The sequence below is a fragment of the Microbacterium sp. MEJ108Y genome (assembly GCF_000834175.1).
Lineage (GTDB): Bacteria > Actinomycetota > Actinomycetes > Actinomycetales > Microbacteriaceae > Microbacterium > Microbacterium forte.
This window is the reverse complement of record NZ_JXQX01000003.1, coordinates 57,271-112,137: the sequence shown is the minus strand read 5'-3', so window position 1 is coordinate 112,137 and position 54,867 is coordinate 57,271. Positions and strand designations below refer to the sequence as shown.

Annotated in this window: 53 protein-coding genes and 1 tRNA gene; 36 read left to right on the top strand and 18 right to left on the bottom strand. The window is 68.9% G+C overall.

Annotated elements, in window-relative coordinates:
* The 3 genes from RU09_RS01940 to RU09_RS01930 all read left to right on the top strand — a co-directional run.
* Nucleotides 1–427, top strand: a 427-nt coding sequence (locus tag RU09_RS01940; protein ID WP_042536883.1) for a class F sortase, incomplete at its 5' end; no start/stop codon positions are given.
* A 33-nt stretch (nucleotides 428–460) separates the two neighbouring features.
* Nucleotides 461–1,021, top strand: coding sequence for an RNA polymerase sigma factor (locus tag RU09_RS01935; protein ID WP_156145854.1), 561 nt, complete (start codon nucleotides 461–463; stop codon nucleotides 1,019–1,021).
* Nucleotides 1,005–1,823, top strand: coding sequence for an anti-sigma factor (locus RU09_RS01930; protein WP_042536880.1), 819 nt, complete (start codon nucleotides 1,005–1,007; stop codon nucleotides 1,821–1,823). The genes RU09_RS01935 and RU09_RS01930 overlap by 17 nt, the downstream gene beginning before the upstream one ends.
* Before the next feature lie 51 nt (nucleotides 1,824–1,874).
* Here RU09_RS01930 and RU09_RS19000 read toward each other — a convergent pair whose 3' ends face one another.
* Nucleotides 1,875–2,597, bottom strand: coding sequence for a FadR/GntR family transcriptional regulator (locus RU09_RS19000; RefSeq protein WP_042536924.1), 723 nt, complete (start codon nucleotides 2,595–2,597; stop codon nucleotides 1,875–1,877).
* A gap of 128 nt (nucleotides 2,598–2,725) precedes the next feature.
* Here RU09_RS19000 and RU09_RS01920 point away from each other — a divergent pair, with 128 nt between their 5' ends.
* The 9 genes from RU09_RS01920 to RU09_RS01880 all read left to right on the top strand — a co-directional run bounded on the left by RU09_RS01920 (nucleotide 2,726) and on the right by RU09_RS01880 (nucleotide 12,561).
* The gene (locus RU09_RS01920) at nucleotides 2,726–4,324 is read left to right on the top strand and encodes an ABC transporter substrate-binding protein (RefSeq protein WP_042536879.1); all 1,599 of its coding nucleotides are present in this window, start codon (nucleotides 2,726–2,728) and stop codon (nucleotides 4,322–4,324) included.
* 75 nt (nucleotides 4,325–4,399) lie between these two features.
* Nucleotides 4,400–5,356 carry an ABC transporter permease gene (locus RU09_RS01915; RefSeq protein ID WP_042536877.1) on the top strand — a complete coding sequence of 319 codons (957 nt, stop codon included), beginning with the start codon at nucleotides 4,400–4,402 and terminating at the stop codon, nucleotides 5,354–5,356.
* 1 nt (nucleotide 5,357) lies between these two features.
* Complete coding sequence (locus tag RU09_RS01910; protein ID WP_042536875.1) at nucleotides 5,358–7,412, top strand: dipeptide/oligopeptide/nickel ABC transporter permease/ATP-binding protein; 2,055 nt, start codon at nucleotides 5,358–5,360, stop codon at nucleotides 7,410–7,412.
* Complete coding sequence (locus RU09_RS01905) at nucleotides 7,409–8,209, top strand: ABC transporter ATP-binding protein (RefSeq protein ID WP_042536874.1); 801 nt, start codon at nucleotides 7,409–7,411, stop codon at nucleotides 8,207–8,209. The genes RU09_RS01910 and RU09_RS01905 overlap by 4 nt, the downstream gene beginning before the upstream one ends.
* A 15-nt stretch (nucleotides 8,210–8,224) precedes the next feature.
* Nucleotides 8,225–9,172: a dihydrodipicolinate synthase family protein gene (locus RU09_RS01900; RefSeq protein ID WP_042536873.1), complete on the top strand. Its 948-nt coding sequence runs from the start codon at nucleotides 8,225–8,227 to the stop codon at nucleotides 9,170–9,172.
* A gap of 14 nt (nucleotides 9,173–9,186) precedes the next feature.
* A complete protein-coding gene (locus tag RU09_RS01895; protein WP_231567446.1) occupies nucleotides 9,187–10,170 on the top strand; it encodes an ROK family protein in 984 nt (327 codons plus the stop codon).
* On the top strand, nucleotides 10,167–10,850 hold the full coding sequence (locus RU09_RS01890) for an N-acetylmannosamine-6-phosphate 2-epimerase (RefSeq protein ID WP_042536872.1): 684 nt from the start codon (nucleotides 10,167–10,169) through the stop codon (nucleotides 10,848–10,850). The genes RU09_RS01895 and RU09_RS01890 overlap by 4 nt, the downstream gene beginning before the upstream one ends.
* Nucleotides 10,850–11,626 carry a glucosamine-6-phosphate deaminase gene (gene nagB / locus RU09_RS01885; RefSeq protein ID WP_042536871.1) on the top strand — a complete coding sequence of 259 codons (777 nt, stop codon included), beginning with the start codon at nucleotides 10,850–10,852 and terminating at the stop codon, nucleotides 11,624–11,626. Before RU09_RS01890 ends, nagB begins: the two co-directional genes overlap by 1 nt.
* Complete coding sequence (locus tag RU09_RS01880; protein WP_052492817.1) at nucleotides 11,623–12,561, top strand: DUF4862 family protein; 939 nt, start codon at nucleotides 11,623–11,625, stop codon at nucleotides 12,559–12,561. Before nagB ends, RU09_RS01880 begins: the two co-directional genes overlap by 4 nt.
* 18 nt (nucleotides 12,562–12,579) lie before the next feature.
* On the opposite strand, the gene RU09_RS01875 is transcribed toward RU09_RS01880, so the two are convergent.
* A complete protein-coding gene (locus tag RU09_RS01875) occupies nucleotides 12,580–13,503 on the bottom strand; it encodes a DUF1295 domain-containing protein (RefSeq protein ID WP_042536870.1) in 924 nt (307 codons plus the stop codon).
* 17 nt (nucleotides 13,504–13,520) lie between these two features.
* The gene (locus tag RU09_RS01870) at nucleotides 13,521–15,350 is read right to left on the bottom strand and encodes an AMP-dependent synthetase/ligase (protein WP_042536869.1); all 1,830 of its coding nucleotides are present in this window, start codon (nucleotides 15,348–15,350) and stop codon (nucleotides 13,521–13,523) included.
* 207 nt (nucleotides 15,351–15,557) lie between these two features.
* Here RU09_RS01870 and RU09_RS01865 point away from each other — a divergent pair, with 207 nt between their 5' ends.
* The 8 genes from RU09_RS01865 (at nucleotide 15,558) to RU09_RS01830 (ending at nucleotide 25,789) form a co-directional block, all read left to right on the top strand.
* Complete coding sequence (locus RU09_RS01865) at nucleotides 15,558–17,006, top strand: LLM class flavin-dependent oxidoreductase (protein ID WP_331451821.1); 1,449 nt, start codon at nucleotides 15,558–15,560, stop codon at nucleotides 17,004–17,006.
* Nucleotides 17,003–18,388: a hypothetical protein gene (locus tag RU09_RS01860; protein WP_052492816.1), complete on the top strand. Its 1,386-nt coding sequence runs from the start codon at nucleotides 17,003–17,005 to the stop codon at nucleotides 18,386–18,388. The genes RU09_RS01865 and RU09_RS01860 overlap by 4 nt, the downstream gene beginning before the upstream one ends.
* A 114-nt stretch (nucleotides 18,389–18,502) precedes the next feature.
* Nucleotides 18,503–20,125 (top strand): ABC transporter substrate-binding protein, encoded by a 1,623-nt coding sequence (locus tag RU09_RS01855; RefSeq protein ID WP_042536867.1) that lies wholly within the window; start codon nucleotides 18,503–18,505, stop codon nucleotides 20,123–20,125.
* Nucleotides 20,126–20,192: 67 nt separating this feature from the next.
* Nucleotides 20,193–21,233 carry an ABC transporter permease gene (locus RU09_RS01850; RefSeq protein WP_082040996.1) on the top strand — a complete coding sequence of 347 codons (1,041 nt, stop codon included), beginning with the start codon at nucleotides 20,193–20,195 and terminating at the stop codon, nucleotides 21,231–21,233.
* Nucleotides 21,230–22,108 carry an ABC transporter permease gene (locus tag RU09_RS01845; protein ID WP_042536866.1) on the top strand — a complete coding sequence of 293 codons (879 nt, stop codon included), beginning with the start codon at nucleotides 21,230–21,232 and terminating at the stop codon, nucleotides 22,106–22,108. Before RU09_RS01850 ends, RU09_RS01845 begins: the two co-directional genes overlap by 4 nt.
* On the top strand, nucleotides 22,105–23,847 hold the full coding sequence (locus RU09_RS18995; RefSeq protein WP_082040995.1) for a dipeptide ABC transporter ATP-binding protein: 1,743 nt from the start codon (nucleotides 22,105–22,107) through the stop codon (nucleotides 23,845–23,847). The genes RU09_RS01845 and RU09_RS18995 overlap by 4 nt, the downstream gene beginning before the upstream one ends.
* Nucleotides 23,844–24,644 carry a class I SAM-dependent methyltransferase gene (locus RU09_RS01835; RefSeq protein ID WP_042536865.1) on the top strand — a complete coding sequence of 267 codons (801 nt, stop codon included), beginning with the start codon at nucleotides 23,844–23,846 and terminating at the stop codon, nucleotides 24,642–24,644. The genes RU09_RS18995 and RU09_RS01835 overlap by 4 nt, the downstream gene beginning before the upstream one ends.
* A gap of 113 nt (nucleotides 24,645–24,757) precedes the next feature.
* A complete protein-coding gene (locus RU09_RS01830; RefSeq protein WP_156145853.1) occupies nucleotides 24,758–25,789 on the top strand; it encodes a hypothetical protein in 1,032 nt (343 codons plus the stop codon).
* A gap of 50 nt (nucleotides 25,790–25,839) precedes the next feature.
* Here RU09_RS01830 and RU09_RS01825 read toward each other — a convergent pair whose 3' ends face one another.
* Nucleotides 25,840–26,355, bottom strand: a complete 516-nt coding sequence (locus tag RU09_RS01825) for a TetR/AcrR family transcriptional regulator (protein WP_052492815.1) — start codon at nucleotides 26,353–26,355, stop codon at nucleotides 25,840–25,842.
* 126 nt (nucleotides 26,356–26,481) lie between these two features.
* Between RU09_RS01825 and RU09_RS01820 the strand changes: the two genes are divergently transcribed.
* The gene (locus tag RU09_RS01820) at nucleotides 26,482–27,621 is read left to right on the top strand and encodes a zinc-binding alcohol dehydrogenase family protein (protein ID WP_052492814.1); all 1,140 of its coding nucleotides are present in this window, start codon (nucleotides 26,482–26,484) and stop codon (nucleotides 27,619–27,621) included.
* Nucleotides 27,622–27,681: 60 nt separating this feature from the next.
* Here the strand turns inward: RU09_RS01820 and RU09_RS01815 are convergent.
* Nucleotides 27,682–27,755, bottom strand: a tRNA-Gly gene (locus tag RU09_RS01815).
* A gap of 93 nt (nucleotides 27,756–27,848) precedes the next feature.
* Here RU09_RS01815 and dcd point away from each other — a divergent pair.
* From dcd to RU09_RS01800, 3 genes are read left to right on the top strand one after another with little or no spacing between them, the layout of a single operon-like run.
* Nucleotides 27,849–28,454 carry a dCTP deaminase gene (gene dcd, locus RU09_RS01810; protein ID WP_042536862.1) on the top strand — a complete coding sequence of 202 codons (606 nt, stop codon included), beginning with the start codon at nucleotides 27,849–27,851 and terminating at the stop codon, nucleotides 28,452–28,454.
* 1 nt (nucleotide 28,455) lies between these two features.
* Nucleotides 28,456–28,926 carry a hypothetical protein gene (locus RU09_RS01805; RefSeq protein ID WP_042536861.1) on the top strand — a complete coding sequence of 157 codons (471 nt, stop codon included), beginning with the start codon at nucleotides 28,456–28,458 and terminating at the stop codon, nucleotides 28,924–28,926.
* Complete coding sequence (locus tag RU09_RS01800; RefSeq protein ID WP_042536860.1) at nucleotides 28,919–29,134, top strand: DUF2283 domain-containing protein; 216 nt, start codon at nucleotides 28,919–28,921, stop codon at nucleotides 29,132–29,134. The genes RU09_RS01805 and RU09_RS01800 overlap by 8 nt, the downstream gene beginning before the upstream one ends.
* Before the next feature lie 17 nt (nucleotides 29,135–29,151).
* Here RU09_RS01800 and RU09_RS01795 read toward each other — a convergent pair whose 3' ends face one another.
* Nucleotides 29,152–29,586, bottom strand: a complete 435-nt coding sequence (locus RU09_RS01795) for a DUF6069 family protein (protein ID WP_042536859.1) — start codon at nucleotides 29,584–29,586, stop codon at nucleotides 29,152–29,154.
* 87 nt (nucleotides 29,587–29,673) lie between these two features.
* On the opposite strand from RU09_RS01795, the gene RU09_RS01790 reads away from it, so the two are divergent.
* On the top strand, nucleotides 29,674–30,258 hold the full coding sequence (locus RU09_RS01790) for a TetR/AcrR family transcriptional regulator (protein ID WP_042536858.1): 585 nt from the start codon (nucleotides 29,674–29,676) through the stop codon (nucleotides 30,256–30,258).
* A 91-nt stretch (nucleotides 30,259–30,349) separates the two neighbouring features.
* Here the strand turns inward: RU09_RS01790 and RU09_RS01785 are convergent, their stop codons facing one another.
* Nucleotides 30,350–31,189, bottom strand: a complete 840-nt coding sequence (locus RU09_RS01785; RefSeq protein ID WP_042536857.1) for a MarR family winged helix-turn-helix transcriptional regulator — start codon at nucleotides 31,187–31,189, stop codon at nucleotides 30,350–30,352.
* Between the two features lie 105 nt (nucleotides 31,190–31,294).
* Between RU09_RS01785 and RU09_RS18990 the strand changes: the two genes are divergently transcribed.
* Nucleotides 31,295–31,900, top strand: coding sequence for a MarR family winged helix-turn-helix transcriptional regulator (locus RU09_RS18990; protein ID WP_269430294.1), 606 nt, complete (start codon nucleotides 31,295–31,297; stop codon nucleotides 31,898–31,900).
* A gap of 170 nt (nucleotides 31,901–32,070) precedes the next feature.
* Nucleotides 32,071–33,507 (top strand): HNH endonuclease signature motif containing protein, encoded by a 1,437-nt coding sequence (locus tag RU09_RS01775; RefSeq protein WP_042536855.1) that lies wholly within the window; start codon nucleotides 32,071–32,073, stop codon nucleotides 33,505–33,507.
* Between the two features lie 22 nt (nucleotides 33,508–33,529).
* Here RU09_RS01775 and RU09_RS01770 read toward each other — a convergent pair whose 3' ends face one another.
* Genes RU09_RS01770 through RU09_RS01760 form a run of 3 tightly spaced genes read right to left on the bottom strand, consistent with a single transcriptional unit; the run spans nucleotide 33,530 to nucleotide 36,841 of the window.
* Nucleotides 33,530–34,450 (bottom strand): cation diffusion facilitator family transporter, encoded by a 921-nt coding sequence (locus tag RU09_RS01770; protein ID WP_042536854.1) that lies wholly within the window; start codon nucleotides 34,448–34,450, stop codon nucleotides 33,530–33,532.
* Nucleotides 34,451–34,477: 27 nt separating this feature from the next.
* Complete coding sequence (locus RU09_RS01765; protein ID WP_042536853.1) at nucleotides 34,478–35,890, bottom strand: MFS transporter; 1,413 nt, start codon at nucleotides 35,888–35,890, stop codon at nucleotides 34,478–34,480.
* A gap of 51 nt (nucleotides 35,891–35,941) precedes the next feature.
* Complete coding sequence (locus RU09_RS01760) at nucleotides 35,942–36,841, bottom strand: Lrp/AsnC family transcriptional regulator (RefSeq protein ID WP_042536852.1); 900 nt, start codon at nucleotides 36,839–36,841, stop codon at nucleotides 35,942–35,944.
* Nucleotides 36,842–37,062: 221 nt separating this feature from the next.
* Between RU09_RS01760 and RU09_RS01755 the strand changes: the two genes are divergently transcribed.
* From RU09_RS01755 to speB, 4 genes are read left to right on the top strand one after another with little or no spacing between them, the layout of a single operon-like run.
* On the top strand, nucleotides 37,063–38,385 hold the full coding sequence (locus tag RU09_RS01755; protein WP_042536851.1) for an MFS transporter: 1,323 nt from the start codon (nucleotides 37,063–37,065) through the stop codon (nucleotides 38,383–38,385).
* Nucleotides 38,382–40,070, top strand: a complete 1,689-nt coding sequence (locus RU09_RS01750) for an amidohydrolase (protein WP_042536850.1) — start codon at nucleotides 38,382–38,384, stop codon at nucleotides 40,068–40,070. The genes RU09_RS01755 and RU09_RS01750 overlap by 4 nt, the downstream gene beginning before the upstream one ends.
* Before the next feature lie 14 nt (nucleotides 40,071–40,084).
* Nucleotides 40,085–41,689 carry a thiamine pyrophosphate-binding protein gene (locus tag RU09_RS01745; protein WP_042536849.1) on the top strand — a complete coding sequence of 535 codons (1,605 nt, stop codon included), beginning with the start codon at nucleotides 40,085–40,087 and terminating at the stop codon, nucleotides 41,687–41,689.
* 2 nt (nucleotides 41,690–41,691) lie between these two features.
* Nucleotides 41,692–42,642, top strand: coding sequence for an agmatinase (gene speB, locus RU09_RS01740; protein WP_042536848.1), 951 nt, complete (start codon nucleotides 41,692–41,694; stop codon nucleotides 42,640–42,642).
* A 53-nt stretch (nucleotides 42,643–42,695) separates the two neighbouring features.
* Here speB and RU09_RS01735 read toward each other — a convergent pair whose 3' ends face one another.
* Nucleotides 42,696–43,574 (bottom strand): serine protein kinase RIO, encoded by an 879-nt coding sequence (locus RU09_RS01735; protein WP_042536911.1) that lies wholly within the window; start codon nucleotides 43,572–43,574, stop codon nucleotides 42,696–42,698.
* Nucleotides 43,575–43,850: 276 nt separating this feature from the next.
* Between RU09_RS01735 and RU09_RS01730 the strand changes: the two genes are divergently transcribed.
* Nucleotides 43,851–45,050: an MFS transporter gene (locus tag RU09_RS01730; RefSeq protein ID WP_042536847.1), complete on the top strand. Its 1,200-nt coding sequence runs from the start codon at nucleotides 43,851–43,853 to the stop codon at nucleotides 45,048–45,050.
* 18 nt (nucleotides 45,051–45,068) lie between these two features.
* Here RU09_RS01730 and RU09_RS17980 read toward each other — a convergent pair whose 3' ends face one another.
* Nucleotides 45,069–45,986 (bottom strand): helix-turn-helix domain-containing protein, encoded by a 918-nt coding sequence (locus RU09_RS17980; protein WP_052492812.1) that lies wholly within the window; start codon nucleotides 45,984–45,986, stop codon nucleotides 45,069–45,071.
* A 70-nt stretch (nucleotides 45,987–46,056) separates the two neighbouring features.
* Between RU09_RS17980 and RU09_RS01720 the strand changes: the two genes are divergently transcribed.
* Entirely contained in the window at nucleotides 46,057–46,518 is a 462-nt protein-coding gene (locus tag RU09_RS01720) for a DUF3817 domain-containing protein (protein WP_042536846.1), read from the top strand.
* A 42-nt stretch (nucleotides 46,519–46,560) separates the two neighbouring features.
* Here RU09_RS01720 and RU09_RS01715 read toward each other — a convergent pair whose 3' ends face one another.
* The 6 genes from RU09_RS01715 to RU09_RS01690 all read right to left on the bottom strand — a co-directional run bounded on the left by RU09_RS01715 (nucleotide 46,561) and on the right by RU09_RS01690 (nucleotide 51,162).
* Nucleotides 46,561–47,247 (bottom strand): hypothetical protein, encoded by a 687-nt coding sequence (locus tag RU09_RS01715; protein ID WP_042536845.1) that lies wholly within the window; start codon nucleotides 47,245–47,247, stop codon nucleotides 46,561–46,563.
* Nucleotides 47,248–47,281: 34 nt separating this feature from the next.
* A complete protein-coding gene (locus tag RU09_RS01710) occupies nucleotides 47,282–48,271 on the bottom strand; it encodes an NAD(P)/FAD-dependent oxidoreductase (protein ID WP_042536906.1) in 990 nt (329 codons plus the stop codon).
* 141 nt (nucleotides 48,272–48,412) lie between these two features.
* Entirely contained in the window at nucleotides 48,413–49,153 is a 741-nt protein-coding gene (gene cobA, locus RU09_RS01705) for a uroporphyrinogen-III C-methyltransferase (protein ID WP_042536844.1), read from the bottom strand.
* On the bottom strand, nucleotides 49,150–49,902 hold the full coding sequence (locus RU09_RS01700) for a sirohydrochlorin chelatase (RefSeq protein ID WP_042536843.1): 753 nt from the start codon (nucleotides 49,900–49,902) through the stop codon (nucleotides 49,150–49,152). The genes cobA and RU09_RS01700 overlap by 4 nt, the downstream gene beginning before the upstream one ends.
* 74 nt (nucleotides 49,903–49,976) lie before the next feature.
* Entirely contained in the window at nucleotides 49,977–50,693 is a 717-nt protein-coding gene (locus RU09_RS01695) for a tyrosine-protein phosphatase (RefSeq protein ID WP_042536842.1), read from the bottom strand.
* A 91-nt stretch (nucleotides 50,694–50,784) separates the two neighbouring features.
* Entirely contained in the window at nucleotides 50,785–51,162 is a 378-nt protein-coding gene (locus RU09_RS01690) for a bleomycin resistance protein (RefSeq protein ID WP_042536841.1), read from the bottom strand.
* Nucleotides 51,163–51,342: 180 nt separating this feature from the next.
* Between RU09_RS01690 and dnaK the strand changes: the two genes are divergently transcribed.
* The 3 genes from dnaK to RU09_RS01675 are packed head-to-tail and all read left to right on the top strand — an operon-like array spanning nucleotide 51,343 to nucleotide 54,840.
* A complete protein-coding gene (gene dnaK / locus RU09_RS01685) occupies nucleotides 51,343–53,205 on the top strand; it encodes a molecular chaperone DnaK (RefSeq protein ID WP_042536840.1) in 1,863 nt (620 codons plus the stop codon).
* A 2-nt stretch (nucleotides 53,206–53,207) separates the two neighbouring features.
* Nucleotides 53,208–53,843: a nucleotide exchange factor GrpE gene (locus RU09_RS01680; RefSeq protein WP_042536839.1), complete on the top strand. Its 636-nt coding sequence runs from the start codon at nucleotides 53,208–53,210 to the stop codon at nucleotides 53,841–53,843.
* A gap of 7 nt (nucleotides 53,844–53,850) precedes the next feature.
* On the top strand, nucleotides 53,851–54,840 hold the full coding sequence (locus RU09_RS01675; protein WP_042536838.1) for a DnaJ C-terminal domain-containing protein: 990 nt from the start codon (nucleotides 53,851–53,853) through the stop codon (nucleotides 54,838–54,840).
* The last annotated feature ends 27 nt before the right edge of the window (nucleotides 54,841–54,867 follow it).

Here is a 54,867-nt window from a genome sequence, read left to right as displayed (position 1 = left end):
GGCCATCCCGTCGCTCGCCATCGACATGCCGGTGACGGACGTCGGGGTGGCCGACACCGGACAGATGGAGCTGCCGACCGACCCGGCCGTCGCCGGGTGGTACCGATACGGGGCGGATGCCACGAGCACGAGCGGCCGGATTCTGATCGCAGCGCACGTCGACGCGGTCGACTATCCGATCGGACCGCTCGCTCGCCTGCGGGACGTGCCCGCAGGCGAGGTCGTCCGTCTCACCGCGGCAGACGGCACGAGTCGCGAGTTCGTGGTCCAATCCCTGACCTACTACGAGAAGACCTCGCTCCCCACGGCTGAGCTCTTCGAGCGCGGCGGGCCCTCCGCCCTGGTTCTCGTGACGTGCGGCGGCCCCTTCGACAGCCAGACCGGCCACTACCGCGATAACGTGGTGGCTGTGGCGGTCCCGCGATGAGGCGGGGTGATCACCATGGAGAGGAGACTCCGGGTGGATGAGACCACCGACGCCGAGGCAGCGCTCGATCGACGTTTCGTCGCGGGCGACGAGCAGGCCCTCGCGGAGCTCTACCGACGCTGGTCGCCGGTCGTCTTCACCCTTGCGCTTCGTTCGCTCGGCGACCGGGGGGACGCCGAGGACGTCACACAGCGCACGTTCGTGTCGGCCTGGAACTCGCGCGCCGGATACGACTCGTCGAAGGCGCGCTTGTCGACCTGGCTGATCGCCATCGCGCGGCGTCGGATCGCCGACACGTTCGAGGCGCGGGCCAAGGTGCAGCAGCTGCAGGCCGAGATGGAGCGCCTCACTCCGCCGGACGCACTCGTCTCGGAGTCGATCGATCTGTCTGAGACGCTGCTGCTCTCGAGCGAGCTGCAGCAGCTCGCACCCGACGCGCAGGCGGTCATGCGACTGGCCTTCTACGATGACCTGACCCACGAAGAGATCTCACGCAGAATGGGGATGCCGCTCGGCACCGTGAAGAGCCATATCCGCCGAAGTCTTGCCCGAATGCGCGACCGATTGGAGGTGAACCATGTCACATCTCGATGACGAGAAGATCGCCCTGATCGCGATGGGTGAGCCGGCCGGCTCCGATGCAGACATGCAGCACCTCGTCGAATGCGAGTCCTGCGCGGCAGAGGTCGCCGAGATGTCCCGGGTGGCGCTCGTGGCGCGATCCAGCGTCGTCGAGGGCGACCTGGAAGCCCCGCCGGCAGACGTGTGGTCGCGGATCCATGGCGAGCTCGGTTTGACCGAGGCGGTCGCTGCCGATCCCGCGTCCATCGCTGGCGAGCTCGAACCCCCGCCGGAGCCCGAGCACGAGCCGGAGCCCGAGCTCGAGCCGGATTCGGAGCCGGCTGCTGCGGATGCCGGGCATCCGCGTCAGCGTGCTCGCGTGCGCTCGCGTCGTCGCTCCTCGGCATCCGTCTGGATCCTCGCCGCGTCGATGGCGCTCGTCGTCGCGATCGGCGCCGGTGTCTGGATCGCCCGTGCGCTGACGCCCTCGTCTGCCGTGATCGCCTCGGCCGAGCTCGCGGCGTTCCCCGATCACCCCGATGCGGTCGGGCAGGCGGAGGTCGACGACGACGGCGACGGCCGGCGCACGCTCACGGTGACGCTCGAAGGCGATGAGCTCGCAGACGGCGACTACCGCGAGGTGTGGCTGATCCGCGAAGACGGGCAGGCGCTGATCAGCCTCGGCGTGCTCGACGACGCGTCGGGCACCTTCCGTGTGCCCGACGGCGTCGACCTCGACGAGTACCGCCTGGTCGACATCTCCTTCGAGCCGGTGGACGGCGATCCGGCGCACTCGGGAGATTCGATCGTGCGGGGAGAACTCGACTTCGCCTGAGGGACGAGCACCACGCCGCGCGAGTTCCGAGCGCGCTGAGGCGCACTCGACTCAGGCGTGCGAGCTCTCGGCCTGCGCGAGGACGCGCTGCAGTGGTCGGTAGTGCTCGATCACGGCCGCGCGGTAGGCGTCGACGTCCCCGGCCCTCACGGCGGCGAGCATGTCGCCGTGCGCCACCGCGGTCTGATGGATGTCGTCGGGCTGATCGATGTCGAGCTGCGGCAGCACGGCTGTGTGCACGTCCCAGAAGGCGCCGACGAGCTGCCCGACGAGTCGGTTGCCGATCGCGTCGAAGAGCTTGGTGTGGAACAGGCGGTCGGCCTCGAGGAAGCGCTCGCCTCTGCTCGCCTTGTCGACCATCTCGGCGACGAGCTCGTCGAGCTCTCCGCCGGCATCGACCTGGGCGGCCGCCACGACACGCTCGGCCATCGAGAGGTCGAGCGCCAGGCGCACTTCGACGACCTCTCGCAGCGACTGCAGAGACCCTTCGGGGGAGAGGACCCCTCGGAAGACCAGTGCCTCGACCATCGGATCCAGTGACATCGGGCCGACGTAGGTGCCGTGGCCGTGCCGCACATCGACGATGTCGAGAGTCGACAGGGTGCGGATCGCCTCCCTGACCGACGAGCGAGACACATCGAGCTCTTCGCAGAGCTCGGCCTCGGTCGGAAGGGGGTCTCCGGGTGTCAGCCCGCGGGCGATGATGAGCTGCTTGATCTGATCCGCCGTCGTCGAGCGCCGCATCCGCGATGCCCTACTCGTGGTGGACTTCATCTGGTCTCCCTCTCGTCCCGACTGAAACGCTCCGATCATCTCACTCTTGTGATTCGACCGATCGTGTGTTTAGAGTACATCAGACATCAGATGTCCTCAGGATGTCCCCCACCCACCCTGGAGCACACATGAACCGACACGTCACCCGCCGCCGTGCGGGTCGATTCACGACACTGGTCGCCGGCACCGTCGCCGCCTCCGCCGTCCTGGCCGGCTGCGCCGCCGGAGCGACCCCCGCACCCGACGACGGCGCGTCCGCCGGCGCCGTCGATCCCGACGCGATCATCGAAGCGGGCATCTCGTACACGCTCAACGGCAGCTTCGACCCGATGGTCGCCTCCGGCGCCGTCACGGTGTCTGCGAACTGGCATGTCTTCGAGGGCCTCGTCGACCTCGACCCCGTCACGCAGGAGGCCGCCCCCGCACTCGCCGCCGACCTCCCGACCAAGGTCGATGACACCACGTACGAGATCGACCTCCGCGAGGGCGCGACGTTCCAGAACGGCGACCCGGTCACCGCAGACGACGTCGTCTTCAGCTACGAGCGCGTCCTGAACCCCGACAACAACTCGCTGTTCCGGACCTTCATCGACTTCGTCGACACGGTGACCGCGGTCGACGAGGACACGGTGCGGATCACGACCGACTATCCGTTCTCCCTCATCGAAGAGCGCCTCGGCGTCGTAAAGATCGTGCCCAAGGCGGTCGTCGAAGCAGACCCCGAGGGCTTCGGTGCGAACCCCGTCGGCTCCGGTCCCTACTCGCTGGTCTCCGCCGTGCCCGAGGACAAGCTCGTCTTCGAGCGCTACGACGACTACAACGGGCCGCACCCGGCACTCGCCGCGGGCATGAACTGGAACCTGCTGTCCGACGCCTCAGCCAGAGTCACGGCGATGTCGACCGGCACGATCCAGGCGATGGAGGACGTGCCCTACATCGACGTCGACTCGCTCGCATCCGCCGCCGATGTCGAGAGCGTGCAGTCGTTCGGGCTGCTGTTCATGATGTTCAACACGAAGGCCGCGCCGTTCGACGACGTCCGGGTGCGCCAGGCCATGCATTACGCGCTCGACATGGACAAGATCATCGAGACGGGGATGCTCGGCAACGCCACCCCCGCCACGTCGTTCCTGCCCGAGACGTACCCGAACTACAACGAGGCCTCGACGGTCTACAGCTACGACCCCGAGAAGGCCGAAGAGCTGCTCGCCGAGGCGGGCGTCGACGACCTGTCGATCACGCTGCTCACCACCGACACCGGCTGGGTGAAGGAGGTCGCACCCCTGATCAAGGAGTCGCTCGACGCCATCGGAATCGACACGACGCTCGACATCGGGCAGTCCGCTTCCATGTACGAGAAGGTCGACTCCGGCGACTACACGGTCGCGATCGCTCCGGGAGACCCGTCGGTCTTCGGCGTCGACCCCGACCTGCTCATGAACTGGTGGTACGGCGAGAACGTCTGGACCCAGACCCGCACCAACTGGGCAGATTCGGCCGAGTACGCCGAGCTGCGCACGCTCCTCGACGACGCCGTGCAGCAGCAGGGCGACGAGCAGCAGGCCACGTGGGACAAGGCGTACGACCTGATCGCCGATGAGGCCGTGCTCTACCCGCTGTTCCACCGCAAGCTGCCCACCGCGTGGAGCAGCCAGGAGCTGATCGGCTTCGCTCCCGTCCCCACCACCGGCCTGTCGTTCCTCGACGTCGGCGTGGCGGCGAAGTAGTCCCGGTCTCCACGGCGGGGGTGCGCGCCCGAGCGCATCCCCGCCACACCTCCCCGAACCTGGAAGGAGCGGCACGTGTCCAACACGCTCCGCCTCATCGGACGACGGCTGCTGCAGCTGCCGTTCATGATCCTCGGCATCACGTTCCTCGTCTTCTTCGTGATGTCGTTCTCGCCCGTCGACCCGGCACGCACCGCGCTCGGCGAGACCGCATCCCCGGAGGCGCTGCAGGCGTACCGGGAGCAGTACGGCCTCGATCAGCCGCTGCTCGTGCGCTACTTCACCTTCCTGGTGGGGCTGCTGCAGGGCAACCTCGGCACCTACTCGGCGCGGAGCCTTCCGGTGATCGACGAGGTCGTCCGTGCGTTCCCCGTCACGCTGGCGCTGACCTTCCTCGGCCTCCTCATCGCCGTCATCGTCGCCTTCGTGATCGGCGTCCTCGCCGCCGTCTATCGTGACCGCTGGCCCGACCAGCTCATCCGCATCATCGGGGTGGCGTCGCTGTCGACGCCCTCGTTCTGGCTCGCGATCCTGCTCATCCAGCTCTTCACCCTCGGGTTGAACGTGCTGCCCGCGTCCGGTCCCCTGCCCGATCCGTGGGCCGACCCGACAGGGTGGCTCGCCCGCATGGCGCTGCCGGCCATCGCGCTCGCCGTTCCGGTGATCGGTCAGCTCTCCCGCGTCGTGCGCACCTCGATGGTCGAGGAGCTCGACCGGGACTACGTGCGCACGGCACTCGGCGCCGGCATCCCGCGGACCGTCGTCGTCGGTCGCAACGTGCTGCGCAACGCCCTGATCACGCCCGTGACCGTGCTCGGTCTGCGCATCGGCTACCTCATCGGCGGGGCGGTGGTGATCGAGATCATCTTCGCGATCCCCGGCATGGGCACCCTGATCCTCAACGGCGTGACCAACAACGAACCCAATCTCGTGCAGGGCGTGACTCTCGCAGTGTCACTGGCCTTCGTGGTGATCAACATCATCGTCGACCTCCTGTACGTGCTCATCAATCCCCGAATCCGGGCGGTGTGACATGCGACGCAAACTGACTGAACGACTCTCGCTCCCGGGACTCCGCCTCGGCGGCCTGTCCCTCGGCTCCCTGATCTGCATCGTGGTGCTCGCAGTGATCGCGTTGGCCGCGATCGCCGCACCCCTGATCGCGCCGTTCGACCCGCTGGCATCCGGTGCCCCGGTGCAGCCGCCGAGCGCGGAGCACTGGTTCGGCACCGACCGCCAGGGCCGCGACATCTTCTCCCGACTGGTCTACGGCGCCCGGTACTCCCTGGTGATCGGGCTCGGCGCGACCCTGGTCGCACTCGCCGCGGCCTGCGTGTTCGGCACCATCGCCGCCACCGCCCCTCGGTGGATCTCCGAGACCCTCATGCGGGTGATGGACGTGGTGATGTCCTTCCCGGGCATCGCGCTCGCCGCGGTGTTCGTGGCGGTGTTCGGCAAGTCGCTGCCGGTGCTCGTGCTCACGATCGCCTTCCTCTATGTGCCGCAGCTCACCCGCATCATCCGCGCGAACATCCTCGATCAGTACGGCGAGGACTACGTCTCGGCCGTGCGCGTCATGGGCGCGGGCACTCCGAGGATCATCGCCAAGCACGTCGCCCGCAACGCGATGGCCCCGGTGCTCGTCTTCGCGACCGTGCTCGTCGCCGACGCGATCGTCTTCGAGGCGTCGCTGTCGTTCCTGCAGGCCGGCGTGCCCGACCCCGAGCCGTCGTGGGGCAACGTGATCGCCGCCGGTCGCAACCTGCTGATGAGCGGGGCGTGGTGGGCGACGTTCTTCCCCGGCATCCTCATCATGCTGACGGTGCTCTGCCTCAACATCCTCTCCGAGGGGATGACCGATGCGATGGTGTCGCCGCGGGCGCGAAAGATCACCGCCGATGCCGCGAACACCGAGGAGTCGACGCACGAGCTCGAAGAGGCGGCCGCCGGCCACGACGACACGAATGTGATCGTCACGGTCGACACCGCCGTCAATCTCTCCGTTCCGAGCGGCGTGCCGGACGTGCTGGTGCCGGTGGCACCCGCGGTGCCTCTCTCCGAGCGGCTCGCCGTTCTGCGGCAGCGCGAGCTCTCCCGCACCGATCGGCTCGTCTACGCGGGCGACGAGACCCCGTTGCTCGATGTGCAGGACCTCTGCATCTCGTTCCCGCGGCACGGCGACGTCGACGTGGTCGACCATGTCAGCTTCACGGTGCGCCCCGGCGAGACCATGGCGCTGGTGGGCGAGTCGGGCTGCGGCAAGTCGATCACCTCGCTGGCCATCATGGGCCTGCTCGACCCGAAGGCCGACGTTCGAGGACGCATCCTCTTCGACGGCCAGGATCTGCTGCAGATGACCCCGAAGCGACGCAACGCGTTGCGGGGCCACGACATCGCGATGATCTACCAGGATGCGCTGAGCTCGCTGAATCCGGCGATGCTCATCCGCTCGCAGATGAAGCAGCTCACCTCGAGGGGTGGCACCCGCACGGCCGAGGACCTCCTCGAGCTGGTGGGTCTCGACCCCGCGCGCACCCTCGCCTCGTATCCGCACGAGCTGTCGGGAGGTCAGCGGCAGCGAGTGCTGATCGCGATGGCGCTCACCCGCGACCCGCGCCTCGTGATCGCCGACGAGCCGACCACGGCTCTCGACGTCACGGTGCAGGCGCAGGTCGTCGAGCTGCTGATGCGGCTGCAGCGCGAGCTCGGCTTCGCTCTCGTCTTCGTCTCGCACGACCTCGCGCTCGTCGCAGAGCTCACCCACCGCATCACGGTGATGTATGCCGGGCAGGTCGTCGAGCAGGGCACGACCCGCGAGATCCTGACCCAGCCGGTGCATGAGTACACGCAGGGGCTGCTCGGCGCCGTGCTGTCGATCGAGGCGGGCTCCGACAGGCTCCACCAGGTCTCCGGCGTCGTCCCGTCGCCGCGTGACTTCCCCGCCGGCGACCGCTTCGCTCCTCGTTCGTCCGACCCGGCCCGCTACGCGGGGGTCGCTCCGGTGCGCCGGCGGATCGAGGGAACCGAGCACTACTACTCGGCGCATCCGGACGATGCGCCCATCGATGCGATCGGAGCAGGACGATGAGCGAGACCGTCATCGAGCTCGAGGACGTCCACGTCCGCTACAAGACGCGAGCGTCGTCGCTGTTCAGGCCGAAGTACGTCGACGCACTGGCCGGTGTCTCGCTCACCGTCAAACGGGGGCAGACCCTGGGGATCGTCGGCGAGTCGGGGTCGGGCAAGTCCACCTCGGCCAAGGTTCTTGTCGGCCTCGAGAAGCCGACCAGCGGCCGCGTCGTGTTCGACGGCGAGACGGTGACCTCGTTCACGCCGGCCGTGCGCCGACGGCTCGGGCGGATCCTGTCGGTCGTCTTCCAGGACCCTGCCACGGCTCTGAACGCCCGGATGACCGTGCGCGATGCGCTGCTCGACCCGATGCAGGTGCACCGGCTCGGCACGCCGGCGAGCCGTGACCGCAAGGTGCGCGATCTGATCGGACTCGTCGGTCTGCCGGCCTCCGCACTCGAGGCGTTGCCCAGCCAGCTCTCCGGCGGTCAGCGTCAGCGTGTCGCGATCGCGAGGGCGCTGGTGCTGGATCCGCAGGTGATCGTCGCCGACGAACCCACCTCGGCGCTCGACGTCTCGGTGCGGGCTCAGATCCTCAACCTGCTCACCGACCTGAAGGAGCAGCTCGGCCTCGGCATGGTCTTCATCTCGCACGACATCCAGACCGTCCGCTACCTCTCAGACGAGATCGCCGTGATGAACCGGGGGAGGGTCGTCGAGTTCGGCGATGCCGCCCGCGTGTTCGAGGCGCCCTCCGACGAATACACCAGAACGCTGCTGGGCGCCGCGCCCTCGCTGCTCGAACCGACCAACTGAAACGACCGGAACACAATGACTGCTGCATCCTCCTCCGTCACCTTCACCGGTGTCATCCCGCCCGTCGCCACCCCGCTGCTGCCCGACGGCACGATCGACCACGTCTCGCTCGAGCGTCTCGTCGAGCGACTGATCGCCGAGGGCGTCTCGGGTCTGTTCGCGCTCGGGTCGACGGGCGAGACCGCCTACTTCACCGACGACCAGCGCGTCGAGCTGCTCACCACGATCGTCAGGGTGAACGCCGGTCGGGTGCCGATCATCGCCGGTGCGATCGAGCTGACTGCTCCCCGCATCATCGAGACCGCGCGTCGTCTGGTGGCGGCCGGCGCACAGGCGATCGTCACGACGGCACCTCTCTACACTCTGAATTCCGCCGCAGAGGTCGCCGATCACTTCCGGGCGATCGCCGCGGCGATCGACGTGCCGCTGTGGGCGTACGACGTGCCCGTGCGGGTGCACTCCAAGCTCGGCATCGACCTGCTCGTGCGACTCGGCGCCGAGGGAGTCATCCACGGGGTCAAGGACTCCTCAGGCGATGACGTCTCGTTCCGCCGTCTGATCGCCGCGAACGACGCCGCCGGGCGTCCGCTGCAGCTGCTCACCGGCCATGAGGTCGTCGTCGACGCGATGGCCCTGGCCGGAGCCGACGGTGTGGTGCCGGGCTTCGCGAACGTCGAGGCCGCGGGCTACGTCAGGCTGTGGGATGCCACGCAGCGCGGCGACTGGACAGAGGCGCGCACCGAGCAGGAGCGCATCAACCGCGCGTTCGACATCGTCTTCGCACCGCAGGGCCTCTCGGGTGACGCGACCGGAGTGGGCGCGTTCAAGGCCGCCATGCATGCCCGCGGCATCATCGACCACGCGACGATGGCCGACACCGTGCAGTCGCTCGATGCCGACACCGTCACGCGCATCCGTCAGATCCTCTCGGAGCAGGGGATGCTGCCGGTCGTCGTCTCCTGATGGCGCATCGTCTCGTGCCAGCGCATCATGCCGGATCAGCGCATCGTGTCGGATCAGCGGAGTCGCGCGAGGTGGTGCTGGCCGTCGACATCGGCGGCACGAAGACGTCGGCGGCCCTCGCCGATCGTGGCGACATGCTGCTGTGCACCGAGACGGCGCCCACGCGAGCAGCGGAAGGACCGGCGGCGGTCGTCTCGACCGTCGCCGGTCTGGCGCAGAGACTTCTCGACGGATCACCCGCACGTCTCTCGGGCGTCGGGATCGGCGCGGCCGGGGTCGTGAACGCCGTCACCGGCACGATCGTCTCGGCGACCGACACCTTCGCCGACTGGCCGGGCACCCCCGTCGCCGAGCTGGTGCGCGAGGCGCTGGGCGACCTGCTGGTGCCCCGCGCCCCGGTCGTCGTGCAGAACGACGTCGACGCGCATGCCGAGGGCGAGCACCGGCACGGGGCGGCGGCCGGTGCGGCCAGCGTGCTCGTCGTCGCCGTGGGAACCGGTGTCGGGGCGGGGCTCATCCTCGACGGCAGCGCCGTGCGCGGCGCACACCACGTCGCCGGCGAGATCGCCCACCTGCCGACCCCGGGGGCCGAGCATCTGCGCTGCCCCTGCGGGCGCATGGGGCATCTCGAGGCAATCGGCTCCGGCGTCGGTCTGCACGCGCACTTCCGGTGGCTGGGCGGGGATCCGCACATCATCGACGCCCGCGGGGTCGCAGCCGCCGCAGCCGACGGCGACCCGATCGCCATCCGTGCCGTCGGAGAGTCCGCCGCTGCCGTCGGGCGCGCGCTCGCCGGCGCCGCGACCATCCTCGACCCGGAGCGCATCGTGATCACCGGGGGAGTGCCGAAGATCGGCGACGCGTGGTGGACGCCGATGCTGAGCGCGTACGCGGACGACGCCATCGATGCACTGCAGTCCACTCCGATCCTGCCGGGCGAGCTCGGTGACGACGCGCCCCTGCGGGGCGCCGCAGCATCCGCCTGGAGGGCGATATGACATCCATCGACATCCTCGACGAGCTGCGAGGGGGCCTCATCGTCTCGTGCCAGGCCTACCCCGGCGAGGCGATGCGCGATCCCCGCACCATGGCGCAGGTCGCGCAGGCGGCGGTCGTCGGCGGAGCCGCCGGCATCCGGGTGCAGGGCCTCGACGACATCAGAGCCGTCGCCGAGATGACCGTGCCGGTGATCGGGCTCTGGAAGGACGGCGACGCCGACGTCTTCATCACCCCGACGCTCGAGCACGCCAAGGCGGTCGCTGACGCAGGTGCCGACATCGTCGCGATCGACGGGACCCGCAGGCGCAGGCCGGACGGCAAGAGCCTCGCCGAGACGGTCGCGGCGCTCCGCGAGCACACGGACGCCCTGATCATGGCCGACTGCGGCTCGCTCGACGACGCACTGGCGGCCGAGCGGGCCGGCGTGGACATCCTCGGCACGACGCTCTCGGGCTACACGGCCGAGCGCCCGAAGACCGAGGGGCCGGATCTCGAGCTGATCTCGCTCCTCACCGCCCGCTGCAGCACCCCGATCATGGCGGAGGGGCGGATCCACTCGCCTGCGCAGGCGGCGGCAGCGGCCGCCGCCGGCGCGTTCGCCGTGTGCGTCGGCACCGCGATCACCCACCCGGCGACCATCACGTCATGGTTCGTCGCCGCACTCACCGAGGAGAGCTGATGGACGTCGTCATCGCACCCGAAGCCCAGATCGGCGAGATCGTCGCCGACGACATCGCCGCCCTGATCGCAGCTCGGCCGGATGCCGTGCTCGGCCTCGCGACGGGATCGAGTCCGCTGCGCATCTATGACGCGGTCGCCGAGCGCGTCGAGCGCGGGGAGCTCTCCCTCGCGCGCGCTCGGGGGTTCATGCTCGACGAGTATGTCGGACTGCCCCTGGGGCATCCGTGCCGCTACAGCACGGTGATCGACGAGGACTTCGTCTCGCGCGTCGATCTCGCCCCCGGTGCGGTGCGCGGGCCGGACGGTGACGCCGCCGATCTCGACGCGGCGTGTGCCGGCTATGAGAAGGCGATCCGCGATGCCGGCGGCGTCGACCTGCAGATCCTGGGCATCGGCACGGACGGGCATATCGCGTTCAACGAGCCCGGCTCGTCGCTGGCGTCGAGGACCCGAGTGAAGACACTCACCGCACAGACCCGTGAAGACAACGCCCGTTTCTTCGGCGGCGACGTCGACGCGGTGCCGTATCACTGCCTCACGCAGGGGCTCGGCACGATCATGGACGCGCGACGCATCGTGCTCGTCGCGACCGGTGAGGCGAAGGCAGAGGCCGTCGCGCAGCTCGTCGAAGGGGCGGTGTCGGCCCGATGGCCCGCGACGATCCTGCAACACCACCGACGCGTCACCGTGCTCGTCGATGACGCGGCCGCGTCCCGGCTCGCGCTCGCCGAGTACTACCGGCACACTCAGGCGCACCGCCACCTGGTGTCATGAACGAGCCGCTCGCACCGCTGCTGGTCAGCTCCTACGCGGTGTCTCCCGCGCATGCGACCTGGGATCCCGATCTCGAGGCCGAACTCCTGCCCGCGCTCTGCGCGCTGCCCGATGTCGTGGGGCTCGAGGTGCCGTGGATCGGGGGCCTGCACCCCCATGATCCGGGGTGGTTCCTGCGCCACGTGCCTGCCGCGGCCGAGCTCGCGGTGACCCCGCTGCCATGGGTGATGAAGCGGTGTGCGGCCGACGCCCGCTACGGCATCGCCTCTCCGGATGAGGACGGGCGTCGCGCCGCCATCGCCGACCTGCGCGCAGTCGCCCGAGACGTGCGGCGGATCGACCACGACACCGATGCCTCGGTCACGGTGGTCGCGCTCCACACCGCCCCGCAGGGGGGAGGAGATCGAGCGCGTCTGGCGGCATCGCTCGCCGAGATCACCGGATGGGACTGGGCGGGAGCGCGGCTCGTCATCGAGCACTGCGACGCCGCGGTGCCGGGTCACCCGTGGGAGAAGGGCTTCCTGACGCTGGACGACGAGCTCGGCGCGATGCTCTCGGTCGACGCTCCGCTGGCGCTCTGGCTGAACTGGGGTCGCTCGGTGATCGAGACGCGCGACGCCGACGCGGTGACCGGGCAGATCGCGGAGGCGGCGGCGACCGGTCGGCTCGCCGGGCTGACGTTCTCGGGGTCGGCAGCGATCGACGGCCCCTATGGCCCAGCCTGGACGGACGGGCACCTGCCGCTCGCGGCAGCGGATCCCGCATCCGGTTCGCTGTTGGATGCGGCCCACGTCGCCGCCGCGCTCGCCTCCGCCGGTCAGGTCGAGCGACTCGGGCTGAAGGTCAGCCGACGGCCGGGAGACACGACGGCGGAAGATGTCATCCGGACGGTCGACGACAATCTGCGCGAGTTGAGGGCGGCTGCCCGCGCGTGAACCCGGTCTCCGCGCTTTCTACGCAGCACGCTCCCGCACGGCAGGCCGGGTGAGGCGTGGGATCAACGAGGGCGTGCTCTCGCGGTACTCGACGTAGTCGGCGCGGTCGCCCCACTTCTTCTCGGCGCGCGCTTCGAGCAGTGGGATGCCGCTCACGCGGGTGAGCAGCAGGATCACGAACAGCGGCGACAGGATCGCGACCCACTGCCACCCCGCGAGCACGGGTGCGGCGGTCAGGAACACGCCCACCCAGATGACGATCTCGCCGAAGTAGTTCGGGTGCCGCGAGCGCGACCACAGGCCGGTGCGGATGAACTCGTCCTTGTTCTTCGGGTCGGCGCGGAACGCCGACTTCTGCGCGTCGGCGACGATCTCGATGGTCATGCCGAGCAGCCAGACGACGATGCCCACGACGGTCAGCCATCCGATGGGCGCTCGTGCCGCAGCATCCGTGCTGATCGCGATCCATGCCGCCGCCGCCGTGATCGACACCCACGCACCCTGGATCACCCACACCTGCAGGAAGCGCACGGGCGAGCCCTTGATCTCGTCGAAGCGGCCGTCGGATCCGGCCTTGTGCACGCGCAGGGCGAGGAACGACCCGAGGCGCACGGCCCACAGGATCACCATCGCCGCGAGGATCCAGCTGCGCGCATCGGGCATAGGCGTCAGCAGCACGAGAGCGACCGAGATGGCCAGGAAGGTGAGGCTGCCGGTGAGGTCGAAGAACCGCTCGGTGCGCAGGATCATCGCCGGGATGAACGCGATGACCTGGATGGCGAATGCCGCGGCGACGGCGAGGGCGAACAGCGGGATGCCGCCGATCGCCGCACCGCCCTGGCTCCCGGCGAGTGCGACGAGGGCTCCGATGACGAGCGCGACGATGATCGCGATGAGAGACGATCGCGAAGACTTGGGGGTGGAGGAGGTGGGGGAGGACATCGTTCTCTTTCTGCTTCTCAGAGGTACAGGTCTTCGACGGTGACGGCGGCGCGATCCAGCACGACGCTCCGCTTGAGCTTCATGGTCGGCGTGACCAGGGCGCGGTCGTCGAGGTCGGCGAAGACGACGCTGAACCGGCGCACCTGCTCGCTGCGGGCCACGAGTGCGTTGGCGGCGTCGACGGCATGCTGCAGGCGAGCGCGCAGGGTCGGGTCGGTCACGGCGCGGAGGTCGGCCTCGGCGATCGGAGGGATGCTGACGCCTTCGGATGCCGCCCAGGCCACGGTCTGCTCGGGGTCGAGCACGAGAAGCGCCGAGAGATACGGCTTGCCCTCGCCCACCATCACCGCGTGCGAGACGAGCGGATCCGCCTCGACCGCGCTCTCCCACCGCGTCGGCACCACCGTCTTGCCGTTCGAGGTCACGATCACGTCTTTGAGTCGGCCTTCGAGGAAGAGCCGGCCCTGGTCGTCGAGCCGCCCGAGGTCGCCGGTGCGGAAGAAGCCGTCGACGAAGGCGCCCTCGTCGTGGGCCGGGTTGCGGTACCCGCCGAAGACGCCGATGCCGTTGGCGAGCACCTCGCCGTCGTCGCTGATGCGCACGGTGAGCCCTGGCAGCGGCGAGCCGACGCTGCCGGAGGCGATGCGACCGGGCAGGTTGCCGGTGAGCGGCGCCGTCGTCTCGGTGAGACCGTAGCCCTCGATGACGGGAACGCCGATGCCGCGGAAGAAGAGCGAGAGCTCGGCGTCGAGCGCGGCTCCACCCGACAGGATGTATCCGACGCGCCCGCCCATCACGGTGCGGAGGCGGCGGTAGAAGAGAGCGTCGAAGAAGCGGTGCCGCAGGCTGAGCCCGAGGTCTTTCGGGAGACGGCGGCCGGCGTCGATCCGTTCGGCGCGGTGGCCCCAGGCGATGGCCGTCGACCGGGCCTTCGCCCACACCGCCGAGAGCTTCTTCTCGGCGGCTTTGTCGGCCGCGGCGGCCTGGATCTTCTGCAGCACCCGCGGAACGACGACCAGGAATGTCGGGCGCAGAGTGTCGAGGGTCGCGACGACCGTCGAGGGATCGGAGAGGTGCGCGATGCGCATGCCGCTGGCCAGGCAGATCAGCTGCAGCCCGCGCGCCAGCACGTGGGCGAGGGGCAGGAAGATGACGGTGTTGCCCTGCTCGTTCACGATCTCGCGATACGCGGCGGCGATGTTGAGGACCTGCCCGAGGAAGTTCCGGTGCGTGAGCACGACGCCCTTGGGCTCGCCCGTGGTGCCCGAGGTGTAGACGATCGTCGCGGGGTCGTCCTGCGAGGCCGAGGTCCTGCGAGCCTCGAGTTCGTCGTCGGCGACGTCGACGCCCCGCGCGACCAGGTCGGAGAGCGTGCCGGATGCTGCGGCATCCATCGTCCAGGCGCCGAGAGTGTTCCGTCCGGTCTGCGTGAGCGCCGCCCGCAGAAGCACCGCGTGCTCAGTGGTGCCGCCGATCGCCAGGCGCACGCCGGCATCGGCGACGATGGCATTGACCTGCGACGGCGATGACGTCTCGTAGATCGGCACGACGACGGCGCCGGCGAACCAGGAGGCGAGGTCGGCGACGGCCCATTCGTAGCGCGTCGGCGCCATGATCGCGATGGGGTCGCCGGCCCGCACGCCCTGGGCGATGAAGCCCTTGGCCAGAGCGCGCACCTGGGTGAGGAACTCCCGAGTCGTGATCGGGCGCCACGGTCCTCGAGCATCCGCGCCTTTGACCTCGAAGGCGACGTGATCGGGAGCTGCGGCTGCGCGTGCGACCAGCAGGTCGGTGACGTTGCGGTACCCGTCGAGGTCGGCGAGCGGCGGGGTCGACGATTCGATCATCGGAACTCCTCTCGGGCGCGCGAGAACGGGCCCATCTGCTCCTGTTCGGAGCCCGCGAGGAATCGGATGGGGTGAGAAGGCCATCCGGGCGAGGGAGAGGTTCTCGTATGACCCCCGGTTACCCCTCATGACACCGGGGCGGATCCGACCTCCGTCGCGACCTAGTGTGCTGATTCACCGGGCTCGCGTCGTGAGGCCCGTTCACCGCTGTCAGAGGAGACGATCATCACTGCCCGCACATCGGCCGAGCCGAAGCCCCTCATCCTCAACCTGTTCGAGATGAACTGCGTGAGCCACATCACGCACGGGCTGTGGCGCCTGCCAGGGAACAATCGCGACCGCTACACGGACATCCGGTACTGGACGGAGCTCGCGCGCACCGCCGAGCGGGGTGGATTCGACGCGATCTTCATCGCCGACGTCGTCGGTGCGTACGACGTCTTCCGCGGTGGACCCGCGGATGCCCTGCGCGAGGGGCTGCAGATCCCGAACAATGATCCGATGCTCGTCGTCCCGGCGATGGCGGCGGTGACCGAGCACCTCGGATTCGGCATCACCTTCTCGACGAGCTACGAGCCGCCGTTCGGGTTCGCCCGTCGGATGAGCACCCTCGACCACCTCACCAACGGGCGCGTGGCCTGGAACATCGTCACGTCCTACCTGCCGAATGCGGCGCGGAACTTCGGTCTGGCCGAGGAGATCCCGCACGATGAGCGCTTCGCGATCGCGGAGGAGTACCTCGACGTCGTCTACAAGCTCTGGGAGGGATCGTGGGACGACGACGCCGTGATCCGCGACCGAGCGGCCGGGGTGTACTCCGATCCTTCGAAGGTCAGATACATCGACCACGAGGGCGAGTACTTCCGGGTCGCGGGCCCTCATCTCTCGGAGCCGAGCGTGCAGCGCACCCCTGTGCTGTTCACCGCGACCGCGTCGCCCGCGGGCATCGACTTCGCCGGTCGTCATGCCGAAGCGGTGTTCACCGGTGTCCGCGGCCCCGGAGGTGCGGGACCGCTGATCGACCGGTTCCGTGACTCGGCGAGGCGGAACGGTCGTGACGGCAGTTCGGTGAAGATCGTCGTGCAGGCCGCCGTGATCGTCGCCCCGACACAGGAGGAGGCCGAGCGCAAGGCCCAGGAGTATCGCGAGCACGCGAGCCTCATCGGCCGGTTCGTGCATGCGAGCCTGCCGTTCGACCCCACCGCGCACCCGGCGGAGCGCACGATCGCGGATGCGCTCGCCGCCGAGGGTCTGCCGGATGACACGCTGCCTCCGCAGTCGGTGTCGGGCACCGTGGGTGACTTCATCGAACGCGTCGGCGCAGAGCTCGAGCAGGACTTCTTCGCGGTCGGCACTCCCGAGGTCGTCGCCGACGAGATCGAGCGCTGGCTCGACGAGGTGGGCATCGACGGCATCAACCTCCGCCAGTACCACAGCTACGACACCCTGCAGGATTTCGTGGAGCTCGTCGTCCCCGAGCTCCAACGGCGGGGACGGCTGCGCACCGCCTACGTGCCGGGCGAGACCCTGCGCGAGCGGCTGACCGGCGGCGGAGCGCGTCTCCCTGACGACCACCCGGCGGCGCGGTATCGCGGCGGAACCGGACTGGGCGGCACTCGACCGGCGGACTCCCGCCTGATCGGAGCCTCGGCATGAGCACGGCCCCCGCTCCGAGCATCTCGTCCGTCGACTCGCCCGTTACCGCGTCGACCGACCGACTCGCTGCGGCGCGCGAGCGATTCGCCCCGCTCTTCGCGGAGATCGCCGCGGGTGCGGCAACGCGGGAGGCCTCGCGCGAGCTCCCCGTCGACGAGGTCCGACGCCTCGCCGCCGCGGGGTTCGGCGCCGTGCGCCTCGACGTGTCGGAAGGCGGAGGCGGGTTGACCGCCGGCGAGCTCGTCGAGCTGCTCATCGACCTCGGTGCCGCCGACGCCAACCTTCCGCAGATCTGGCGCAACCACATCGCCTTCGTCGAAGACCGCCTCTGGCATCGTGAGGGCGGTGCTGACGACGTCTGGATAGCCCGCATCGCCCAGGGTGCTTTCGTCGGCGGTGCCTGGTCGGAACGCGCCACCGTGCCAGGCGCCAGGAGCAGCACGCGCTTCGACGCGTCGACGCGGCCCCCGACGGTGAGCGGCACCAAGTACTACAGCACCGGCAGCCTCTACGCCGACTGGATCACGGTGACCGCGAAGACGGATGACGGCGCGGATGTGCTCGTGGTCGTCGATGCCTCGGAAGCGGGTGTCGTGCGTCATGACGACTGGGGCGGTATCGGCCAACGGCTCACCGCCAGCGGCACGACCGAGCTCCGAGACGTCCCCGTCGCGGGTGACGCCGTGTTCCCGGACGGAGGTCGCTCGCCCCACCAGGAGACCATCTACCAGCTGGTGCTCGTCGCCGCGGTGGCGGGTGTGGCCGTCGGAGCGCGGGATGACGGTGCTGCCGCGGTCCGTGCACGGGTGCGCAACTATCCGCAGGGTCTCGCCGCTCTGCCGAGGGAGGACGCGATCGTGCAGGAGACGATCGGCGGCGTGGCCGCCGCCGCCGCGGCGGCTCGAGCCGTGGTCGTGCATGCGGCGCGCGAACTCGACGCCGGGCTGGAGGCCCTCCGTGCCGCCCGTGCGAGCGCCGAGGGGCCGCGCGCCGAGGATGCGAGGGGCAGCGACCTGCTGCATCCTGCCGCGGTCGCCACCTACGAGGCCCAGATCGTCACTGCCGACGCCGCCCTGCGCGCCTCGACCGAGCTGTTCGACGCGCTCGGATCCTCGTCGGTCGAACAGAGGGCAGGCCTCGATCGGCACTGGCGCAACGCCCGTACCCTCATCTCCCACAACCCCCGTGGTTACAAGGCGAGGCTTCTCGGCGATTGGTACGTCAACGGAGCCGACCCCGACCCGTGGGCGGCTCGCCATGAGCCGCTTCCCGACCCCGCAGAGCGCGAGCCCGGTGCTGATCCGGATTCGAGGTCCGCCCCGGGAGCCGACACGCAACGTCATACAGCGACACCGACCGACGATCCCGGTCACCGCTGGTAACAGCGCGTGCGCAGGGCCCGATCCAGCCGCAGGATGGTCAACCACACGGGCACAGCAGTGGCCTTGTCGCATCCCGCCCCCCGCATCTCGAACCCAGCCTCAGGAGAATCCGCCATGTCCCGAATCACCGGACGACGAGTCAGACTCGCCGCCGCAGCCGTCGCCGCGCTCAGCATCGCGCTCGTCGGCTGCTCCGCCCAGCCGGCGTCCACCGACGCCGACGGCGGATCCCTCGTGTACCTCGACGCCGAGATCCCCACCTCCGCGCAGGTGCAGGAGTCCGGCACGTGGCAGACGCGTGCACTGCAGCAGAACATCACCGACCGGCTGCTGTACCGCAACCCCGACACGAACCAGCTGGAGCCCTGGATCGCCGAGTCGTGGACGGTCAGCCCTGACGGCCTCACCTACACGTTCGTGATCCGTGACGGCGTCACCTACAGCGACGGCACTGATCTCGACGCGTCGAGCGTCGCGAAGAACCTCGAGTGGCAATCCGCGGGCGACGAAGCGGTGGGCACCACCCCGAACGCCCAGTTCCCGAGCGGTCTGGCGGCGACCGCCGACGACGCGAGCCGCACGGTGACCGTCACGCTCCCCGAGCCGTACGCGCCGTTCCTCAACGTGCTCACCGGCTGGGGCTCCGGCCTCGTCGCGGATGCGACGATCGACGCGAGCAAGGAGGATCAGTCGAAGTTCGTGAACCTGATCGGGAGTGGGCCCTTCGTCGTCACCTCGGAGACCTACGGCAAGGAGATCGTCCTCGAGCGCCGCGACGGCTACGCCTGGGCGCCAGAGAGCTCGCCGAACCAGGGCGAGGCGCACCTCGCCCAGGTCACCGTGATCCCCGTGCAGGAGGACAGCGTCCGGCTCGGCACCCTCACGTCGGGGGAGGCCGACGTGATCCGTTACGTCCAGCCCAGTGAAGAGCAGGGACTCGCGGATGCCGGGTATGAGATCGTCTCGAAGACCGGCGTCGGCCTGAGCAACCAGTGGTTCCTGCGTCCCAGTGCCCCGCACTTCGACGACATCCAGGTGCGCAGAGCCCTGCTGCACGCGATCGACCGCGAGCAGATCATCGAGACTCAGTACACCGAGAGCTGGACGGCCGCGAGCTCGGTGCTGTCGCCGGGCACCTTCGGTTACGTCGACGAGTCGGCGAAGTTCGAGTACGACCCCGATGAGGCGAACAGCCTGCTCGACGCGGCGGGATGGACGGAGCGCGACTCCGACGGCTATCGCACCAAGGGCGGCGAGCGCCTGACGCTCAAGACCTACATCGACGTCTACGACAACACCGCGAAGAGTCTCTTCCAGCAGATCCAGAACCAGTTCAAGGACGTCGGCATCGAGCTGGCGCTGAACGAGCTCGACTACTCGACCTACTGGGCGACCGCGTTCGCGGACCCCGAAGTCGGACCGCTGCGGGTGGGATGGCCGCACCCGGACGCCTCGAAGGGTCTCAGCGAGTACTACGGCTCGGCAGGCTCGGATCTGCTCGGCCTCGCCGGGTCCGACCAGACCCTGCAGTCGCTGCTGGACTCGCAGTATGCCGCGACCGACGATGAGGCCCGGACGGCGATCCTCGGACAGATCCAGGACTATCTGATCGATCAGGCGTACGTGGTCCCGATCCTGAACGACAGCCAGGTGTACGTCACCCAGCAGCACGTGAAGGGCTTCCGCCTCACGGACGGCGCTCTGCCGGAGTTCTACAACGCCTCGATCGAGGACTGACCCGACGGGAGGGCGCCGCGCGCGACGCCCTCCCGTCGGAACGCCCGATGGCCGCAAGGAGGCCCGAATGCAGTACCGCACCTACGTCGTCCGCCGCATCGCGCAGGCGCTGCTCGTGATCGCTCTCGTCTACACCCTCGTGTTCTTCGCGCTCTTCGTACTCCCCGGCGATCCGATCGAGAACAAGCTCATCAGCCCGCTCAATCCGCTGCCGCCGTCCGCGGCAGAGGCGTTGCGGGCGTACTATCACTTCGACCTCTCACCCGTGGAGCAGTTCTTCCTGGCCGTGAGCCGTCTCTTCCAGGGCGATCTCGGATTCTCGCTCGTCAGCAACCGGCCCGTGTCGGAACTCGTGGCACAGGGGCTCTCCGACACGATCGTCCTCGCCGCGATCGCCTTCGTCTTCACGATCGTGATCGCGTTGGCGACCGCCCTGGTCGCCGTCTACGCGCCCTGGAAGGCCGTGCGCAGTTTCGCGAGCGCCCTGCCGATCGCCTCCATCTCGGCACCGAGCTTCCTCATCGGCTTCGTGCTCCTCGCGGTCTTCTCGTTCCAGCTCGGCTGGGTCTCGTCGGTGCGCGATGAGGGATTCGTGTCGTATGTGCTCCCGGCGCTCACGCTCGCCCTCGCGGTGATCGGGCCGCTGTCGCAGGTGCTCATCCAAGGTCTGCGCAAAGCGGCCGACGAGCCGTTCGTCACGGTGCTCCGCGCCAAAGGGCGCAGCGAGTCGAGGATCGCGCTCGGACACGTGCTCAAGAACGGGGCGATCCCGTCGATCACGATGCTCGCTCTGATCGTGGGAGAGCTTCTCGCCGGTGCGGTGATCGTCGAAGCCGTCTTCACACGCACCGGGCTCGGGTTCATCACGTTCGAGAGCGTCCGCGATCAGGACACGCCCGTGGTGCTGGCGGTCGTGATCCTCATCTCCGCCATCTACGTCGGCATCAATCTGATCACCGACCTGCTCTACCCGATCCTCGATCCTCGCATCGTCACCCCCGGCCGGGTGACCGCGCAGTCGAGACGGCGGTCAGCCGCCGCGGACGGTCGCAGTCGTCCGCTCGGCCCGTCGTCCGTCCCCGTCCAGGAAGAGAGCGTGCTCGCATGACGACTGCACTCGACAGACTCCCCGCCTCCGTCCACGACACCGTGGACGTCGAGCCGAGTGCCTTACGTCGCCTCACCGCCCGGCTCGGATTCGGCGACCTCCTGGCGCTCCTCGTCCTCGCTCTCGTGCTGCTCTCGGTGCTCGCACCGGGACTCCTGGCGCCCTACGACCCGCTCGCACCTGACGATGCGAATCCACTCGCCGCACCGTCCGCAGCGCATTGGTTCGGCACCGACTACCTCGGCCGCGACGTGCTGTCGAGGATCGTACACGGCACCGGTCGGACCCTGCTCGGCTCCGCGGTCGCCGTCCTCATCGGCCTCGGCGTCGGCACCGTGCTCGGTCTGATCGCCGCCTCGTTCGGCGGGATCGTCGACGCGCTGATCAGCCGGATCGTCGACGTTCTCCTGTCGATCCCGGGCCTGCTGCTCGCGATGGTCGTGATCGTCGCGCTGGGCTTCGGCACGCTCAACGCTGCCGTCGCCGTCGGTATCTCCTCGATCGCGGCCTTCACCCGCATCATGCGCTCCGAGGTGCTGACCGTGAAGGACCTGCCGTTCGTCGAGGCGAGCCATCACCTCGGCGGGTCACGCCTCCACGTCCTCATCAGGCATGTGCTGCCGAACTCGTACTCGGCCGTGCTGTCGCTCACGGCACTGCAGTTCGGTCTCGCGATCATCTGGATCTCCGGGCTCAGCTTCCTCGGTTACGGCGCGCCGCCACCCGAGCCCGAATGGGGATTGCTGGTCTCGGAGGGGCGCCAGTACGTGGTCTCCTCGCCGTGGCTCGTCATCGTGCCCGGACTCGTGATCGGCGTCACCGTACTCGCCATCAGTCGCCTCAGCCAGCTCTCCCGTGGAAGGACCGCAGCATGACCGGCACTACCCACCCGCACCTGGCTCAGCATCTCGGTGGCCAGGCCGCCCCCGGCCTCCATGCCGTGCCCGAGAGGCCGCTGCCGCTCGTGGTCGATTCCCTCGCCGTCGGGTACTCGGTGCCCGGTTCGCGCCGACCGCTGCGGAGTGTGAGCGAGATCTCGTTCGAGGTCGGTCGCGGTGAGACGGTCTCGCTGGTCGGCCAGTCGGGCTCGGGCAAGAGCACGATCGCTCGCGCGGTCGCCGGGCTCCTCCCCGTGAACGGCCGGGTGACCTCAGGGCGCATCCAGGTCGCGGGCCACGACGTCGCACAGAGGTCGAGCAGGCAGTGGCGTCCGCTGCGCGGCACGACCCTCGGCTTCGTCCCGCAGGATCCGCTCAGCTCACTCGACCCGCTGCAGCGCATAGGCACCCAGATCGCACAGGCCGTCGCCGTATCGGGAGAGGTCGCGAGGGTCGACGTGCCCTCGAAGGTCGTCGAGCTGCTCGAGCACGTCGGCATCCGTGACGCCGCGTCGCGGGTCAGGGCGTACCCGCATGAGCTCTCCGGTGGCCAGCTGCAGCGCGTGCTCATCGCGATCGCGATCGCCGCGAGCCCGCAGCTGCTCATCGCAGACGAGCCGACCTCTGCGCTCGACGTGACAGTGCAGCGCCGCATTCTCGATCTCCTCGACGGGCTCCGCGACGAGCTGGGCCTCGGCATCCTGTTCATCACCCACGATCTCGCGCTCGCGCAGGAGCGCAGCGACGCGATCGTGGTGCTGCAGGACGGCGAGATCCGCGAGCAGGGGCGCGCCGACGAGGTGCTGTCCGACCCGCGGCATCCGTACACGATCCGCCTGCTCTCGGATTCGCCGGCGTCCTCGCCGCTTCGGTACCGGGATCGGATCGCGCAGAGGGACACCCGACGCGAGACCTCGGATGCCGGTGCGGAGCGGGAAGCCGTGGTCGAGGTCGCCGGGGTCTCCAAGCGGTATGGTCGCGACCCGGATGCGCCGAAGGCGCTCGACGACGTCTCGCTGACTCTCCGACGCGGCAGCATCCATGCGCTGGTGGGCGAATCCGGATCGGGAAAGTCGACCCTCGCGCGCATCGCCGCTGGACTGACGTCGTTCGACGACGGTGCAGTAGCCGTCGCCGGTCGCGACCTGCCGCAGACCCCGTCGGTCGCCAATCCGTTCGCGCGGCAGCTGCAGCTCGTCTACCAGAACCCGCTGTCGGCAGTGGATCCGCGCTCGACGATCAGGCAGATCATCGAGGAGCCGCTGCGCATCCACGGGGTGCGCTCGGCCGTCGAGCGACGGCGCCGCGTCGCCGAGATCATCGATCAGGTGGCTCTGCCGGCGAGTTCGCTCGGACGACGTGCACGCGAGGTGTCCGGCGGGCAGCGTCAGCGCGTGGCGCTCGCGAGGACCCTGGTGATCGCGCCGTCCGTGCTCGTGCTCGACGAGCCGACATCGGCGCTCGACGTCTCGGTTCAGGCGCAGGTCATCGAGCTGCTGCTCGACCTGCGCGACGAGCGCGACCTCAGCTACCTGTTCATCTCGCACGACCTCGGACTGATCCGCCAGATCGCCGACGAGGTCACGGTGCTGTCGGACGGACGCGTCGTCGAGACGGGGTCGGCGGACGTCGTGCTCGAGCATCCGCACCACGAGTACACCCGGGAGCTGCTCGACGCCGTGCCGCGCTTCGACACCGCTCGATCCGAGGAGGCTCGACTGGAGCGGGTCGGATGAGCCCGCAGGAACGGGCGGGGGCGACGGAGCGGGCGTCCGCTCAGGATGTCGATGCTCTGATCGCCGAGGCCGACGCCGCGTCGGTCGACGGCTGGGACTTCGGATGGATCGACGGCCGCGCGACGGAGCAGCGTCCGACGTGGCGCTTCTCGGAGCTGCTCGCTCGGCGCATCGCCGTGGTCCCCTCTCTCCTCGACCTGGAGACCGGGGGTGGCGAGGTCCTCGACACGGCACCCACGCTCCCGCCGCTCGCCGCGGCGACCGAGTCCTGGCCACCGAACCTCACGCGCGCCGCCGCGCGTCTGCAGCCGCGCGGAGTGGTCGTCGTCCGCGTGACGGAGGGGCAGCCCCTGCCGTTCGCGGACGACAGCTTCGCTCTGGTCTCGAGTAGGCATCCGGTGGCCGTCGACTGGGCGGAGGTCTCCAGGGTGCTCGCACCCGGCGGCAGCTACCTCGCGCAGCACGTCGGGCCGGCGAGCGCGTTCGAGCTCGTCGAGGAGTTCCTCGGGCCGCAGCCCACGGAGATCCGCAGTCGCCGAGACCCCGAGGTCGAGGCGTCGGAGGCGAGGGCGGCCGGTCTCGACGTCGTCGATCTGCGCACGGAGCGCCTGCGTATCGAGTTCTACGACGTCGGCGCGATCGTGTGGTTCCTGAGAAAGGTGATCTGGCTGGTGCCGGGCTTCGACTCCGCTTCGCACCGCGAGCGTCTGCAGAGTCTGCACGAGCGGCTGCAGGAGGGCCCGTTCGTCGCTCACTCGTCTCGCACGCTCATCGAGGCCCGGAAGCCGCGGCGCTGACTCTCCGTGAAGGAGTCGTCACACATGTGGAGCTCGCGGAGGGTCGGTATCCGGGTGTCGCCGTAGTCTGAGTCGGACAGCTCGATGAGGACCTCAGGGACAGGGATCGATCAGTGACGACAGCTTCGACGACTGGCAGTTCACCGACGGCGCCTGCGGCTCGACGCGAGCGGCGCGTGTGGATCACCCTGGGTGCCGTCGCGCTTGCGGTCGGCGGTTATCTGACCGCGGCAGCGGTGGTATCCCACTCCAGTGATCCGTCGGAGGCAGTGAGCTCGTACCTCGCGGCGATCGCCGACGGCGATGCCTCCACCGCCGCGCAGATCGTCGACCCGGATGCATCCGGTATCGATGCGACGTACCTGACCGACGACGTCCTCAGTGCCGCCACCGAGCGTATCGAGGTGGTGTCCGTCACCACGACCACGCATGAGGGCGACACCGCGGAGGTGAGGGCTGTGATGGAGCTCGCCTCGCAGACCTTCACCCATACGTTCACGATGACGCGAGATGCGGGTGCCTACTGGCTGCTGCAGCCGGGATGGCGCCCCGACTCGCCGCTGACGGTCGAGGCGACCGTGGCCGTGCGGGACAGCATCTCCCTCACGGGTGTGGAGCAGGTCGATCTCGCCGGCACCGAACTCGAGCTCGCCGTGAAAGAGGTCGCCGGGGTGTCTGCGGACTCGCGGTCGGAGCCGGTGCGGGTGTATCCCGCCGTCTATGACCTGATCGGCCCAGACCTTGGTACCTACTTCACAGTCGCGCCCGATGAGCTGGCAGCCGTCCCGCCGACAGCGACGGCCGAACTCTCGGTCGCGGCGACGGAGGCACTGCAGACGGCTCTGACGGATGCCGCGAACGACCGAGCCGACGCGTGTGTCGAACCCGGTACCTCGGCGGATGCGGCCTGTCCTCTGCTCCTGAGGCAACAGGATCCGTCGACGATCGGGGTCATCCGGGCCCCGTACAACGTGACCTTTCGAACCGACCACCGATTCATGGTCGACGTCGTCTTCTGGTACCGCCCGGAGGGGGGAGCCTCGTCCGGAACCGGCACGACCGACTATAGGACCGATCTCATCGGCACGTACACGGTCGACGGAGACGACGTGACGGTCGAGTTCACCCCCTGGGAAGACCTCTGACAGCTACCGACGCGTGACGCGCCGAAGAACGATCGCTCCCGCCGGCGATGTCACCCGTTGATCCATCCCTGCATGTCGGTCCACACCGCAGTCAGGGCATCCTCGAGTGAGAGATCGGAGGGGCCTTCCAGCCATCGGTCCATCGCGAGGTCGAAACACGTCACGGCGAGGGCGGCCAGGGTATGTGCGTGCTCAGGGGCGATGCCGCGCTGGTTCAGTGACCGTTCGATGGCGCGCGCGAGGTAGTGACTGCGCAGAAGATCGCGTTCGTGCAGCGCGGGTTCGCTGCGGATGATGCTGCGTCGACGTCCGATCTGCTCCCGCCACTCCTGGAGGCCTCGGCATGCTGCCGCGAGGCCTGCGCGCACGGTGGCCGTCCCGCCGCGTTCCTGCGGGATGGACTCCATGAAGTCGCTCACCGCTTGGGGGAACTCGCGATCTCGGAGGAACAGCACATCCCGTTTGTCGGAGAAGTGGCGGAAGAACGTCCGCGTGGTCAGTCCCGCCGCCTCGGCGATCTGGGGAACCGTGGTTCCCGAGTACCCCTGGTCGGTGAACAGGTTCATCGCTGCAGCTTCCAACCGCAGTGCAGCATCCGGTGACCATCGAGGCATACAGCAATGATGACACGAACTGTCGTAAGCTCGAGCGTGATGACACGATATGTCATCGGATTCGGAGAGCAGAGGAAAATGAGCGACAACACTGCGGCGTGGATCGATTCCGCCTATGCGGACCTGACGATTCGAGATGCCCCGATGCCGAAGCCGGGGGCGGGGCAGCTCGTGCTCGAGGTGCATGCAGTGGCGGTGAATCCGCTCGATGCGATCATCCAGTCCAACGGCACTGTCATGTACGGATGGTTGCGCTACCCGGTGATCCTCGGGGAGGACGTCGCGGGCGTGGTCGTCGAGACCGGAGCGGGCGTGGACGACTTCGTCGTCGGAGACCGCGTGGTGGCGTATGCGATGGGCTTGGAGAAGGGGCGGGATGCCGTCTCCGAGAGCGGCTTCCAGACCTACGTCGCGGTCGACGCGAGCCTGGCCGCCGCTCTGCCGGCCACCACCGCTTTCGAGGATGCCGCCGTCCTGCCGCTGGCGGTGTCCACAGCGGCGGCCGGCCTGTTCGAGAAGGAGCAGCTGGGACTGGACTACTCCCGTCTCGGAGACGCGGCGCATCGCGATGAGGTCGTCGTGATCTGGGGCGGCGCGACAGCCGTCGGAGGCAATGCGATCCAACTCGCCCGAGCGGCCGGTTATCGCGTCATCACGACGGCCTCTGCGAAGAACCATGACCGGATGAGGCGACTGGGAGCAGAAGCCGCCTTCGACTATCGCGACCCGGAAGCGGCGAATCGGATCGTCGAAGCGGTCGGCGGCTCCGCCGTGGCGGGGATCCTCGCCGTCGCGGTGGGATCGGCCGAGCCGTGTCTGTGGATCGCCCGCGCCACCGGTGCCACGCGGATCGCGATGGCGAGCCCTCCCGTCTCGTTCTACGAACAGCCCCGGCGTGGCGGTCTCTCCCTCGCCCGCATCCGCCTCTTCCTGAAGCTCGGAACGAGGACCGCCCTCCTGCAGGTGCGCAGTCGCGCTCGCGGCATCAGGGCATCATTCATCTGGGGAAGCGCCATCGCCGCGTCTCCCGTGGGTCCGGCCGTCTGGGGCGGGTATCTCCCTGCCGCTCTCGCTTCGGGCAGCCACCACCTCTACCCGGAGGCCCACATCGCAGGACACGGGCTTTCGGCCATCCAGGAAGCCATCGACACCCTTCGCCGTGGCGTATCGGCACGGAAACTCGTCATCACCCTCGACCACCCACCGACGAATCCGTGATGGATCTACGAGGAGGTGCCGGAGTGCGTCGCGGGAACAGCGAGCGGGGCGTCACATATATGGAGGGGCTGACGGGAATCGAACCCGCGCTATCTGCTTGGGAAGCAGAAGTTCTGCCATTGAACTACAGCCCCGTACCCGCATCCGAGGAGCGGCTGAACGCAAGCCTACCCGCACGATCCGTCATGGCCAAAGTGTCGGCCGCGTGTGGTGACTAGGCTGGGGCCGTGCTTCTCAGCGACCGCGACATCAGAGCAGAACTCGCCTCCGGCCACATCGGTCTCGACCCGCACGAGCCGGAGATGATCCAGCCGTCGAGCATCGACGTGCGCCTCGACCGCTACTTCCGTCTCTTCGACAACCACAAGTACCCGTTCATCGACCCGTCGGTCGATCAGCCGGAGCTGACTCGGCTGATCGAGGTCGACCCCGACGAGCCGTTCATCCTGCACCCCGGTGAGTTCGCGCTCGGCGCGACGTTCGAGCAGGTCTCGCTGGCCGATGACATCGCGGCCCGCCTCGAGGGCAAGTCGTCACTCGGTCGCCTGGGGCTGATCACGCACTCGACCGCCGGCTTCATCGACCCCGGCTTCACGGGGCACGTGACGCTCGAGCTCGCGAATGTCGCGACGCTGCCGATCAAGCTGTGGCCGGGCATGAAGATCGGACAGCTGTGCTTCTTCCGGCTGACCTCTCCGGCTGAGAACCCGTACGGCTCCGGCCCGTACGGCAACCGCTACCAGGGACAGCGCGGACCCACGGCATCCCGCTCGTTCCAGAACTTCCACAAGACCGACGTCGGAACGACCGACGTCGGAGCCGTAGGGGGCTGACATGAGCGGTGACAGCAGAGATCCGTACATCCCGTCGGAGGACGCTGTCGTTCCGCCGCCGCCGGCCGAGATCCCGATCCCCGACGGTCTGATCCCGCCGCCTCCGTCGGAGTCTGCGATTCCGGATGCGGTCATTCCGCCGCCTCCGTCGGAGTCTGCGATTCCGGATGCGGTGATCCCGCCGCCTCCCCCGGAGGCGATGCTTCCGTCGACGCGCCGATCGCGGCCGAAGCCGGCGATCCTCACCGGCGACCAGCCTGCACCGGTCGCGGAGGACTGGGCGCAGCCGTCCGTCGCGCCCGAGGCGCCGACATCAGGCGGATACGGCGCGCTGACTTTCGTGATCTTCGCGTTCCTCATCGTCTTGCTCGTGGCAGCGATCGCCGGGGCCGTCTATCTCGGCACGAACGTGTCGTTCGCGCTGGCGACTGGCGAGCCTGCGACGGTCGACGGGTCGCTGTGGCATGGGTGATCTGAGATACGACCCCGAGGTCGATGCCGCCTATGTGACTCTGGGTGCTCCGATCGCCGACGGCGAGGTTGCACGAACCGTTCCGGTCGACCTGCCGGACGGCGTCTCGGGTGAGCTGTTCCTCGATTTCGACGAGGACGGCCATCTGCTCGGCATCGAACTCCTCGGTGCGTCTCGGTTGCTCCGTCCGGAGGGCCGCGCCGTCTGACATACAGCGGGTTCCCGTCAGCTCGACCGCGACGCCCACATGTACGCGGGCACTGCCACGGCGACGACCACGAGGTGCATGACCATCAGCGCGATGACGGCGCTCACTGTCGTCCCGGGGATGAAGCGCAGGGCGAGCAGCAGAACGTCGGGGACGAACGACGCCACGGTCACGATCGGCACGACCATGGTGAGAGTGCGGCGGGGGTCGCGCGCGTGGCGGCGCACGAGCGACCATCCGATCCACCCGGCGACGACGCCCACGGTGGTGAACAGGCTGAAGGCGGGGAACGTCAGCGGGCCGTAGGTCGTCGGCGCGCCGGCGGCAACGGCGATGAGGGCGACCATGGAGTTCGCCGCGATCGCGATGGCCACGGCTGCGGCGAGTATGAGGGCGCGACGCAACCGTGAACCGGTGGCGTGCCGATCTCCGCGGGCGGTGGTGGTGACCATGACGACTCCTTCGCTGATCTTATTCCGGTACTGATCAGTACCGGATATAACGGTACTGCTCGATACCGGAACATACAATGGGGTGCGATGAGCGAAGACGAATCGAATCGGCGCGCAGGGCGTCCCCGCGACCCCGGCGTCGAGGGGGCGATCCTCGATGCGGTTCAGGAGCTCCTCATCGAGAACGGCTATGCCGGCACGACGATCGGCGCGGTCGCTGATCGTGCGCGCTGCGGACGGTCCGCCATCTACCGTCGCTGGGAGAACAAGGCCGAACTCGTCGTGGCGGCTGTCCGGGCGCTGCAGGTGACCGCCGCGGTTCCGGACACCGGAACGCTCCGCGGTGATCTCATCGCCGCGGCTATGCACTTCGCCCAGGCGGATGAACGGACGGCGGGCGTGCTCGCCAGCATCCTGAGCGAGATCGGCCGCGACGACGAGTTGCGCGACGTCGCCTATCGAGTGGTCGGAGGACCGCCCGTCGCTGCGCTCGGCGTGGTGATAGAGCGGTGGATCGAGCGGGGCGAGGTCCGGGCGGACGCTCCGGTCGCGCTCGTCGCGGGTCTCGTGCCGACCGCCGCGTTCGGCAGCATCAGTCTGCGCCGGCGTGCGCTCGAACCGGATGCGGTGGTGCAGCTGGTGGACGAAGTCGTCCTTCCCGCTCTCCGGTAGGAGGTGGCCCCATTCCCGGTGAACGGCGAACGCCCCGTTCGCCGGAGCGAGCGGGGCGTTCTGTGGATCAGGTGCCTGCTGACGGATGCCCTCAGGCGTCGCGACCGCGGGAGAACCCGGCGTCGAAGCCGCGCTCATAGGCGTGCTGCGCCGCTCGGGCGCCGCGGTGCTCGCCGTGGCGGGGCCCTTCGTGCCTGCCGTGCTCGTGCCCGCCGTGCTCGTGCCCGGCGCCAGCGCGACCGTGGTGCGCGCGATCGTACGCGTCCGCGAAGCGGTCGTGCCCCGGGTGCCCGCGGTGTCCGCAGTCGTGGCCGCTGAGCTCGGCATCCGCTCCGTGCTCGTGCTCGTGCTCGTGCTCGGAGTCGAATCCGGGTGCGAAGCCGCGACCGCGTCCGAACGGGTGTCCGTGGCGACGGCCGAAGCCACGTCCGGGATGGCCGGGGCCGAACCCGTGCTCGGGCGCGAAGCCGCGACCGAAGCTGCGGGCTCCGAAGCCGTGACGACGACCGCGCCCACGGGGGAGCGGAGTATCTTCGTCCCAGCCGAACGCACGGGCGATCTGCTCGAGCGAGCTCATCGTGGTCTCGAGGTCTTCGGGGCTCACGGCGTCCGTGACCTTGGCGCGGATGCCGTCGACGATGCCGCCGAGGCGCTCCTTGGCCGCACGGCCGTCGTCGGTCAGCGTCCAGCCGTCGCCGTCGGCGACGACCCAGCCACGCTCGACGAGGGCATGCAGCTTGTGGGCGTTCAGGGGGCGACGGGCGGGCGCGGTGCCATCGATGACGTTGAGGATCCGCCAGTCGCGGCGGCTGGCGTGCTCGCCCTCGAATGCGGAGTCGAACTCGGCCGCCATCAGGCGGTCGACGGCCTTCAGCCAGTAGCCGAAGGGGCGGTGGGTGCTGTCTGTGTTCTGAGTGTCAGAGGTGTTCATGAGTGGAATCCTTAGATGTCATGGGGCATGTGCTTGTCACTATGCATGTATATGTAGTGTGACATGCAGTAACGATCCATGTCAAGTCGCATGTAAAATCGAATCGTGAGCTCCGCTGAGAATGACCCCGCCGAGGCCATAGCCCGCGCCCTGTCGCGTCTGCGCGGACGACGTCCTGGCGAGCGCGGGCGTGGCCCGCGAGGCATGGGCGGGCCGCACGGGTGGCACGGCGGGCCGCACTCCGACCACGCGGACCATGACGACCACGCAGGCCATTCCGACCGTTCGGGCCATTCCGACCAGGGGCATCGCGCGCACGGGCGCCCTGGGCACCCGGGCATGCCGCCCTGGATGAACGACCCGTCCGGACGCTTCGGCGGACCGGCTCGCATGCGGATGCTCGAGGCGCTCGCCGCGGCGTCGGCCGCGCTCAGCGTCAGTGACCTCGGTGCGGCGATCGGCGTCGACCAGCCCCGAGCATCGAGGCTCGTGCAGCAGGGGGTCGCACACGGCTTCGTGCGCCGTGAGGCCGACCCCGACGATGCGCGGCGCACCCGGATCGCGCTGACCGACGAGGGTCGGAAGATCGCCCGTGGGATGCGGGGCGAACGGCGAGAGGCCCTGGGGAAGGCGCTCGCGGCCTTCACTGATGACGAGCGCGACCAGCTCGCGACGCTGCTGAACAAGCTCGCCGACAACTGGGAGAGCTGAGCCCGCACGTGACGTGCGCTATCGGCCGGCGATGCCGATCGCCGGTGTTCCATGATCGCTGACCGGTGTTCCGGAACGCTCATCCGGTGTTCCGGAATATGCTTCTGATCTGGTCGAAAAGTGCTCGATTCTGCGGTCTGAATGTCGGTGACCCCGAGTTGGATGGAGTCATGTCATCCCGCACTCGCGCCCTCCTCGATCAGGTCGTCGCCGACCTCGATCGGGTGCTGTCCGATGACGCGCTCGCCGGATTGTCCGACGCAGAACGGGTGGAGGTGCTGCAGGCGGCGGGCGCAGCGTTCCGTCGGGTCGAGGCCGTGGTGGTCGAGACGATCGCGACGGGGGATGCGGTGGAGTTCCCGCATTCCACCGGATGCCGCACGCAGAGCGAACTGCTGCAGCGCACGCTGCTGACAGACCTGCGCGGGGCGACGCGCGTCGGGAAGGTCGTCGATCTGGTGCGGCGGAGGGTGAACCTGGTCTCCGGTGACCGCATGCCTGCACGGTGGCCGGCGCTGCGAGAGGCGATGCTCGACGGTGCGATCGGAGTCGCCGGGATGCTCGCCGCAACCGAGCCGATCGAGAAGGTGTCATATCGCATCAGCGCCGTTGACCGGCTCGATGCCGACGAGTGCCTCGCCCGTGCGGCGAGGGGCGTCAGGCCCGACCCGCAGGCCGGCCCCGGCGCAGAGGTGCAGGGCCCGGCCCCGACGCTCGACGAGCTGAAGCTCCTTGCAGAGACGTTGGTCTCGCTGCTCGACCCCGACGGAGACGAGCCCGGCGATGAGCCTGCCCGCCGCCGGGGGATAACCCTCGGGCGGGTACGCGACGGACTGCGGTCGATCAAGGGATACCAGACGCCCGAGGGCGCGGCCCAGCTCGAGCTGATCCTCGATGCGGTGAACAACCCCAAGGGCGACGGGCCGCCGATGCCGGGCGTGGCGTTCACCCCCACCGATTCGGGCGCGGCCGACGACGACGATCCGTACAACTCTGATCCGCGTGCCGTCATCGATGACCGCACGGCGGCGCAGAAGCGGCACGACGCATTCGCCGTCGCCCTGGCGATCGCCGCCCGACACCGAGACATGCCCACTCTCGGCGGAGCGTCCCCGACTCTGGTCGTGACGGTGGATGCGAAGGACCTCGAGAACGGCACTGGGCGCGCGAGCGTCAGCGGTGCGTGGGGACAGCTGCCCGCGAGTGTCGCCTCGCACGTCGGATGCTCGGGGACGATACAGCGGGTCCTTCTCGACGAGGGTCGGATCATCGGGATCACCACGACGGATCGGGTGTTCTCCGTGCACCAACGCCGCGCGATCATCGCGCGCGACAGGGAATGTCTCATCCCGGGGTGTCACGTGTCGGCGTCGTGGTGTGAGATCCACCACGTCACCGAGCACGCCAGGGGTGGGCCGACGCATACGGACAACGGTGTGCCGTTGTGCTGGTGGCACCACCGAAGTCTGGGCACGTCCGGGTGGGAGATCCGGATGAACGACGGCATTCCGCAAGTGCGGGGACCGGCATGGTGGGACCCGGCACAGCGATGGCGCACCCCGCGGCTCAGTCTTCCGGAAGAGTCGGCCCTTGCTCCCGCCGGATGATTCGGCGTCCAGGGTGAGAGGTTCAGGAGACCTCGCCGAACTCCAGCGACTTCTCGTCGTCGACCGACAGCGACAGCACCACGGTCTCGACGACCGGATGCGCCTCGATCTGCTGTTCGATCACGCGCAGGCTCCGGGCCACATCGTGTTCACGGGCGTCTCCGGTCAGATCGACCTCGGCCACGATGAAGAGTCGGTTCGGGCCCACGTACTCGATGTGCAGATAGGTGAGCCGCTGGATCTGCGGCGACGAGAGCAGTGCGCGCCCGACGCGATCGCGCAATGCGGGCGACGCGTTCGAGCCCACGAGAAAGGCGATGTTGCGGCCGATGAGGATGATCGCGACCACCCCGAGCAGCACGCCGACGAGGATCGACCCCACGGCATCCCACGCGGCGACTCCGGTGATCTGGTGCATCGCGATCGCACCGGCCGCGATCACCAGCCCGATCAGGGCTGCCATGTCCTCGAAGAACACCGCCCGCAGCGTCGTGTCGCTGGTCTTGAGCACATAGTCCCAGGTCGACGATCCGCGCTCGCGCGCCAACCGTCGCGACTTCACCATCGCCTGCGTGAACGACGCACCCTCGAGCACGAAGGCGATGCCGAGCACGGTGTACGCCACCCCGGGGCTCTCTACGGGGCCTGTCTCGGCGAGTTCCTGCACGCCGTGCATGATCGACACGATCGACCCCGCGGTGAAGATCCCGAACGCCGCGATCAACGACCACACGAACGCCGCACGTCCGTAGCCGAGCGGATGCCGCTCATCCTTCACCCTCGCGCCCCGGCGGTCGGCGATGAGCAGGAACACCTCGTTGCCGGCATCCGCCCACGAATGCGCCGCCTCGGCGACCATCGACGCCGAAGACGTGATCACCGCAGCGATCGTCTTGGCGATCGCGACGAGGATGTTGGCGAGAAAAGCGATGATGACCGTCACGCGGTCAGGCTACTCCCGCATCGCCCCTCAGCCGCGCTGCGTCGCCTTCACCGGCAGCAGCAGCAGGAACCCGGCGATCAGCACCAGCACGATGCCCAGGATGCCGTACGACGTCGAGCCCGAAAGCACGATCAGCAGAGTCCAGGCGCCCGATGCCATCCAGCTCGCCGCCCGCCCGGTCGTCGCATACAGGCCGAAGATCTCTCCCTCGCGCCCGGCAGGCGTGATGCGGGCGAGGAACGACCGCGACGCCGCCTGGGCGGGGCCGACGAAGGCGCAGAGCACCAGGCCGCCGATCCAGAAGACGACCGTTCCGGCGTCCACCAGGAAGAACACCGCGAGGCCTGCGACCACCATGGCGGCGAGCGAGACGAGGATGATCCGCTTCGGGCCGAAGCGGTCGTCGTAGCGCCCGGCGATGATCGTCGAGACGCCCGCGATGAGGTTCGCGGCGATGCCGAAGATCACGAGGTCGAGGAAGCCGAAGTCGAACACCTGGCTGGCGATGACGGCGCCGAAGGCGAAGACGCCGCCGAGCCCGTCGCGGAACACGGCGCTCGACAGCAGGAACCAGAACGTCTGACGAGTGTCGGGGTTGCGGTACAGGCCGACGACGTCCTTCACCAGCAGGCCGTAGGAGGCGAAGAAGCCGACCTTGCGTTCGGGGCGTCCGAGCGACGGCTCCGGCACGTTGAGGAAGATCGGGATCGAGAAGACGATCGCCCAGAGCGCACAGGCGACCGCGATGATGCGGAACGGCAGTCCCGCGTCATCCGGCAGGCCGAACCAGTCGAAGACGTAGAAGACGACGACGAGCACCAGTGCGAGGATGCCGCCGATGTAGCCGAAGCCCCAGCCGAGGCCCGAGATGCGCCCGACGGTCTTCGGGTTCGCGATGCCGATCAGCATGGCGTTCGAGTTGACCGCGGCGATCTCGCCGAAGACGGACCCTGCCGAGATCAACGCGACGCCGAGCCAGAACAGCGTCGGCGTCGGTTCGACGAACCACAGCCCGAGCATGCAGGCGACGAGCGCCCCGGTGCCGATCCCGAGCCAGAGCTTCTGGCGCCCCGCGGCATCCGCGCGCTGACCCAGCACCGGTGCGATCAGGAGGATCGCGATCCCGGCGATCGTCGACCCGAGGCCCAGACCCGAGGCGAGGTCCGCCTCGGCTGCCTCGCGGATCGGGTCCTTCGCGTCGAGGCCGGCGATCTCCGCCGGAAGGAACGCCTCGGTCGTGAGATACAGCGCCGTGAAGATGAAGGTGAGGATGACGGTGTTGAAGGGCTGCGTCGCCCAGTCCCACAGCGCCCACGAGTAGACCTGCTTCTTCGGTGCGGGGGTCTCGCCGCGCAGGTCGAGGCCGATCACGCCGACCGCGCCGCTGTTCGCCGTCGCGGCGGGCTCGGGCACCGCGCCGCTCTGCGGGGATTCGCTCATGATCGCAGTCTGGCGGCGCGCGGTGAACGGACGGTGACGGCGCGCCGCACGTCAGGGGTGGGGCATCGGCTCGCGCAGCGTCCGCGCGTAGTCCTCTTTGAGCACGGCCAGGTGCAGCCACGCCTCGATGCGGGTGACGCCGGCCAGCGACCTCAGCCGCTCGAGACTCGCGTACAGCGCTCCCGCAGACGGCTCGACCAGCGTGGCCACCGCGTCGAAGCGCCCGAGGGTGCGGGCGGCGAAGTCGATCCCTCGCCCGGTCTTCAGCTCCTCGATCACCGCCTCGTCATCGTGGTTGAGATTGAGGCCGACGCCCATCGACAGCTGTCGGTGCGCGAGACCCCTGGCCTCGACAGCGCTGATCTTGATCACCCCGCCGTCGATCAGTCGCTGCACCCGGGTCGCGACAGCCGAGGGGGAGAGACGCACGGCCTCGCCGAGTGCACGGAAGCTCATGCGTCCGTCGGACTGCAGCCGTTCGATGAGGTCTTCATCGACCGTGTCGAGCGTGACGTCACCGTGGTACTCCGAGACGAAGAAGCCCTTCACGACGGTCGAGTAGATGATCGTGTTGATGTCGAGGACGCCGTCGATCGCTCGGATCTGCGCCAGCAGGTCGTGCAGATCCGCCATGGTGCCCAGGCGCACCTCGGTGACGAGGTCGTGGGCACCGCCGACCGCCGAGACGAGCACGGTCTCGCTCATGTCGCGCAAGTGCTCGGCGACGATCTCCACGGCCCCATCGGTGCGGATCGACACGTGCGCGAGCACGTGCTGACCGAGGAACACCGGATCCACCGCGGCGACGACGCGCACGGTGCGATCGTCGAGCATCGTGCGCAGTCGAGCGGCGACCGCGGCTCTCGACTGTCCGAGGCGCAGCGACAGCGAGCGGATGCTGGCGCGACCGTCTTCCTGAAGAGCGCGGATCAGTTCGGCGTCGAAATCCATGGATCACCCATATTCGTCAGTTTCCCGCGAACGCGCCGCCGCAGGTGCATAACTGCAGTGTAAGAGCCGTTGTGGCGGTTGGGTAGGCGAATAGTGCGTGATCCAGCGAGCACAACATCAGTGAATCAGGCTTCACACTGGAGTTCTGACCTTGTCCTCGCGTCCACACGTCCGTAGCATCCTTCGCTATCCGACATCTTCCGCAAAGGAGCGGGCCACACATGACTTCCACCCACAGCAAGGCGCGACGCGCAGGCTTCGCCGCCTTCGTCGGCACCACCATCGAGTGGTACGACTTCTACGTCTACGCGACCGCTGCCGCCCTCGTCTTCGGTCCGCTGTTCTTCCCGAGCGGCGACCGGCTCGCCGAGACCGCAGCGGCCTTCGCGACGTTCGCCGTCGCGTTCCTCGTCCGCCCGCTCGGCGGCATCATCTTCGGCCACATCGGCGACAAGCTCGGCCGGCGTACGTCGCTCGTCATCACGCTGCTGCTCATGGGCGCGGCGACCGTGCTCGTGGGCTGCCTGCCCACGTATGAGAACATCGGCATCCTCGCTCCGATCCTCCTGATCCTGCTCCGTGCCGTCCAGGGCCTCGCGGTCGGCGGCGAATGGGGCGGCGCCGTGCTGATGAGCGTCGAGCACGCCCCCGAGAAGTCGAAGACCTTCTACGGCGGCTTCACCCAGCTCGGCAACCCGGCCGGCGCCCTGCTGGCCTCGGGCATCTTCGCGATCATGTCGCGCGTCGGCGACGACTTCATCATCAACGGCGGCTGGCGCATCCCGTTCCTGCTGTCGATCGTGCTGGTCGGCGTCGGGTTCTGGGTGCGCTACCGCGTCGAGGAGACCCCGGTTTTCGAGACGAAGATCGAGGGGCGCAAGCAGTCGATGCCCCTGGCCTACGCGTTGCGCACCAACTGGCGTCCGATCCTGCTCGGCATCGGCATCCTGCCCATCTCGACCGGCGGCTACTACCTTGCGACGACCTTCGCCACGGCCTATGCGACGGGCGACCCGATCGCGATCGACGAGCGCGTGATCCTCGACGCGATGACGATCGCCTCCTTCGTCGAGTTCGTCGTGACTCTGCCGGTCGCCTGGCTGGGCGACAAGTGGGGCCGCAAGAACGTGATGTACATCGGTCTGATCACTTCGGTGCTCACCTTCGTCCCGTTCCTGCTGATCCTCCCCGGACGCGTCGAGCCGCTGATCTTCCTCTTCGCCTCGCTGGTGCGCATCGCGATGAGCGCGACCTACGCCCCGATCGCCGCCCTGCTCGCCCAGATGTTCCGTCCGCAGTCCCGGTACACGTCGATCGCGCTGTCCTACGGCGTGGGTGCCGCGATCTGGGCAGGATTCTCGCCCTGGTTCGCGACGCAGCTCATCGCCTGGACAGGCAACATCTGGTCGGTCCTCGCGATGTTCACCGGCATGGCTGTGATCGCCGGCATCTGCACGAAGCTCGCCCCGCAGCACTCGGATGAGGCCCCGGTCACGGCATCCTTCACCGCCCGCACCGACACGACCGCGAACAGGCTGCCATGAGAAAGCTCACTCCCTTCGACCGCTCCGCCCAGACGATCCCGCAGCTGTTCACGGCTCGCGTGATCCGGACGGTGGATGCGGATGCCACGACGGCGACCGCCATGCTCACCGATCGCGGCCGGATCCTCGCGATCGGCACCCCGGCCGAGTGCCGGGCCGCGGCGGAGCGCGCGGGGCTCGCACCCGACCACGTCGACCTCGGTGACGCGGTGATCGTGCCCGGTTTCGTCGATGCGCACGCCCACCCGCTGATGTTCGGGCAGCTGATGACGTGGGTCGACTGCGGACCCGAGAAGGCCGAGAGCATCCCCGAGATCGTGGCGCTGCTGAAGGCGGCGGCGGTGGACGCACCCGCCGGACGCCCGGTGCGCGGCTACGGCTACGAGCAGCGCAACCTCGCCGAGAAGCGGCATCCCACCCGCTTCGAGCTCGACGAGGTCGCCGCCGACCGAGAGGTCTACCTGATGAACGCCTCGGGCCACGGCGGCGTCGTCAACTCGTACACGCTCACCAAGAACGGCGTCGACCGTGACACGCCGAATCCCGACGGCGGCGAGTTCTTCCGCGACGCCGACGGCGAGCTGACGGGCGAGCTCTCGGATGCCGCGTGCAACATCCTCACCGGCGTGCACGGGGTGAAGATCGGCCACCACGGACCGAACTTCCACCTCGCCGACGAGCCGGAGGAGCACCTGCGTCAGCTGGATGCCGCCACGCAGCGGTTCCTCGCCGGGGGAGTCACCTCGATCGGCGACTGTCAGGTCACCCGACGCGAGTTCGACATGTATCTGCGTCTCGCCGAGGCCGGCCGCCTCGAGCTGCGGGTGTCGATGTACCTGCTGTCGCACCTGCTCGACGAGGCGCTCGAGATGGGTCTCGTGGGGCAGTTCGGCAACGCCCACCTCAGCTTCGCCGGCATCAAGCTCTACGCCGACGGCACGCTCGGCGGCTGGACGGCGTACTTCCCCGACGGGTACGTCGGAGACCCCTGCCGCACCGGTCAGCTGTATCACGAGCCCGCCGAATACGCGGCGCTGATCAGCCGGGCGCACGCGGCGGGCCTGCAGACGGCGACACACGCGCAGTCGCCGACGGCGATCGAGATGGTCGTGTCGGCGATCGAGGCGGCGCTCGCCGAGCGGCCCGACTCCGATGCGCGGCACCGCATCGAGCACTGCGGTCTGCCGACGCCCGAGCAGATCGACCGGATGGCGGCCTCCGGCATCCGCCCGGTCAACCAGACCCAGCACTACTTCAACTGGGGCGAGGGCGTCGAAGAGGCGATCGGCACTCCGGGCGAGCGCTTCAACCCCCTCGGCGAGTTCGAGAGGGCGGGGGTGCCGTTCACGATCTCGTCGGATGCTCCGGTGGCCGAGCCCATCCCGCTCGAGGCGATCCAGACGGCCGTCACCCGCGTGACCCGTCGGGGGCACAAGCTCGGGCCAGACGATCTGCGGGTCTCCGCCCTCTCGGCTCTGCGCGCGCACACGATCGAAGGCGCCGTGTCGATCGGCCGCGAAGACGACCTCGGCTCGCTCGAGGTCGGCAAGTACGCCGACTTCGTCGTGCTCTCCGACGACCCGCTGGCCGTCGACGCCGAGGAGATCTCGTCGATCGCCGTGCGCGAGACGTGGGTCGACGGCACACGCCGTCACGTCGGCGCCGCAGTCATGGTCTCGGCATGAGCGAGGATGCCACCATGACAGACGAGCGCTACGCCGATACCGCCGGCCGCGCGGTGCTCGAGACCATCCGCGCCTACGGCGTCGATGCGATCTTCGGCATCCCGGGCACGCACAACCTCGAGCTGTACCGCCCGCTCGCCTCTCTCGGCATCCGCGCGGTGACGAACAGGCACGAGCAGGGCTCGGGCTACGGCGCCGACGGCTGGGCGCAGCAGACGGGTCTTCCCGGTGTCGTCATCACGACCTCCGGCCCCGGTCTGCAGAACGCCATGAGCGCGATCGGCACGGCGTTCTGCGAGTCACGGCCGCTGATCGTGCTGTCTCCCGGGGTGCCGCTGGGCGCCGAGTTCGCCGATGTCGGCACCCTGCACGAGACGAAGGATGCCACGGCCATGGTCGGCGCGATCGCCGAGTGGTCGCGCCGAGTGTCCAGCGCCGCCGAGGCGGTCGATGCGGTGCACGACGCCTTCACGCTCTTCCAGACCGGCCGCCCCCGCCCCGTGCACATCGAGATCCCCCTCGACGTGCTCGAGGCCCCGGCCGATGTCCCCGCGGAGGCGCGCCACCCCAGGGTGATGCCTCCGCGGGTGTCGGGTGATCCGTCAGCTCTCGCCGATGCCGCACGTCTGCTGCAGGGTGCGCAGCGGCCGGTCATCGTCGCGGGTGGCGGGTCGGTCGATGCCGCGCACGAGGTCACCGCACTCGCGGAACGCCTCGGTGCCCCGGCGCTCACCACGCTCAACGGCAAGGGTGTCGTCGACGAGCGGCATCCGCTGTCGCTCGGCTCGAACCTGCGTCTCGCTGCGGCCCGCGAGGTGGCCGAAGACGCCGACGTGGTGCTCGTCATCGGATCGAAGCTCGGTGAGGCCGAACTCTGGGCTCCGCGGTTGGAGGCGCGCGGCGCCGTCGTGCGCATCGACATCTCGCCGCTGCAGCGGAACAAGAACCTCGACGCGACCGTGGGGATCGTCGGTGACGCCGCCGCGGTGAGCGCCGCCCTGCTCGCGCTGCTGCCCGACGAGGGCAGGGCTGCTCGAGACCTGACCACCGAGCGCGCCGCGATCGAGGCCGAGATGCGCGACACCGCCCCCGAGGCGGTCGCGCTGGCCGAGCTCATCGCCGACGCTCTCCCCGATGACGCGATCGTCGCCGGCGACTCCTCGCAGATCGTCTACATGGCGCTCGGCAGCGTGCTGAGCTCGCAGCATCCGCACTCCCTGCTCTACACGCCCACCTATGCGACCCTCGGCTACGGCCTTCCCGCCGCGATCGGCGCCAGGGTGGCGCAGACCGAGCATCCCGTCGTCACCGTGATCGGAGACGGTGCGCTGATGTTCTGCGTCAATGAGCTCGTGACGGCCGTCGAACAGCGGCTCGACGTCACCATCGTGTGCGTCGACAACGGCGGCTACGCCGAGATCCGTCAGAACGAGGTCGACCGAGGCATGACCCCCATCGGCGTCGACCTGGTGCAGCCCGACTGGGCGGCGCTGGCGACCGCCTTCGGCGCCACCGGGCGTCGGGTCGACGACCGAGACGACATCGTGCCGAGCATCCGCGACGCCATCGCCGCCGGCGGAGTGCAGCTCGTGCACATCCCCACGCAGAGACAGGACTGATCATGACCGAGAACGTGGGCCCCATCGACGCCTCCGTGAACCCCCGGTACTCCGGGATCGCGACCTTCGCCCGCCTGCCGAGGATCGAAGACGTGCCTCGCGCCGACATCGCCGTCGTGGGCATCCCCTTCGACTCCGGCGTGAGCTATCGCCCCGGCACGCGCTTCGGCCCGTCGCACGTGCGCGAGTCCTCGCGGCTGCTGCGCCCGTACAACCCCGCCCAGGACGTGTCGCCGTTCGCGGTCGCGCAGGTGGTGGATGCCGGTGACATCCCGGTCAACCCGTTCGACCTCACCGAGGCGGTGACCGAGGTCGAACGCGCCGCGCTCGCGCTCGGCGAGCAGGTGCAGCGCATCGTCACGATCGGCGGCGACCACACGGTCGCGCTGCCGCTGCTGCGGGCGGTGGCGGCGAAGCACGGCCCGGTCGCCGTGCTGCACTTCGACGCCCACCTCGACACCTGGGACACCTACTTCGGCGCCCCGATCACACACGGCACGCCGTTCCGCCGCGCGAGCGAGGAGGGGCTGATCGACCTCACCTCGAGCTGCCACGTCGGCACGCGCGGGCCGTTGTACTCGAAGCAGGACCTCGAAGACGACGAGCGCCTCGGATTCTCGATCGTGTCGAGCGAGTACATCGAGGAGCACGGCGTCGAGGCCGGCATCCAGCGCATCCTGCAGCGCGTCGGAGGCAGGCCGCTGTACGTGTCGATCGACATCGACGTGCTCGATCCCGCGCACGCACCGGGCACCGGAACACCCGAGGCCGGGGGACTCACGAGCCGCGAGCTGCTGCGCATCCTCCGTGCCCTCGGAGACTGCGACATCGTGGGCGCCGACGTCGTCGAGGTGTCGCCCGCCTACGACCATGCGCAGATCACCGGCATCGCGGCGAGCCACGTCGTGTACGAGCTGGTGTCGTTGCTCGCCGCCCGCATCGGCCGCGTCTGACTCGGCAGCAGCTGACTCGGTCGCAGCTGACTCGGCCGGGTCGACGACACCCCTCACGCATACGACGCCGCGAGCATCTCGGCGAAGAGCTCTTCGGCGTCGCGCTCGACGCGGCGGCGGGTGAACCACTCGCAGATGTTGACGCAGTCGCGGTGCAGCAGGTCGAGGCCCTGGGGGTTGGCGATGATGTCGACGATCTGCGGCAGGTCGATCACCCGCACGCGACCCCCGTGCACCAGCAGGTTGTAGGCCGAGAGGTCGCCGTGGGCGAAGCCCGCCGCGGCGAAGATCCGCATGAGGTCGACGATCTGGTCGTAGAGACCGGCGAGCTCGGCCCGGTCGCTGCGCACGGCCGCCAACCGGGGCGCCGCGACTCCTGACGCGTCGCCGATGAACTCCATCAGCAGCTCGGTGCCGTTGACCTGCACGGGGTAGGGCACCGGCGCGCCGAGCTCCCACATGCGGCACAGCGCGTCGAACTCGGCGAATGACCATTGCAGGGCGGCGACGGCTCGGCCGTGTTCGGACTTCTTCGCGAGGGCTCGGGTGTCACGGGTGTTCCTCGTGCTGCGGCCCTCGGTGTAGACGCCCGAGCGGTGGAAGCTGCTGTGGTCGGAGTCGCGGTAGCGCTTGGCCGCGAGCAGGGTGCGCTGGGTCGGGTCATCCGGCACCGCGCGCTCGAGCAGGAACACGTCGGCCTCCTTGCCGGTCTTGAGGATGCCGAGCTCGGTGTCGAGTGCGCCGGCGCTCGTCACCACCCATTCGGGCCAGGGGAGCGGCCCTCGCTCCGACGGGGTGATCGCCGGCCAGGTGGTCCAGCGCTGGTGCTCACCGGGTTCGACGTCGGCGAAGGTGGGGACGGAATCGAAAGGGGATGCGTCGAAGAAGGAGGACGAAGAGGATGCTTCGGAAGAAGCGAAGAGATCAGACACGATGTGGCTCCGAGAGAGGGAGGCCACGCGCGGATCAGGAGCGAGAGGCCTCGAGAGGAAGGATGTCGGCGAGGGGCACGACAGAGACGGTGTTCATGTCATCCACTCCTCTCGCTCTGGCCTTCCGGGAGAACCCGGTGCGTCGTCGAGCCTAGGGGGCGCGGGCGGATGCTGTCCAGACCCGGATCTCCCGGTCTCACCGCAGTCCGGACGAATGGTCGGATGCCCTGGACGCCGCGTCGGGCGACCGGCCTCCGCGCCTGGGAGTGTTGAACCATGACCACGACCGTGCCCGTGACGACCGCCCGCACCGAGAGCATCCGCTACGGCGGACTCATCGTGCTGATGCTGATGGGGTTCCTTCTCGTCACGGCCGAATTCCTGCCCAACGGCGTGCTCACCGAGATGGCCGACGCTCTCGGCGTCACACCAGGGCAGGCGGGGCAGACGGTCACGGTCACCGCGCTCGTCGGTCTGATCGTGGCGCCGACGGTGGGGCTGATCTTCCCCCGCCTCGACCGGCGCTCGCTGCTCGTCTGGATGGCGCTCGCCGCAGCCGCGTCGAACCTCATCGTCGCGATCGCGCCCAACCTCATCATCGTGCTGCTCGCGCGGTTCCTGCTGGGTGCGGCGATCAGCGCCTTCTGGGCGATGTCGATCACGGTCGCCGTGCGCCTGGCGGGCCCGGAGCACCTCGGGCGAGGCGTCATGTTCACCTCCGCGGGTGTGTCGCTCGCGACCGTCGCGGGAGTGCCCCTCGGTGTGATGCTCAGCGAGATCGTCGACTGGCAGACCGTGTTCGCGATCGCGGGCGTCCTCATGGTGCTGCTCGCCGTGGCGCTGCGGTTCATGCTCCCGTCGGTGCCGGCCGAGCAGGGCGCCAGCATCCGGCTTCTCGTCGACACGCTGCGTCGTCCCGGCATCGGGCTCGGCATGGTCGGGCACGTGCTCGTCGTGCTCGGTCACTTCCTCGCTTACACGTACGTGCGACTCGCGCTCGAACGCATCCCCGAGATCGAGCCGTCGACGATCATCCTGCTTCTCGCCCTCTTCGGGCTCGGAGGCCTCGCCGGCAACCTCGGGCTCGGGTTCTTCATCGACCGCACCTTCGGCTTCTTCGCGGTGTTCGCCCCCCTGGTGATCGCCGCGTCGGTGCTGTCGATGATCTTCCTCTCGGGGTCGGTCCTCGGCATCGGCATCGTCGTGCTGGTCTGGGGTTTCTTCTTCTCCTCGTGGCTGCTCGTGATCAACACGTGGGTGGGGCACCGCTCGCCCGACCGGCTCGAGGCGGGCGGAAGCCTCGTGGTCGTGGGATTCCAGGGAGCGATCACGATCGCCGCCGGAGTCGGCGGACTGCTCGTCGACACCCTCGATGTCGAGTTCGTCTACGTGCTCGGAGCTGCGTCCCTGCTGGTCGGTGCCGTGCTCTTCGGAATGTCGAACCGCAGGAGCGTCGCGGCGGCGAAGCGCGCCTGAGCGGCGGGCAGGGCCGGCTCAGGCAGGGACGGCGGTGAGCTGCGTCGCCCGCCAGACCGACGGAGCCATCCCCGTGCGGCGGCGGAAAGCCCGGCTGAAGCCCTCGTCGGAGGCGTAGCCCAGTTCGCGCGACGTCTCGCTGACCGAGCGGCCCTCGCTCAGCATCCGCTTCGCCGCGTCGACGCGCACCTCGGTGACGTAGTCGGCGGGTGAGCGGCCGATCGCGCTGCGGAATCGTTCGGCGAACACGGATCGCGACATCGCGCCGACGCTCGCGAGGCGTTCGACCGTCCAGTCGCGGCCGGGCTGCTCATGGATCGCCTCGACGACGCGGTCGAGGAACGGATCATTCGACACGGAGGGCCAGCCGGCCGGCGCGCAGCCGTTGGCGGCCCATGCGCGGATCACCGAGAGCAGCACGGTCTGCGCCATCATCCGGCAGATCACCGGGTCGCCCTGGCGTGACGGGCAGGTCGTGGAATCGGTGGGGCCCATGCTTCCGGCGAGTGCGGCTGCGGCCGGTTCCAGCGCGGCGAACGACATGACGGTGATCGGATCGGGAAGGAGCGCGGCGATCATCGCGGCGCCGTCGGAGAATTCGAGGTCGACGACGACGAGATCGGTCACGCCGTCGGCTTCGAGGGCGATCGACGAGCGGCCGAGTGTCAGGAACGCGTCTCCGGCGACCAGGTTCGCGTGCAGCGGGCGATCGTCCACCGCGACGATCTGCGCTGCGGGGTCGACGTCGAGGCGGCATCCGGTGGTCAGCGGGGGATGCCCGTGCACCGAGCCCGAGGCGATGTAGACGAGAGTGGCCGAACCCGAGGGGATCGGCAGGAACCCGCCGGTGGCGGGGGCGACGCGTCGGGCGATGCCGACGCGGAGGTCGACGGAGTCGAGCACGTGCCCGAGGGCTGCGGAGTCGACGGTCACCATGCCTTCGGCAACACCCGGGGGCGCATAGCTATTCCGGATACGCTGGACGGACCCCCACCCGAGGAGTCCCGTGTTCCGCACACCCGACCGCCTGTTCCGAGTTCTCGCGATCGCGGAGGCGATCACCTGGACCATCCTGATCTCGGCGATCATCGCCCGTGCCGCAGGTGCGCCGGGAATCGTCGTCACGATCGGCGGTGGCATCCACGGGTTCGTGTTCCTCGCGTACGCGGCGACCGCCGTGCTCGTCGCGCTCAACCAGCGCTGGCACCTCGGCGTCGCGATCCTGGCCGTGGCGAGCGCCATCGTCCCCTACGCGACCATTCCCATGGAGATCTGGCTGCATCGCACCGGCCGCCTGGCCGGCGAGTGGCGGCTGGAGCAGACGCAGGACCCGCGCGATGCGCGCTGGTACGACAGGCTCATGCGCTGGTTCCTGCGCCGCCCGTGGGTGCTGGCGATCCTGCTCGTCGTCGGCATCGTCGCGCTGTACGTGATCCTGCTGCTCGTGGGCCCGCCGGGCGGCAAGTGATCTCCGCCCGGCGTCAGCAGAGCGGATGCCGGGCGGCCGGCGTCACTGGATGACGACGGCGTTGCTGTCGATGACCTCGGCCATCGTGGCCTGCAGGTCGCCACCGGTGCAGTCGACGATCACGTAGAGTCCGACACCCGTCGCGGTGAAGGCCCGTGCGGCCATCGCCCATCGGCGTTCGCCCTCTTCGCCCACGACCTGGCGGTTCTCGACGTCGGCGTTGCCGCCGACCTGATAGCTGAACGACCCCGTCGTCGCGAGCGGGGTGATCGCGGCGGCGTCCGCTTCGCCGAGGATGACGGCGAGCATGGCATCCGAGCTGACGCTGTCGTCGCCGGCCACGGTCGGCACATCGGGGATCAGCCCCTGCCAGAACTGGGCCGTGCAGGTGCCGTCGACCGTGCCGTACGTCCAGCCTCCGTTGCCGTCGTCCGGCTTGACGATCTTCCAGCCGTCGTCGGCGATGAGCCCGTCGCCCCACTGGATGTACGCCTCCGAAGGGATGTCGGCACCGTCTGCGAAGGTCATGGTCGATGGCAGGTCGCCGGCGGGCTCGTCCGAGGGCTGCTCGGACGGGATCGAAGTCGGGGAGGGCTCTGGCCCGTCGCCATCCGGCACGTTCACGGGGATCTGCGCATACAGGCAGCCGCTGAGCGGCAGCGCGGCCAGCGCGATCACCGAGAGGGCGGCGAGGCGGGCGAGCTGCGGGGCCTGCGAGATGCGCGTCATGCCGGTCAGCCTAGTCGCCGGTATGCCGGCTGATTCAGTGCGCCGTGGCGATGCCGACCGCATCGTGCACCATGACCGACGCGACCCTCGCGCCCGCGCCGGCTGCGACGATCAGCTGCTGGGGGCCGGGGATCGCCGCATCACCGGCGGCATAGAGCCCCGGGATGTCGGTGCGGCCCGACCGATCGGTGACGAGGTGCCCGTCGTGGTCGATGGCGGGGGCGAACCCGTGCAGGAATGACACATCGGTCTGCCACTCGGGTCGCACGAAACCGCCCTCGACCGTGACGACGGTGCCGTCTGTCAGCCGGATCGCCTCGATGCGCCCGCGGTCTCCGACGAGCTCGGCGATCGGATGCCGCAGCACGGCGACCCCCGTGGAGGCGAGCTCGGCCTCCTCCGCGGCCGTGACCGTGTCTGCGCCGAGGGTGAAGACGGTGAGGCTCTCGGTCCAGCGCGAGATGAGCCGGGCGCGGTCGGCGAGGTCGGGCGTCTCTCCCATGAGGGCGAGTCGTCGCCCGCGCAGCTCCCACGCGTCGCATGCCGCGCAGCTGAACAGGCTGATGCCGTAGAAGCCCCGCAGATTCGGGACGTCGGGCAGGGTCTCGCGCAGGCCCGTCGCGAGCAGCACGCTCCGAGCGGTCACCACGTCGGTCGGGTCCTTGCGGCCGACGGATGCCGTGAAACCGGCATCCGTCCCCGAGTCTGTTCCCGAACCTGTTCTCGCATCCGCCCCGGCATCCGCCGTGGGAGCCGATCTGCGGAGTTCGAGCACCCTGACGCGCGTGCGCACCTCGATGTTCGGGTACGCGGCGAGCTCGTCGCGGGCCATGCGGCGCAGCTCGTGCGGGGCCACCCCGTCACGGGTGAGGAAGCCGTGCGAGTTCAGCGTGGCGGCGTTGCGCGGACGGTCGGCGTCGACCACCAGCACGCGCATGAGCGAACGGCCCAGGTTGAGGGCGGCGGACAGCCCCGCAGGGCCACCGCCGATCACGAGCACGTCGTAGGTGTCCGTGTCAGTCATTCGCGCTCCCGGGAGAAGAGCGGTGACCGCCGTGTGACCGGGCGCGGATGCGCCGACCATGGCGGCGCCGCCGACGGACGCGCTCATCGGGCGAGAATCGGTCCGCTGACGACAGTCTGCCACCTCTTGACTGAGGGTCGCCTAACTCGGGCTGATCCCGCCGTGCGGGCTGAGCGCGACCACGTCACCGACCACGACGACCGCGGGGGATCGCACCTGTCGAACCGCGGCGAGGTGGGCGATCGTGTCGAGGGTGCCGACGGTGACTCGCTGTCGGGCACCGAACCCGTCTTCGATGATGGCCACCGGGCAGTCGGCGCCGCGCGCCCCCGCGGCGAGCACATGCGCGGAATGCCCGAGCGTGTTCACTCCCATCAGCAGCACGACGGTGTGGTCGCGTCCGCCCCCGAGCGCCTCGATCTGGTCGTGGGCGCTGGCCACGGTGAATGTCTCGGCGATGCCGCGCTGGGTCAGGGGGATCCCGGCGAGACCCGGCACCGCCACTGCGCTCGTGACGCCCGGGATGACCTCGACCGCGATGCCGGCGGCTTCGCAGAAGAGCTGCTCCTCGCGCCCTCGTCCGAAGACGAAGGGGTCGCCGCCCTTGAGCCGCACCACACTACGGCCCTCCTGGGCCAGCGAGACGAGCAGCTCGTTGATGCCGTCCTGCGGCACCGGGTGATGACCGGGGAGCTTGCCGACGTCGATGACCTCGGCGTCGAGCTGCACTCCTTCGTCGGCGAGCTGTGCGAGCACGGCGCGGGCTCCGAGGCGGTCGGCCACGATCACATCGGCCTGCTGCAGGGCGCGCAGCCCCCTCAGGGTCAGCAGGCCGGCATCGCCGGGTCCTGCTCCGACCAGGGTGACCGTGCCGAGGGTCATGACTGTGCGGGCTCGGGAGTCAGCGCGGCCCCGGGGGACTGTGCGGTGAGCAGCTGCTCCGACGCCCCCTCGTATCGGGCGATGACGAGGTCGATCAGCGGCTGCGGCACGGTCGTGCCGTCGAGCAGGGGCGCGGTGACGCGTCGGCCCGGCGCCTGCCTCAGGGTGAGGTCGAAGAAGAAGCCACGGGCGAGCAGGTACGTCGAGACGACCGCGTCGGGGTGCTCGCGCAGCGCATGGGCCAGGTCGGGCTCGCGTGCGGCGAGGTAGGCGAGTTCGACCCTTCTGCCGAGCCGCAGCGAGAGAAGAGACGCCATGGCTTCGGCATCCGTCAGCGAGGCGGGGTCGCGCGAGCCGGCGACGGCGAGGATCACGGGCGCATCCTCGGTGTGCGTCGAATCTGGAACGGTCGGGAGCGTCTCGGACAGCCGTTCCGCGAGCACTTCGGCGAGCCGGGGGTCGGGGCCCATCGGGGCGCTGACCACGGCATCCGCCTTCTTCGCCGCCATGCCGTGCAGATCGTGATGCACGTGGAAGCCGCGCGAGAGCAGCAGCGGCACGATCACGACCGGTCCGTCGATCGTCGGCAGCAGGTCGGCGGCATCGGGCTGCTGCACGTCGACGAAGGCGCTGCGCACCTCGACCTCGGGCATCGCTGCGGCGACCGCGCCGACCAGATCGGAGATGGCACGGGCTCCCTCGGCATCCGAGGTGCCGTGCGACACGGCGAGGAGGATGGGGCGGCTCATGCAGGGACTCTAGGTGAGCCGTGTGACGGCGGTGTTTCGAGATCCTCGCTCTCTCGGACCCAGGTGCGTGAGAGTCAGGTGGGACGGGGCACCGTGTTCCGCCAGGTGCGGATCGCGTCGAGTGTCGTCGAGTCGATGCCCGCCGCGATCGACCACGCATCGAAGTCGATCGTCTCGTAAATGGAGGCGAACGCGGATTCGGGGGTGTGTCCGAAACGGCTCAGCACGTCGATGCGTTCGTCGGCGTGCTGCGACCTCTTGCGCAGGGTCTCCATTGCCGGAGCATTCGCGAACGAGGTCGCATAGTCGGCGCGTGCCGCATCGGTCGTCACGTCGAGCGCGCGCAGCAGCATCGCCGTGACGAGACCTGTGCGGTCCCAGCCCGCCGCGCAGTGGTAGAGAACGCCGCCGGGCCGCGCGCCGGCGATCGCCTGAAGAACCGCTGCCATGCGATGCGGCAGGTCGGAGAGGTGCGGCACGTAGTAAAGCGGAGTGCCCCAGCGTCCGTCCGCTTCCAGCGGCTCCCAGAAGGCGCGGTCCTCTCCGTCGAGATCCACGGTGACCAGGTCGATGTCGTTCGGGACACCGGGCGTCCGCTCCTCAGGTCGCCGCAGGTCGATCACGGTTGCGACGCCTCTTTCGCGGAGACGATCCCATCCTTCGAGGGAAACGAGATCGGGCGCATCGGAGCGGATGAAGACGCCGAATGGCGTCGTGCTCCCGTCCTGGCGCTGGAGACCTCCGAGATCCCGTGCGTTCGCAAGGCCGGGAATCTCAAGGGGTGAGGTCACGACGGGATTCTTGCACGCATGGCTGAGGGCGAGGTCTTCACGATTCCGGGATGCCCGGAGCAGATCGCGAGATCGGCGCCGGGATCGCGGATCAGGCAGGATCCGGCGCCTGGTCCTCGATCAGGCTCAGCTGTGTGCCGTCGAGGTCGATCAGGTATGCGGCCCGATGCCCCCAGGATTCGAGCGTGATCGGTGTGAGCCTCGGAATGCCGACCACTCCGCGAGGAATCCCCGCTCGGTCGATCGCCCCGTGGAGCTCGTCGAGATCCGACACCCGCAGCGAACACATGTGATCGCTCCTCCACGGATCGACGTCGGCGAAGGGGAAGAACTCGAGCTGCAGGGTGCCTCGGCGCATCACTAACCAGCCGTCGTCGCGGAACTCGACGACGAATCCGAAGCGCTCGTAGAAGCGGACTGTCGCGGCGAAGTCGCGTGAAGGAAGGTTCGGTACCGCCCGATCGACCATGTTGCGAGCGTAGGCCGGAGGGCGTCACCACGCATCCGATTCAAAAGTTGAGCCGGTTCGTATCAACTTTATTTGACAGCGTCCGGAGGTCGGAGTACAGTTGAGCCATCGCGACTCAGGTTTCCCTGATCGCCCCGGATTTCCAGACCCACATCAACCTCAGCAACTAAGGAGAATCACATGGCACGTGCTGTTGGAATCGACCTCGGTACGACGAACTCCGTCGTCAGCGTCCTCGAGGGTGGCGAGCCGAAGGTCATCGCCAATGCCGAGGGCTTCCGCACCACCCCCTCGGTCGTCGCATTCACGAAGGACGGCGAGGTGCTCGTCGGCGAGACCGCGAAGCGCCAGGCCGTCACGAACGTCGACCGCACCATCGCGTCCGTCAAGCGCCACATGGGCACCGACTGGACGTTCGACGTCGACGGCAAGAAGTGGACGCCGCAGGAGATCTCCGCGCGCATCCTCCAGAAGCTGAAGCGCGACGCCGAGTCCTACCTGGGTGACACGGTGACGGACGCCGTCATCACGGTCCCCGCGTACTTCAACGACGCCGAGCGTCAGGCCACCAAGGAGGCCGGCGAGATCGCGGGCCTCAACGTCCTGCGCATCATCAACGAGCCCACCGCCGCAGCTCTGGCATACGGACTCGACAAGGGCAAGGAAGACGAGCTCATCCTGGTCTTCGACCTCGGTGGTGGAACGTTCGACGTCTCGCTGCTCGAGGTGGGCAAGGACGACGACTTCTCGACCATCCAGGTGCGCTCCACCGCGGGTGACAACCGCCTCGGCGGTGACGACTGGGACCAGCGCCTCGTCGACCACCTGATCAAGCAGTTCAAGGAGACCACCGGCGTCGACGTCTCGGGTGACAAGATCGCCCTGCAGCGTCTCAAGGAGGCTGCGGAGCAGGCCAAGAAGGAGCTCTCCTCCTCGACCAGCACCAGCATCAACCTCCCGTACCTGTCGCTGACCGAGTCGGGTCCGGTGTCGCTGAGCGAGACCATCACCCGCGCGAAGTTCGAGGACCTGACGAAGGACCTGCTCGACCGCACCAAGAAGCCGTTCGAGGACGTCATCCGCGAAGCCGGCATCAAGGTCGCCGACATCGACCACATCGTGCTCGTGGGTGGATCGACCCGCATGCCCGCCGTCGCCGAGCTCGTCAAGCGCGAGACCGGCAAGGAGGCCAACAAGGGCGTCAACCCCGATGAGGTCGTCGCCGTGGGCGCCGCCCTCCAGGCCGGTGTCCTCAAGGGCGAGCGCAAGGACGTTCTGCTCATCGACGTCACCCCCCTCAGCCTCGGCATCGAGACCAAGGGCGGCATGATGACCAAGCTCATCGAGCGCAACACGGCCATCCCGACCAAGCGCAGCGAGACCTTCACCACGGCAGACGACAACCAGCCGTCCGTCGCGATCCAGGTCTTCCAGGGCGAGCGCGACTTCACCCGCGACAACAAGCCGCTGGGCACGTTCGAGCTCACCGGAATCGCCCCGGCTCCCCGTGGCATCCCGCAGATCGAGGTCACGTTCGACATCGACGCCAACGGCATCGTGCACGTGTCCGCCAAGGACAAGGGCACGGGCACTGAGAAGTCGATCGTCATCTCCGGCGGCTCTTCGCTGTCGAAGGAGGACATCGAGCGCATGGTGCGCGAGGCCGAGGAGCACGCGGCTGAGGACAAGGCTCGCCGCGAGGCCGCCGAGGTCCGCAACCAGGCCGAGACGCTCGCGTACTCGATCGAGAAGCTGATCACCGAGAACGACGACAAGCTGCCCGAGGACGTGAAGACCGAGGTAAAGGCCGACGTCGACGCTCTCAAGACGGCTCTGGCCGGCGAAGACGACGAGGCCGTGAAGACCGCGTTCGACAAGCTGAACCAGTCGCAGGGCAAGATCGGCGAGGCCATCTACGCACAGTCCCAGGCGGAGGGCGCCCCGAGCGCCGACGCCGCGGGCGAGGCTCCGGCCGATGACAGCTCCTCCGACGAGGACGTCATCGACGCCGAGGTCGTCGACGACGAGGACGAGAAGAAGTAATCATGACGGACAAGAACTTCGACGACAATCAGGTTCCTGAGCCCGCCGAAGGTCACAGCGAGGGGTCGGATGCTCAGGCATCCGGCCCCGCGCCGCACAACCCGGACTCTGATGAGGCCCGGGCTGCGGAGGGCTCTGACGACGCGGACTTCACGATCGACGACATCCTGAACGCCGACCAGACGGCTGAGGCCGCTGCGGGGGATGCCGCGATCGCCGACGCCGAGAACGCGCTGCTGAACGACCTCAAGCGGCTCCAGGCCGAATACGCCAACTACCGCCGACGCACCGAAGAGCAGCGTCAGGTCGAGATCGAGCGCGCGAAGGGCGAGGCCGCCAAGGGCCTCATCCCCGTGCTCGACGATCTCGATCGCGCCGCTCAGCACGGTGATCTGGTCGAAGGCACGCCCTTCGCCGTGATCGCCGGCAAGGTGCGCACGGTCGTCGAGCGTCTCGGTGTCGTCTCGTACGGTGAGAAGGGCGAGGAATTCGACCCGCAGCGCCACGAGGCGATCTTCCAGCAGCCCACCCCGGGCGCCGACAAGACCACGGTGCTCGAGGTCGTCGAGGTGGGTTACCGCCTCGGTGACGTCGAGCTGCGTCCCGCGAAGGTCGTCGTCGCCGTACCCGCAGAGTAGGTGATCGATGGCTAGCCAGGACTGGTTCGACAAGGACTTCTACAAGATCCTCGGGGTCTCGAAGGACGTCAGCGACGCTGATCTCAAGAAGACCTACCGCAAGCTCGCTCGCAAGTACCACCCCGACTCCAATCAGGGTGACGAGAAGGCGGAGGCGAAGTTCAAAGAGATCAGCGAGGCGTACTCGGTGCTCTCGGATCCCGAGCAGCGCAAGGAGTACGACGAGATCCGCGCCATGGGCTCGGGCGCACGCTTCACGGCGGGCGGTGCGGGAGCAGGCGGCTTCGAAGACGTCTTCAGCCGGTTCGGGCAGCAGGGGCGCGGGCAGCAGCAGTCCGCCGACTTCGAGGACATCTTCGCGATGTTCAACCAGGGTCAGGGCGGCCCGTTCGGCTCCGGTCGATTCGGCCAGACCTCCGGCGGATACCGCGGCTTCGGCGGGCCCCAGAAGGGCGCCGATGTCACGGCGCGCACCACGCTCGACTTCGCCACAGCCGTGCAGGGTGAGACCATCAGCCTGCAGGGGGACGACGGCAAACCGTTCAAGGTGAAGATCCCTGCCGGTGTCGCCGACGGGCAGAAGATCAGACTCCGCGGACGCGGTCGTCCCTCGCCCGATGGCGGGGAGAACGGCGACGTCGTGGTGCAGATCGCGGTGCGACCGCATCCGGTGTTCACCCGCGAGGGGCTGAACCTGCGCGTGGTCGTGCCGGTGACCTTCACCGAGGCGGCACTCGGCGCGACGATCGAGGTTCCGACGCTCAGCGGCGACACGGTCAAGCTCCGTGTCGCACCTGGCACGCCGTCCGGACGCGTCCTGCGCGTCAAGGGTCGCGGCGTCGCCACTTCGAAGGGCACGGGCGACCTGCTCGCCGAGCTGCAGATCGCGGTGCCGTCGCACCTCGACGAGGCCGCTCGGGAGGCGCTGGAGAAGTTCCAGTCGCTGGAGCCGGCGGAGAACCCGCGTGCCGACCTCATGGCGAAGGCGCGGCGCTAGAAGATCATGACGAACGCGAACACCGAG

What these genes read in the sequence shown, in the direction of transcription:
- RU09_RS01930 (WP_042536880.1), top strand. Translation starts at nt 1,005, where the DNA reads ATGTCACATCTCGATGACGAGAAGATCGCCCTGATCGCGATGGGTGAG.
- RU09_RS19000 (WP_042536924.1), bottom strand. Translation starts at nt 2,597, where the DNA reads ATGAAGTCCACCACGAGTAGGGCATCGCGGATGCGGCGCTCGACGACG.
- RU09_RS01920 (WP_042536879.1), top strand. Translation starts at nt 2,726, where the DNA reads ATGAACCGACACGTCACCCGCCGCCGTGCGGGTCGATTCACGACACTG.
- RU09_RS01910 (WP_042536875.1), top strand. Translation starts at nt 5,358, where the DNA reads ATGCGACGCAAACTGACTGAACGACTCTCGCTCCCGGGACTCCGCCTC.
- RU09_RS01905 (WP_042536874.1), top strand. Translation starts at nt 7,409, where the DNA reads ATGAGCGAGACCGTCATCGAGCTCGAGGACGTCCACGTCCGCTACAAG.
- RU09_RS01900 (WP_042536873.1), top strand. Translation starts at nt 8,225, where the DNA reads ATGACTGCTGCATCCTCCTCCGTCACCTTCACCGGTGTCATCCCGCCC.
- RU09_RS01890 (WP_042536872.1), top strand. Translation starts at nt 10,167, where the DNA reads ATGACATCCATCGACATCCTCGACGAGCTGCGAGGGGGCCTCATCGTC.
- nagB (WP_042536871.1), top strand. Translation starts at nt 10,850, where the DNA reads ATGGACGTCGTCATCGCACCCGAAGCCCAGATCGGCGAGATCGTCGCC.
- RU09_RS01880 (WP_052492817.1), top strand. Translation starts at nt 11,623, where the DNA reads ATGAACGAGCCGCTCGCACCGCTGCTGGTCAGCTCCTACGCGGTGTCT.
- RU09_RS01875 (WP_042536870.1), bottom strand. Translation starts at nt 13,503, where the DNA reads ATGTCCTCCCCCACCTCCTCCACCCCCAAGTCTTCGCGATCGTCTCTC.
- RU09_RS01870 (WP_042536869.1), bottom strand. Translation starts at nt 15,350, where the DNA reads ATGATCGAATCGTCGACCCCGCCGCTCGCCGACCTCGACGGGTACCGC.
- RU09_RS01860 (WP_052492816.1), top strand. Translation starts at nt 17,003, where the DNA reads ATGAGCACGGCCCCCGCTCCGAGCATCTCGTCCGTCGACTCGCCCGTT.
- RU09_RS01855 (WP_042536867.1), top strand. Translation starts at nt 18,503, where the DNA reads ATGTCCCGAATCACCGGACGACGAGTCAGACTCGCCGCCGCAGCCGTC.
- RU09_RS01850 (WP_082040996.1), top strand. Translation starts at nt 20,193, where the DNA reads ATGCAGTACCGCACCTACGTCGTCCGCCGCATCGCGCAGGCGCTGCTC.
- RU09_RS01845 (WP_042536866.1), top strand. Translation starts at nt 21,230, where the DNA reads ATGACGACTGCACTCGACAGACTCCCCGCCTCCGTCCACGACACCGTG.
- RU09_RS18995 (WP_082040995.1), top strand. Translation starts at nt 22,105, where the DNA reads ATGACCGGCACTACCCACCCGCACCTGGCTCAGCATCTCGGTGGCCAG.
- RU09_RS01835 (WP_042536865.1), top strand. Translation starts at nt 23,844, where the DNA reads ATGAGCCCGCAGGAACGGGCGGGGGCGACGGAGCGGGCGTCCGCTCAG.
- RU09_RS01825 (WP_052492815.1), bottom strand. Translation starts at nt 26,355, where the DNA reads ATGAACCTGTTCACCGACCAGGGGTACTCGGGAACCACGGTTCCCCAG.
- RU09_RS01820 (WP_052492814.1), top strand. Translation starts at nt 26,482, where the DNA reads ATGAGCGACAACACTGCGGCGTGGATCGATTCCGCCTATGCGGACCTG.
- RU09_RS01805 (WP_042536861.1), top strand. Translation starts at nt 28,456, where the DNA reads ATGAGCGGTGACAGCAGAGATCCGTACATCCCGTCGGAGGACGCTGTC.
- RU09_RS01800 (WP_042536860.1), top strand. Translation starts at nt 28,919, where the DNA reads ATGGGTGATCTGAGATACGACCCCGAGGTCGATGCCGCCTATGTGACT.
- RU09_RS01795 (WP_042536859.1), bottom strand. Translation starts at nt 29,586, where the DNA reads ATGGTCACCACCACCGCCCGCGGAGATCGGCACGCCACCGGTTCACGG.
- RU09_RS01790 (WP_042536858.1), top strand. Translation starts at nt 29,674, where the DNA reads ATGAGCGAAGACGAATCGAATCGGCGCGCAGGGCGTCCCCGCGACCCC.
- RU09_RS01785 (WP_042536857.1), bottom strand. Translation starts at nt 31,189, where the DNA reads ATGAACACCTCTGACACTCAGAACACAGACAGCACCCACCGCCCCTTC.
- RU09_RS01775 (WP_042536855.1), top strand. Translation starts at nt 32,071, where the DNA reads ATGTCATCCCGCACTCGCGCCCTCCTCGATCAGGTCGTCGCCGACCTC.
- RU09_RS01765 (WP_042536853.1), bottom strand. Translation starts at nt 35,890, where the DNA reads ATGAGCGAATCCCCGCAGAGCGGCGCGGTGCCCGAGCCCGCCGCGACG.
- RU09_RS01760 (WP_042536852.1), bottom strand. Translation starts at nt 36,841, where the DNA reads ATGGATTTCGACGCCGAACTGATCCGCGCTCTTCAGGAAGACGGTCGC.
- RU09_RS01755 (WP_042536851.1), top strand. Translation starts at nt 37,063, where the DNA reads ATGACTTCCACCCACAGCAAGGCGCGACGCGCAGGCTTCGCCGCCTTC.
- RU09_RS01750 (WP_042536850.1), top strand. Translation starts at nt 38,382, where the DNA reads ATGAGAAAGCTCACTCCCTTCGACCGCTCCGCCCAGACGATCCCGCAG.
- RU09_RS01745 (WP_042536849.1), top strand. Translation starts at nt 40,085, where the DNA reads ATGACAGACGAGCGCTACGCCGATACCGCCGGCCGCGCGGTGCTCGAG.
- speB (WP_042536848.1), top strand. Translation starts at nt 41,692, where the DNA reads ATGACCGAGAACGTGGGCCCCATCGACGCCTCCGTGAACCCCCGGTAC.
- RU09_RS01730 (WP_042536847.1), top strand. Translation starts at nt 43,851, where the DNA reads ATGACCACGACCGTGCCCGTGACGACCGCCCGCACCGAGAGCATCCGC.
- RU09_RS17980 (WP_052492812.1), bottom strand. Translation starts at nt 45,986, where the DNA reads ATGGTGACCGTCGACTCCGCAGCCCTCGGGCACGTGCTCGACTCCGTC.
- RU09_RS01715 (WP_042536845.1), bottom strand. Translation starts at nt 47,247, where the DNA reads ATGACGCGCATCTCGCAGGCCCCGCAGCTCGCCCGCCTCGCCGCCCTC.
- RU09_RS01710 (WP_042536906.1), bottom strand. Translation starts at nt 48,271, where the DNA reads ATGACTGACACGGACACCTACGACGTGCTCGTGATCGGCGGTGGCCCT.
- cobA (WP_042536844.1), bottom strand. Translation starts at nt 49,153, where the DNA reads ATGACCCTCGGCACGGTCACCCTGGTCGGAGCAGGACCCGGCGATGCC.
- RU09_RS01700 (WP_042536843.1), bottom strand. Translation starts at nt 49,902, where the DNA reads ATGAGCCGCCCCATCCTCCTCGCCGTGTCGCACGGCACCTCGGATGCC.
- RU09_RS01690 (WP_042536841.1), bottom strand. Translation starts at nt 51,162, where the DNA reads ATGGTCGATCGGGCGGTACCGAACCTTCCTTCACGCGACTTCGCCGCG.
- dnaK (WP_042536840.1), top strand. Translation starts at nt 51,343, where the DNA reads ATGGCACGTGCTGTTGGAATCGACCTCGGTACGACGAACTCCGTCGTC.
- RU09_RS01680 (WP_042536839.1), top strand. Translation starts at nt 53,208, where the DNA reads ATGACGGACAAGAACTTCGACGACAATCAGGTTCCTGAGCCCGCCGAA.
- RU09_RS01675 (WP_042536838.1), top strand. Translation starts at nt 53,851, where the DNA reads ATGGCTAGCCAGGACTGGTTCGACAAGGACTTCTACAAGATCCTCGGG.